This is a genomic window from Endozoicomonas sp. OPT23, from assembly GCF_009653635.1.
In the GTDB taxonomy this organism is placed as follows: domain Bacteria; phylum Pseudomonadota; class Gammaproteobacteria; order Pseudomonadales; family Endozoicomonadaceae; genus Endozoicomonas_A.
This window is the reverse complement of record NZ_PPFD01000005.1, coordinates 173014-230684: the sequence shown is the minus strand read 5'-3', so window position 1 is coordinate 230684 and position 57671 is coordinate 173014. Positions and strand designations below refer to the sequence as shown.

Sequence of the window (57671 nt, the reverse complement as noted above, 5' to 3'; positions counted from 1 at the left end):
TGCCGGTGGTGTTCGCCTGCTGGGTCGTGATCTGGCAGAAGTGCCTCTCAGTAAAGTGGCCATGAATCTCTGGCAAAACCTGGATGATGAACTGGATGCTGATACCGGCTTCAGACGACGTTCACTGATTAATATCGCTGCCGACGAGCAGGATATGAACACACTCTATGCCCGTCGTGAAAAAATGCACGCCGCAGGCTATCAGCATGAAATTATTATTGATCAGCAGGAACTACGTGAGCGTCTGCCTCATGTCTCTGATCAATGTGTGGGTGGTGTGGTATCTGAGTCGGACGGTTATGCTATTCCATATCAAAGCACCAAAGCTTTCAGGCGAGCCGCTGAACGAAACGGTGCAGTTTTCGTTGAAGGCGAAGCGGTTGATTCCATTCGCAAAGTGGGCGCTCACTGGCAGGTTAAAGCCAGTAAAAACAGCTATCAGTCAGAACATCTGCTGAACTGTGCTGGAGCTTGGGCTGACAAGATTTCCGTGATGATCGGTGATAACGTTCCGCTCACTCACAGTGCGCCTATGTTGATGATCACCACGCGAATGCCTCATTTCGCAACACCAGTCGTCGGCGCTGTAAGTCGACCTCTGTCGTTCAAACAGTTTGAAAACGGCACTGTATTGATTGGTGGTGGTTCGAAAGGCTTTGCGGATCGAGCTAATAATCGCACGCGACTGGATTACAAGAAGCTGGCCATAGGCGCAAAAAATGCTGCCGAGTTTTTCCCGATTATGAAGAAAGCATCGGTTAACCGTATGTGGTCTGGCCTTGAAGCTTATATGCCGGATAACCTTCCCGTGATCGGTGAAAGTGTCAATGCAGACAATGCCTGGCACGCCTTTGGTTTCTCTGCGCACGGTTTTCAGCTTGCTCCGGTTGTTGGCAGAGTGATGGCTGATTTGATTACTACCGGTAAGTCTGACTTTGATCTGCAGGCTTTCCGTATTGACCGCTTTGAACGTAAAGTTCTTTAATTCCCTACAAATTGAATAGACCTGCGTCTTTTGAATGTTTTTAAAGGATGTGGGGAGAAGGAGAAGTAAGTAATGACTATTGAACGTATTGGCTCAACTCACCGTATGAGCAAAATCGTTAAGCACAACAACACTATTTACCTGTGTGGCCAGACCGCCGGTGAAGCTCAGTGGGATATCGCTGAACAGACTCGTCAGTGCCTGAAAAAGGTCGAAGATCTGCTGGAAGAAGCAGGTAGCAACAAGGACAAGATTCTGTCTACCACTATCTATGTGCGTGATATGAAAGACTTCGCAGGCATGAACGAAGTATGGGATGCCTGGGTAGCAGACTCTCCAAAGCCTGCCCGTGCTTGTGTTGAAGCTCGTATGGCTCGTCCTGAGATTCTGGTTGAACTGACTGTGGTTGCTGCTCAGTAACCACTCTCTTCAGAGTTACTTTAGAAAAACGTCTTTGTTTTTAGCCGGTAGCGGGTACTCCAGGAAGTTCGCTACCGGTTTTTTTATCGAGTCTTCAATTCTACTGATCAATCAAACTCTTCCGTCAGATTATCCCTGGTCTGTCCATGCGGAATAGGCTGCCCTTCATCATTAATCGCTACAAACACAATCTTGTCGATCTTGATAATCACCTGTTTGGTGATTTTGTTACGCACTTCACAACGCACCGTTAGTGAGCTGGTGCCAACGTTGGCGACTTCCATGCCAAACTCGATAATATCGCCTTTGAAGGCAGCCCCGACAAAGTTAATCTCGGACATGAATTTGGTCACCAGCTGACTGCTGAAGCCCATTTTACAGGCCGCATAGATAGCCGTTTCTTCATCGATCCAGGCGAGCAGGCAACCGCCAAACAGACGGTCAGCTGAATTAAGGTCGCCGGGCTTTACCACTCTTCTTGAAAAGAAACGCATTTTGCAGCTCCCTGATCTTATTTGTTTTTTGTATTCGGGAAGGGTTACCAGCAATGAAAGGCTGGAACCGTACCTTGATTCGGATAAATGCAGGTTTTATACCATATATTTATTTCAGAATGAGGTAATAATTCTCAAGAAAATGATTGTGTTATGTAAATGCTCGGGAGGCTCTAACCATCAAAGTCTGAGTCGATAAAGCCAGAAGGCCTTCAGGGTGTTCGGTATGGATACTGGTTCTACAAAACCTTCAGGTGCGACGGGAGGCATTACACCTCCACAGACACCCGGAATACAATCAGAAAAAAAACAGGGTACAACAAGCAAGGTTGAATCTGGAGCCCCTATTGGTCATAGAAAGACCGATAAGCTTTCATCTGAAACCACTAGGTTTCGTGAAAGCTTTGAAGCTCGTTTAACTGTGGCTACAGAGCGCTTTACCAGAGCAGAAAAACCGAGCCTGTCTGAATTCAGAGTTTTACTTCAGAGGCGCGATGGCCCAACGGCTGCCCTGATGCCTGATGAGTATCTTAAGGAACTTCTGGCGCTGACTCCGAAGGAGAGTTTTTCTCGTTACAGTCCCGAACATCTGAATTCAATGGCTACAGATGTGCGGAAATACCCTGGTCGCTCTATTGAAGAGAGAATGAATAATCGTTTTTCTCTCTATATTCTCTCTGTGTGGCGGGGTGATGAAAAAGAAGCTAAATCAGTATTGAAAGAGTTGCTGAACTTTCCTTCAGAAATGTTGGAGATAAACCTACAGGCTATCGAGATTTATCAAAAACTGGCAAAGAGCAAGAAGACGCTGAAGAGTCACGGTCAACTCGACAACGCTGTGCGGCTGGCAATAGACAGCCAGTTCACCCCTCTGGTTGTTCTGCTGACCAGAATGGCGTGTCGAACGGCTACAGGATCCGGAGTCAGCCAGGGTTATCTGGTTGAGTTGCTGGCCTGTTGTACGGATCGAAATCATATGCTGAATATTGCCCAGCCTTTGGCATTGGAAATGATCGACCTGGCTTTTATCAGGGGAGTTAGAGAAGCAGTCGAACCTGCTTCAGAAAGCGCTCATCTGCTGTGGCTGCTGATATCGTCAGCTATGGAGGAAAGAAGAGAACCACTGAACAATACACCATTTACCGGCACTTTAAATAAACACTTATGGACCATGCTTGGAATAGCGTTGACTGGGTATAAGGCAGGAAGTCTCGAAAAACTCCGTGACACTTATTTTAGGTCAGCTAAAGATGCACCCACTGATCGAGATAGGAAAAAATCAAGGTTCGGCTTGAAAGAGAGTTCATTATTAAAGGCTGCTGACTTTATTGAGGAGCGGTCCAAGGGACAAACCGAGTTTGTCAAAGCCGTGATAGAGCTAACGCTCGGACATTACTTCAAGTACCAATATTTTTTAAATACGGAAGAAGACCCCAAGGCTGCTGAACATTTTCTAAAAGCAGCAGATTCAGGACCGTTTCCGTTGTTGTATATTGAAGCGGCCAATATTTACAGCGGAAGAGCTGACTATGATCAGGCAATAGTTTGCCTGAATAATGCTCTTAAAGTACGTGGCATGCCCCAAGTACTCACAGGTACTATTCAAAACCAACTGGACCTATACAGGCAGAAGCGTGATGAGATAAGAGCTGTTCGTGAACAAATTTTTCATGAATTTACAGATCAGGCTTCTTCAAAACCCAGATCAGAGAAGAAAGAACGTCGTAAGAAAAAGAATAAGTCGCACCATTCTGGAGCTGAAGTAACACCTGAGTCAAAGCCTTTAGAGGCGGTAACCCGGACTTTTATAGAAGAAACAACGCCTGAACCTTCTCATTCATTAACCCGTTCTGCTCACACCTTTTCGCAAGATGATGGCACTGAGTGTGAAAGTAATCAGGGTGATGACGCAACTGTTGAAGTACCGAGGCCACCAGCAGAATCAGCTAAAAGCATTCTCACTATCTCTGAAACAGAGTTCGTATTTGAGGGCTGGCTTCCCGACCAGAATCGTAGAGTGATGATAATGATTGATAAGGTCAATGAATATAGAGAAAAAGAAAACAGTCGGTCAGAGTTTCAGTATTTGAATAGACTGTTGAAAAAAGGCGATAACGATTTTTTTGGTCGATTGCAGGAGGAAAAAGGCTGGAGCTTCCTTCGAATGGCAGACTGTCCCAGATTTCAACTGGGTACACCAAGAGTCGAAAAAAGACGGTTAATAAGTGAGTGGTTGGGGCAGGCAGAGCATTGCTTTACGGAAGCTGCAGCAAGTTATCTAGGGGACTATATTCCAGACCCGATAAAACCAGATCCGTTTCTGGATACTGTTGAGAAAAGGTACACTCGGACTCCTGAATTGAGAGGAAATGCTGAATATCGAAAACGCATGCGTTCACTCTGTTCATCTTTTGGACACCTCTATAGTCATAAGGCACGTATGGCAGGAGAAGGTCAACGAGAAAAGCTGGGCGATATAGCTACTGACTTTTATAATCTCAAAGTTAAAGTTGACCCGGATTATGTACCAGACTCTGTTGCAGAACCTGTGACTAAATTGAGGTCAGTAAGTAGTAAGAAGAATGCCTGAAACTGGAGCAGCCAGTCAGAAAAACTGACTGCGTATTATTTAAGCGGATCACATATACATAAACATCATTTCATAAACCAGCGCCGGACGCTCTTCCCCCACCACATGAATCTGCTGCTTCATGGTCATGGTGGTGCCTTTCGCTGAACCAACGACGCTTTTAATACGACTACGGGTATGTATTTTGCTACCGGCAGGCACAATGCCGGTGAAGCGCAACTTGTCAGAACCCACATTCAGCATGTTCTTGAAACCGGTTACTTCATAGTTCTGCTCGGTGCGCATCTTTGGAATCAGAACCAGTGTCAGAAAACCATGAGCAATGGTGGTTTTAAACGGGCTGTAATCTGCACACTTCTTTGGGTCAGTATGCAGCCAGTAATCATCACCGGTCAGCTCGGCAAACAGGTTGATCATATCCTGACTGATCGTTACTTCTTCACTCCAGGTTCCGAATTCTTCGGAAACCAGTTCCTGCATGCCTTCAACATCATCAAAATTATACTGTTTCATATCAGCCTTCTTATTTACCTATCAGAGCTTGAACGATTGGTGGGTAGAGTCAGGGTTGGTCTTTCAAGGGGCATGGATGCCCGACTAGCGACTGCGGGCAGGAAAGCCCGAGGAGCGGAAAGAACAACCCTGACTCTACCTGGACTCTCAATTAATACGTGCAAAATTAGCCATCTGAAGGGGGTTGCAAAAGGTCTGATTGGACTATTCACCCCCCACTTGCCTTCGGTGATAATGCCTGCCATCTGCGTAATAAACTCTGAAAGTTAACGACGTTTAAAATAACAAGAAAGGACAGGAATCATGGCAGAAGCGGTTATTGTTGAAGCATTGCGTACGCCAATCTCCCGTGGCAAGCCTGTAGTTGGCGAGCTGAGCGGATTCCACGCTACCGAGCTGCTGGCTCAGTCAATGATGGGCCTGCTGGAAAAATCCGGTGTCAGCCACGACGATATTGATCAGCTGATTGGCGGTTGTGTGACACAGGCTGGAGAACAGGCCGGTAACATTACCCGTAATGCCTGGCTGACCCTTGGTAAGAACTACCTGGCGGGCGCCACCACTATTGATACCCAGTGTGGTTCTGCACAGCAGGCCAACCACCTTATCTCTTCCCTGATCACCAGTGGTTCCATCAACTCCGGTATCGCCTGTGGTGTTGAAGCCATGAGTCGTGTTGGTCTGGGCATGAACGTTTATAACGGCCCGGGTTACTTTATTCCTAAGCAGTGGCCTTGGGATACTACGCCAGACCAGTTCGGCAGTGCCGAGCGTATCGCTAAAAACCGTGGCATTACCCGTCAACATGTTGATGAATTCGCCCTGATGTCTCAGCAGAATGCGGCTCGCGCCTGGGCTGAAGGCCGTTTTGATCGTGAAGTTATCAAGGTAACTGCGCCTGTACTGGGCGAAGACGGCAAGCCGACAGGTGATACACGTCAGGTTACTCACGACCAGGGTTTGCGTGAAACGACCATGGAAGGCCTGTCCAACCTGAAAACAGTTGTTGAAGGCGGTGTTCATACTCCGGGTAACTCTTCCCAGATCTCTGACGGTTCTGCCGCTGTGCTCTGGATGAGCAAGGAAGAAGCTCTGGCTCGTGGCCTCAAGCCTCGTGCTCGCATCATTACTGATGTCTGCGTGGGTACCGACCCTTACTACCTGCTCGACGGCCCTGTTGATGCGACCAATGCCCTGCTGAAGAAAAGCGGCATGAGCATGAACGACATTGACCTGTTTGAAGTCAACGAAGCCTTTGCTGCTGTCGTATTGTCCTGGGCTCAGGTTCATAAGCCAGATATGGCTAAGGTGAACGTCAACGGTGGTGCAATTGCGCTGGGTCACCCAGTCGGCAGCACGGGTGCCCGTCTGATCACGACCGCTCTGCACGAACTGGAACGTACCGACAAGTCTACCGCACTGATCACCATGTGCTGTGGCGCAGCGATTGGTACCGGTACCATCATCGAACGTATCTAATCTAAATGAATGAAGCTATAGCAGGGCTGTTTTGCCACTCTAGCTCTACAACATGAGCTTCATTGCGTTTTAACGTATTAAAAAGAATAAAAAGGCGGGAGTTGTCTGATGAGTAATCTGGACGGAAAAGTCGCTATTGTTACCGGTGCCGGTCGTGGCCTTGGTCGCGAAGAGGCACTGCAACTGGCTCAGCAAGGTGCCAGAGTCGTAGTTAACGACCTCGGCGGCAACGCTGACGCAGAAGCAGCAGCACAAAGTGTTGTTGAAGAGATTAAAGGTTTTGGTGGTGAAGCGATTGCCGTATTCGGTGATTGCGCTGACTGGAACGATTCTGAAAACGTATTCAAAACCGCCATCGATACTTTCGGTGATCTGAATATTTTGGTGAATAACGCCGGTTTCTGTCGTGACAAAGCCATCTTCAATATGACCGAAGATGAGTTTGACTCTGTCGTGCGTGTTCACCTGAAAGGTCACTTCGTTAATATGCGTCACGCGACCAGCTACTGGCGCAACAAGTGCAAGACCGACGGTAAGCCGGTTCATGGTCGTTTGATCAGCACCTCTTCCGAAGCTTTCCTGTTCGGTTCTGCCGGTCAGCCTAACTATGCCGCTGCAAAAGCGGGTATTACCGCCATGACCATGGGTGCTGCCCAGATCATGTTTAACTACGGTGTAACGGCGAACGTTATCTGCCCTCGTGCCCGTACTGACATGACCAACCAGGGCATTACCGCCCAGATGTTTGCCAAGCCGGAAGAAGGCTTTGATATGTTCTCGCCAGCCAACGTTGCTCCACTGGTGGGTTACCTGGCATCCGAGCAGGCTGCCAATGTTTCCGGTGAAGTCTTTGTGGTATTTGGTGATGAGGTGAACATCGTTCACAGCCCTGTGATTGACACCAAATTCAAGCACGGTGACCGCTGGACACCGGAAGCTCTGGCTGAAGCCATGGGCGGACACTTTGCTGGTCAAACACCTATTCGTGATGGCTTTGCCATTATGCCGCAGTAAAAACGATTCAGTGACTCCCATGCATCAGTGTGGGAGTCACTGCTTCTATCAGGGAAATCATGATGTCGCAGAACCCTCAGACGGAAAGTCCTGAAGACCAGAAGCAGCGCATGATTGAACTGCTCAAGTCAATCAATCGCAGCCTCTATTCCACCACGCCTTCATCAGAGGTGCTGGATAAGGTTGAGAATGAACTGCTTCAGTCTGCTATTCAGCTGACCAACCATCCCCGGCGTAAGAAAAAGAAAGACGCTGAAAGCGCCGCCGAGTTTATGACCAACCCCGAGCATCAGAACCATCGCAGTCTTTATACGCCGGTCAGTGGTCGCTGCAATGTCCAATCGCCCGATGTAACCTTTCACAGTGATCGAGACGCTTTAAAAGCCCACGCCGACGTTTATTACGATGAAACTTTTGAAGGTGGTCTCGGCATGGTCCATGGTGGCCTGATTGCGGCGCTGTTTGATGAGCTGTTCGGGTTGATTGAGCACCACACCGGTAATGCCAGTGTTACCGGTGGTCTGCGACTGAAATACCTGAAGCCGACTCCGATCAAAACCCAGCTTCGCTATGAAGCCTGGATCGATCGACAGGAAGGCAGAAAGTCTCTGGTCAAAGGTCAGCTGAAGTTAGATGACGATTCATTGAAGAACAATGTGCTGGTAGAAGCAGAAGCTGACTTTATACGACTGGATGTAAACAAAGACAGCTTTAAGGCCATTGATCAGTACGCTGAAGCAGAGCTTTAACTCGAACGATAAAGGGGCAGCATGCTGTTGTCATGCTTGACCGTAAGAATAACAAGAAAGAGGCATTTCAATGTCTGACTTGAAAGCATTTCGTCAGGAGATACGTGCCTGGCTTGAAGAGAACTGCCCTCAGTCCATGCGCACAGCTGCCAAGCTGGAAGAGCAGGTCTGGGGTGGTCGTAATATCAGCTTTTATTCTGAAGACTCCAGAGTCTGGTTTGAGCGCTGTGTAGAGAAAGGTTACACCGTGCCGGACTGGCCGAAAGAATACGGTGGTGCAGGTTTTGATAAAAAGCAGCATCGTATCTTTGAGCAGGAAATGGAACGTCTTAACTGCCGTCCACCGCAGATGAATCTGGGTATCTGGATGGTTGGTCCGGCTATTCTCGAGTTCGGCACTGAAGAGCAGAAGAAAGAGCATCTGCCAAAGATCGCCCGTGGTGAAATCCGTTGGTGTCAGGGTTATTCCGAGCCAGGTGCAGGTTCCGACCTCGCCAGTCTGCAGTGTAAGGCGGTTCTGGAAGGCGATGATTTTGTGATCAACGGTTCCAAAATCTGGACGTCTTACGCTGACGAGTCCGACTGGATCTATTGTCTGGTAAGAACCGATCCTACGGGTCGTAAACACGACGGCATCACCTTCCTGTTGTTTGATATGCAGACTGAAGGTGTTGACGTTAAGCCGATCGAACTGATCAATGGTGAAACCCACTTCTGTCAGACTTTCTTTGACAATGTACGTGTACCTAAAGCTAATGTGCTGGGTGAAGTCGATAAAGGTTGGACCGTTGCCAAGCGAGTGCTGGAATTTGAACGGGATATGATGTCCAACATGGAATCAACCGTTGCTGTTTCAGGGCAGTCTCCAAGAACCATTGGCCAGAAATATCTGGGTGATGACAATGGTCGTGTGACTGACGACGTGTTCCGTCACGCTATTGCCAAGCATGAGGTTAATCGTCTGGCGATGGAGCTGACACCTCAGCGCATGGTCGATGAATACACTCAGGGTGTGGGGGATCCAACCGTGGGCATGATTCTGAAGTACGTAGGTACGGAAGAAGAAAAGCGTAAGTATGAGTTGATGATCAAGATGGCGGGCGAGCACTGCCTTGGTTGGGGAGACGATATCTCCGAGCTGGAAGAACAGCTTACCAGTGAATGGCTGGGTACCAAGACCTACAGTATTGCCGGTGGTACGTCAGAAATTCAGCTGAATATCATCGCCAAACGTGCCCTTGGTCTGCCGGAGAAATAAGCATGTCATTTGCATACAATGAAGAACAGCGTTCGCTGAAAGATACTGCCAGAGACTTTGCCAACGACAACACACCGGTAGAAGCTCTGCGCAAACTCCGTGACAGTAAAGACCCGGTTGGCTACTCCAGAGAAAACTGGGGTCAGATGATCGAGCTGGGCTTTGGCGGCATCATCTTCCCGGAAGCTTATGGTGGTTTTGAGTTTGGTGTTAAAGGTCTGGCTGGCTGCTTTGAAGAGTTTGGTCGTACATTAACAGCTTCACCTCTGCTGTCGTCTGTTGCTCTGTCCGGCTCCCTTATACTGGAAGCCGGCAGTGAAGAGCAGAAGCAAGAATTGTTGCCTGCTATCGCTATGGGTGAAAAGCAGGTGGCTGTAGCATTGGAAGAGTCTTCCCGCCACAACCCAGCTGGTGTTGCTCTGTCTGGTGATGTGTTGGGTAATGGCTTCAAGCTGAACGGTAAGAAGACGCTGGTTGTTGATGGCCATGTCGCAGACTTGCTGATTGTTGCTGCCCGCACTTCCGGTCAATCAGGTGAAGAGCAGGGCATAAGCCTGTTTCTGGTTGATCCGAAAGCTGAAGGCGTTGAGATTCAGAAGAACGGCCTGACCGATAGTCGTAACTATGCCCGTATCAGCTTTACTGATGTTGAGCTGGACAGTACTGCGCTGCTGGGAGAAGAAGGTAACGGCTTCGCAGCGTTGGATAAAGCACTGGATGTGGCAAGAATCTGTCTGTCGGCCGAGGTGTTTGGCTCCACTCAGGAAGTCTTTGAGCGTACGGTTCAGTATTTCAAAGAGCGTAAGCAGTTTGGTGTGCTGATTGGTACTTTCCAGGCGCTTCAGCACCGAGCGGCCTTTATGTTTACCGAAATTCAGGTTTGCAAAACCTTGCTGATGAATGCCTTGAATGCGCTGGAGTCGGGTGCAGACAATGCACCGGCCATGATCAGTGCCGCCAGAGCTAAAATCTGTGAAATTGCCGAGCTGGTAACCAATGAAGCTGTACAGCTGCATGGTGGTATTGGTGTGACGGATGAGCTGGAAATTGGCCTGTTCCTGAAGCGTGCCAGAACGTCGCAGATACTGTTTGGTGATGAGCGATTCCACTATGATCGCTATGCGACCCTGAGTGGTTTCTAAACACTCTTAAAGCCGAGTCTTGGTAAGTCTCGGCTTCACTTCAAAAATAATAAAATGAAGGTTATGCGATGAGCTTTTCTCTGCAGGCGCTGTCAGATCGCTATGAGCTTGAACAGCTGATCTACGAATACTCCGATATTATTGACCGTCGCCGTTTTGATGACCTGAATTCCATTTTTACTAAAGATGCTTTTATCGATTACACGGATACCGGTGGTATCAAAGGTGATCTAGAAACCATTAAACAATTTCTTGAAGAGTCCTTTATCTACTTTCCAACCAGCCACCATTTAAACGCTAATATCCGCTTAAAGGTTGATGGCGATTCTGCAACAGGCACTGTGATGTGTCTCAACCCCATGGAGATGCAGCTATCGGATGAAAGTCGTCAGCTATTATTTATTGGGCTCTGGTATCACGATACTTTTGTACGAACCCAGCAGGGTTGGAAGTTCAGTAAGCGTGTGCAGGAGAAGGCTTATGATTTTAATAAGCCGGATCTACGGACCCTTTGATTATAGAGTGGTCAAAATGAAGTAAAGGTGGGGGAATGAATTCGTAGTCTTCTGCATCATAGAAAAAGTAAAACTGGTAGTAAAAAGGTCCGTTGTCGCTGCTGCTATCATCACTGCTATCCGAGTTTGACTCGAATTCGATCATCAGGCTTGTATTGGTGAAACCGTTAAAGCCATCCAGTATTTCTGCCTGCTCAAAGTTGTCGTCATCAGTCTTGAATACCCCTTCAATGCTTTCACCTACTTCAAATACGTAGAAGGTTGAATAGGTTCTGATCGGTTCCTCTCCAATCAGGCTGTTCGCTATTCCCAGCAATTTATCCTCAGAAGACTGGGTGAGCAAAATAGCCTCTACTTCGGACATTCCGCTGCTTGATGCAGGCAATAAAAACATCAGGGCTGCAATTACAGGCCCTAGAATCAGAGGCTTCATGTAACGGTCACCTATATCCGAAACCTGTATAGGGAAAGGGCTGGCTCTCTGCTGTAATTATAGGCGTCAGCCGACGATGTGAATGGGTTTAAGATTTTTTAGCTTCAGGGTAATACCAGATAGGTGGCGTCCAGGTGAACTCCTAAATAGTCTTTGGGTACGCAGGGTTATCACAGGCGCCTTATTCGGCTTACCGCTATGGGGCGTTGCCAAAATTTCGCAGTCATTGCCAGCGCAGTTACTGCTGTTGTCCAGATATTCCCACCATTGCTCCGATCGTTTGGCAAAGCTGGAAGAAACAGGCAGGAATTATTACTTAATCAGTATGTTTGTGGTGGGCCAATGATTGCCTCTCGCAGAATTGTTTTTAAATTAAAAAACAGATTATTCATCTACTAAATAGCATTTGCTGCAGAAATTTTCCGAGCACATAGGTAGTGAGTGGTTAAATTTCATATTTACAGTTTTTTCAATGGGTTATGGTGTTGCAGGAATTAAGACAAGTCGCTTGACTTACATTGCGCTTTTTACGTACTCTGTCGCCCAGTTCTGGGCTGCCTGAGCAGGGACTGGCTGAATATGTAAGACTCTGTTGGCCGAATTTGCACTTGCTGCAAATAAGGCGGGGGGATTAGTGTTTACCGGCAGTCTTATAACAACAAGAACGACTCACACAAGCGGGCTGTAGACGACAACAGAGATGAGAAGTGCTCTGGTCGATACGGCCGAAAAAACCGGGGCCTCTTATGAAAAATACAATAACAAAGACAGTTAAGCAGGACGGGTTCTCTCCGAAGAAGAGCTTGCTCACTGTTGCTGTTGCAACAGCTGTTTCCACCATGGCACTGCCTGCCTACTCTCTGACTTTTGAACCTACCAGTGAAATCACTGTCGATCTTGATACTACGCTGAGCTATACGGCTGGCTGGCGTGTGAGTGATCAGAATGAAGATTTACTGGCGAATACTCGTGCGGATGATGGTAACCGTAACTTCGAAAAAGGTTCCATGATTAATAACAAGGTTTCGATCTTGTCAGAAATGGATATTCGTTACCAAAACTACGGAGCATTCCTTCGTGGGGCCGCTTTCTATGATGGTGCATATTTCGGTAAAAATGATCATGATAACCAAGCTTCTATAAACCACGATACTACTGAGTTTGCTTACAACTCTTTTACAGATAAAACTCAGGAAGTGCATGGTAAAGATGTACGTTTGCTTGATGCGTTTGTATATGGAAACTTTGAGATTGGTGAACGTAACCTGAACCTTCGTGTTGGTCGTCAGGTGGTTCAGTGGGGTGAAAGCCTTCTATACCCGGGTGTTAGTGGTGGAATGAGCCCGGCAGACGGCACCAAAGCTGTTGTGCCTGGAACTGAGGTCAAAGAAATATTCTTGCCAGTTGGTCAGGTATTTACTCAGTTGGATTTGACAGAGAATCTCAACGTTGCTGGTTACTATCAGTGGGAATGGAAGAAAACTGAAGCATCAGAGTACGGTAGTTTCTTCAGTCTGTCTGACTTGGTAGATGAAGCAGGGACATTAGTTCTTCCATATGGTAGTGCTGGTCCATCCTATAATATTAAACGTGGTCAAGATAAGGATGCTAAAGACTCTGGTCAGTGGGGTCTTGCGCTAAATTATTATGCTGAAAATGTTGGCTATGGAACAGAGTTTGGCCTGTATTACATTAACTATCACGAAAAAGCACCTTCAAAAATCCTTCTTGACTTCGCACCTGATGCTACAGGAGCAGGTAACTACCATATAGAGTATCTAGAAAATATTAAGCTGCTTGGTGCAAGCTTTGGTACTTTGCTTGGTGATACCAACGTAGGTGGCGAAATTTCTTACAGAAAGGGCGCTACAGTTGGAGCTAACTCAACTACTGATACAGGTATGCGCGCCAACGTAGTTCAGGCTCAGCTTTCTGCTATTCACTCATTTGGTGTATCGTCACTCGCTGATGATGTATTGATGGTTGCTGAAATTGGTTATGACAAAATAACTAATAAGAAGAAAGAAGAGCTTGCAGAAGGTAAAAGGTTGAGTGGAGCTGGTGTTAAGGCGAACTTCACCCTTAAGTACAATAATGTAATGCCTGCTACGAATGTTGAAGTGCCGATTACTTTGGCGCATTCAATTAGAAATCATGGTGCTGGTGGAGCGTTTTCTGGTGGTGATAGTGCGAGTATCGGCATGAAAGCGATCTACCAGGATCAATGGCAAGCAGAAGTTAAGTATAGTGCTTACTTTGGTAAAGCAGAAGATAATGCATTTACCGATCGTGATAACGTATCTATCAACGTGAAGTACACCTTCTAATTACCACTCTTCTGGTATTTAAAAGCAAAAGAACCGCTACTCCTTATGAGTAGCGGTTCAATCCTTATTTAAGCGCAGAAGACGGAAGCTCTCTGCTCATTCAAATCACCCAGGGAAGAACGATTAGCAAAACTCAATAGCCAGAACTTGATTTGAGCTCAGTAAGTGGCTGGACATACGAATTAAAGGTTATTTTCCCGCTGACGCGGAAAAAATAACTGATTTTACATTCGACGTGTGTCTACAGACTTGGTGTTGTCGGGACTGAAATAAAGTTGAAAAGAATTGAAATGAAGCTGAAACGGTTTTCCTCCTTTGCTGCATCTGCGGCACTCTTTACAGCATCTGCTGTTCTGACACTGAATGCTCAAGCGAAAGTTTCTGCAGAAGAAGCGGCTCGTTTAGGTAAAGATCTCACGCCGTCCGGAGCTGAGTGGGCCGGTAATAAAAGTGGCGCTATTCCTGCCTGGAATCCCGATTTTAAAGTTCCTGCTGAATACAAGGGCAGTGGTTCTCAATACGTTGATCCATACGCTGATGAAACCCCCTTGTTTACTATTACAGCGAAAAATCTTCATCTCTATAAAAACAAATTATCAGAAGGTCAGATAGCGCTGTTTGAAACCTATCCTGACACCTTCAAAATGCCGGTCTACACAACTCACCGTGATGGCCGTTATACTGATTTTGTCGAAAAAAACATTTACCGTAATGCACTGAATTCAACGCTGACGTCAGATGGCAATGGTGTTGTGAACTCTTTTGGTGGTGTGCCTTTCCCGATACCAAAGAGTGGGGAAGAGGTGATGAAAAACATTAACCTGGGTGGCGGTGCTCTGTTCAGTAAGCAAACCAATGATAATGTCATGGTGTATAAAGATGGCGCTCATCTTATTGGCAGAACCACGACCACGACCCGGGCGCCTTATTTTGACCCTGAGCTGACACCGGAACAATACAGTGCCGAGAAGATGCCGGCTATTGTTCAGTTCACTGAAAACCTGCTGCCTGTGCGTGAAAAGGGTAAAAACTTTCTGATTCATGAACCGGTTGATTTAACCAATCAGGTTCGTGGAGCCTGGTCTTATACACCGGGAACACGACGTGTACGTCGTGCGCCGAATATTGCTTATGACTCACCAGTCGGGCTGGCCAGCTTTCTTCCGGTTGACAGTACTTCCGGTTTTAACGGCTCTATGGATCGTTATAACTGGAAACTGATCGGCAAACGTGAACTGTATATTCCGTACAATAATTACAAGTACGAAAATCCGAGTCAGGATTACAAAGAACTGTTTATTGCCGGTCACCCAAACCCTGAGTACGCCCGCTATGAACTGCATCGTGTCTGGGTAGTTGAGGCCAACCTGAAAGAAGGCAAGCGTAACGTCTTTAAAAAACGGGTGTTATTTATTGACGAAGACAGCTGGGTGCCATCCGTTGTTGATCTGTATAACAAGGATAATCAGCTCTGGCGTGTAACGCTTCATCATTCAATTAACCGTTATGACTTCCCTGGTGTACTGGGTCGTTCAGGTGTTTATCTGGATTTGATCTCAGGTGAGTATCAGGTTGATAAATTTCAGGGTAAGAATCGTGGTTATCCTCTGAACACAGGTGTTAAAGAGATGGCGTACTTTAAGCCATCAACATTAAGAAAAATGGGTATTCGCTGACCCGAAGTAATACTGGAATCTTGTCTGTCGTTTATTAGCAGACATTCAACAGGGATGTATAGCACGTAAGTGTGTAGACACACGTAATCGAATATTAAATGGCTGCTTTCCCGCCTGCGGCGGGCAAGCAGCTTATGAATTCGTATGTCTGGGTACTTAATAGAAAACCTCGGGTTTACCTGAATCAGGTTTCAATGTGCAAAAAGTGAAGCGAGCAGGGGTTCTTGCTTTCAGCCAGAAATAGATAGAAGTAGAGAAGTAATTATCTATATGAAATACACAATAAAAAAGACACTCATTGCCGCATCCTGTGCGGGTGTCATGTTCGCAGCCATGGGCACTGCCCATGCTAAAGTGTCTGCTGAAGAAGCGGCCAAACTGGGTATTGAAGGTACTGAACTGACGCCATTTGGTGCTATTCGTGCTGGAAATGCCGAGGGTACTATTCCGGCCTGGACACCGGAAATGAAAGTGCCTGACGGTTTTAAATCAGGTGATCGCTATCCGGACCCATACGCTGATGACAAACCTCTGTTTACCATTACTGCCGAGAATGTTGATAAATATAAGGACAAGCTGACTGCTGGTCAGATTGAGATGTTCAAGACATTCCCTGAAACCTTCAAGATGCATATTTATCCGACCCATCGTGGAACCGGGTTCAGTGATTTTGCCTATCAGAGTGCCATGAAGAATGCTAGCCGTGCCGAACTGGCGCCAGGAGGTAACGGTATTCGTAATGCTTTTGGTGGTGTGCCTTTCCCGATTCCTAAATCCGGTGATGAAGCTGCATGGAATATGGGAACAGCAACGGCCGCCAAGTTCTTTCGAGAGTATAACGAGCAGGTACTGGTTTATCGCAACGGTAAGCAAAGTATCGGTGGTTCCACCAACACGTTATACAACCCGTACTTTGACCCTGAGTTAACTCTGGAAGAGTATGAGGCTGGAAATTATCAGCGTCAGATTCTGATGATCGAAACCACTGCTCCAGCCCGTGAAAAGGGTGGCTCAGCACTGGTTTACACTCAAACCGATACCGGCAAGACACCGCAGTCTGCCTGGAGCTATTCACCAGGAGTGCGTCGTGTACGTCGTGCGCCAACAGTTGCTTACGATAACTTTGAAGGTCTGGGTAAGTTTAATACCGTTGATGCTGGTAAGGGCTTTAATGGTGCTACCGACCGCTATGACTGGAAACTGCTGGGTCGTAAGGAACTGTATGTTCCTTATAATGCCTACAAGTTTGATGACCCGAATGTCAGCTTTGAAGAGCTGCTCACGGCCGGACATGCCAACCCTGAATATATGCGCTATGAGCTGCACCGTGTCTGGGAAGTGGAAGCAACGGTTAAAGAAGGTCAGCGTAATGTCTTTGGCAAGCGAACCATTCATTTTGATGAAGACAGCTGGGTTCCTGTAGTTACTGATCTATACGACAATCGTGGTGTACTATGGCGCGTTGTGCTGGGTAACAGCATTAACCGTTTCGACTGGCCTGGTGTCACTATGCGAGCCTACATGTATCACGATCTGTTCTCCAAGGAGTATCTGGCAGATACGCTGTGGAACCGCACGGAGATTGAACCGAAAAACTTCAATTACAAAGAGTACAGCTACTTCAAGCCGTCTACTCTTCGTAAGCTGGGTGTTCGTTAATACGCTCATTTGAAAAATATGAGTAATTAATTACTCGTTAGTGACGCAGGTTGGGTTGAAGCATGAAAGCCAGCAATGGAACTGCTTTCAACTCCAAGCTGCGGCAGTGGCAAATGTTGATGTTTATAGAGAATTCAACATCTGCCATTTTTGTTTTTGATGACTGATTAAATGTTCGGACATTTGAATTCGTATTCGATTACGTATGTCTGCACACTTACTACCAGTCTGCCGGAAGAGTGTCGCTTTTTCTGATAAATAAAACAGAAGAATAAAAACCTGCCCGAGTTGTACAGGAAGTCGACACTAACAGTGTTTTGAAAATGGAGCTTTTAAAAGCAGTAGGTCCTATGAAACGAGTAGTAAAGCACACACTCGCTGCCACAATTGCAGCTACAATGATATCTGCAACTGTCCAGGCAAAAGTCTCACCGGAAGAAGCTTCGCGCCTTGGTCGTGATCTGTCACCTCAGGGCGCAACCATTGCCGGCAATAAAGAAGGCACTATTCCAGCCTGGAATCCTGATTTTAAGTACCCTGAACGTGGCGCCAATGGCCAGTTTGTAGATCCCTATGCTGATGAGAAACCGTTGTTCTCAATTACAGCCGCAAATGTTGATCAGCATAAAAACAGGCTCTCTGCCGGTCAGATCAAGATGTTCAAAACCTATCCGGATACCTATCGGATGGATATTTACCCTTCCCATCGCAATGGTGGCTATTCCGACTTTATTAATAAAAACACCATTGCCAATGCAACCCGTGCCACTTTGGCAAAGGACGGAGCCGGTGTAGTTAATGCATTTGGTGGTGCGCCTTTTCCGATTCCAAAGCAGGGTGAGGAAGTGGTCTGGAATATGAATCAGGCGGCTTTCCCTCATTTCTGGCAGGAAGCCAAAGACGCAATTCTTATTTATAAAAACGGCAGCCAGCTGGTTGGCCAGCAACTGATGACCTTCAGAGCACCCTACTTTAATCCCAACAGTTCCATTGAGGAGTTTCAAAAAGAGAAACATCCAAAAATTATGGTGCTGAACCAGACGATGGAACCTGCACGCAGTAAGGGTGAAAGTGTGCTGGTTCATGAACCGCTGGATTTCTCGGAAGTGGAGCGGGCTGCCTGGACCTATACACCGGGTGTTCGAAAGGTTCGTCGTGCGCCGAATGTTAAATACGACATTCCGACTAATCTGGGTAACTTTACACCATCTGATACGGCGGGTGCTTTTACTGGTTCAACCATTAAGTTCAACTGGAAGCTGCTGGGCAAGAGGGAACTTTATATTCCTTACAACACCAATAGGTTTGAAGATCCGGCTTTAGAGTACGATGAGTTGTTTCCAAAACATCATGCCAATCCGGATTATCTGCGTTATGAGTTGCATCGTGTCTGGGTAGTGGAAGCGAACCTTAAGGAAGGTGAGCGAAACACTTACAAGAAGCGAGTGCTGCATGTTGATGAGGATGGCTGGATTCCTGCAGTGACTGACCTGTACGACAATAATGATGAGCTGAAACGCCTTGTTCTGGTTAACTCTCTCTACCGGACAGACCTGCCAGGTGTCATGCTGAGATCACAACTGCATATGGATATGAAGAGTAATGAATACATTGCGCTTGAGCTGATGAACAAAACCCAGTTAACAAATCCGGCACTGAATGACGGTGTAAAAAGCCTGAGCTGGTTTAAACCCAGAACCCTCCGTCGTCTGGGTGTTCGTTAATTATTCGTATTTAATGGTCCTCCTTCAGGGGCTGTATGTGCTCAGACATACGAATGCATAAGCTGTTGCCAGTCTGTGGCGGACAACAGCAATGTAATATTTGTATGCAGTCTCTGATATTCGGATTTCGCTACGTAGATATACGACTTTATTATTAGAAAAATAGTGTGAGTCAAAGCGCTTATCTGATAGAGTTAAGGCGTGCGCTTCAGTTGTGTGACGAGCTCTTCGATATAGCTTATCTTAACGCTGTATGACTTAGTCAGGCTCTAGGTTATTCAGTGTTTGGGTAAGGGAAGGGTTGGTACGCGAAACTGTTGCTACAAAAAAAGCAGTAATAATAAGTAGAATAATATGAAGTACATAATAAAAAATTCTCTCTTGAAAACCTCCATCACTTCCCTTGCTTTTGCAACCAGCATGCTGGCTGTGGGTTCTGCTCAGGCCAAAGTGTCTGCTGAAGAAGCAGCTAAGCTGGGTGTTTCCGGTACAGAACTGACTCCAATGGGAGCAATTCGTGCGGGAAATGCTGAAGGCACTATTCCGGCTTGGAATCCGGATATGTCTATTCCTGAGGGTATTGATCCAGCTGATAAGATTTCAGACCCTTATGCTGCCGAGAAGCCACTGTTCACCATTACTGCAGAAAATGTTGAGCAGTATAAGGACAAGTTGACAGCTGGACAGGTCAAGATGTTTGAGACGTACCCGGACACTTTTAAAATGCCGGTTTACCCGACTCATCGTAAAAGTGGTTACTCCAGTTTTGTTTATAAAAGTGCCATAGAAAATGCGACCCGGGCAGAGCTGGTGCCTTCTGGTAATGGTGTAGTAAATGCCTATGGTACTGTTCCTTTTCCGATGCCCAACAATGGCGAAGAAGCTATCTGGAACCTGGGCGCAGCTTCTGCACCAGTCTATTTCAAGGAAGTGAACGAGAGTGCTCTGGTTTATCGAAACGGTAAGCGATTGGAAGCTGGCTCTATTTCGGAACTTTATAACCCGTACTTTAACCCGGCTTCATCCCTTGATGAGTTTGAAAAAGAAAACTACCCAAGGCAGATGATTATGATTCAGCAGACTGCCCCAGCCCGGAACAAGGGTGGTGCTACCCTGATTTATACCCGTATGAATGCCGATAAAACACCTCAGTCGGTATGGAGCTACTCTCCTGGTGTGCGCCGGGTTCGTCGTGCTCCGACCGTCGCCTATGATAATTTCGAAGGACTTGGCAAATTTAATACCGTCGACAGTGGTAAAGGTTTCAACGGTGCGACTGATCGTTATGACTGGAAATTACTGGGCCGAAAAGAGTTCTATGTACCTTACAATGCCCATAGCTTCGACAGGCCTCTGGACAGCTTTGATGAAATGCTGACAAAAGGCCATGTAAACCCGGAATTTATGCGTTATGAATTGCATCGTGCATGGGTAGTAGAAGCAACGGTTAAAGAAGGTGAGCGTAATGTCTTTGCCAAGCGAACCATTCTGCTTGATGAGGACACCTGGATTCCGATGGTTGCTGACTTATACGACAACCGTGGTGAGCTCTGGAGAGTAGTGCTTGGTAACAGTAAACGACAGTTTGATAGAAACTCTGTAATGCTTCGCTCTTATATGTACCACGACATGGTTTCCAATGAGTACCTGGTTGATGTTCTGTGGAACAGAACCAAGAAGAAGTTAGGCCAGGGTTCTGGAACTAAAGAGTACAGCTACTTCAAACCGGCCACCCTGCGTAAACTGGGTGTTCGCTAAGCGACAGGTTTGATGAAACGCCTTCCTTCACTGAGATGGAAAGCGAGCTAAACCCCAAAAGGCTGTTTTTGCAGCCTTTTGGCTATTGAAAAAGAGGTTAGCGCAAGATATCAGGGATAAAGGAGTAATGAAGTACCCTGTGCAGTTATTGAGTGCTGTTTGAAAACGGAGTTTTCAGAGGCAATAGATGAAAACAATAAAAATAATAAAAAACAGTTCACTGGTATTGCTGACAGCAGGATCTATAACCGCTGGTACGGTAATGGCCAAGGTTTCTCCTGAAGAGGCTGCTCAGCTGGGCAAAACCCTGACACCCACTGGTGCCATCAAGGCGGGCAACAAGGAAGGGACTATTCCAGCCTGGAATCCAGCGTTTAAGGTTCCATCCAGTTACAAGAAAAACAGCAATGTTTTTCCTGATCCCTATCCCGAAGACAAGCCTCTTTTTACCATCACACCAGATAATCTGAATCAGTACAGGGATAAGCTTTCACCTGGGCAGATCAAGATGTTTGAGGCTTATCCAGATACTTTTCGAATGCCGGTTTACACTAGTCGACGAAATGGCAGTTATTCGGATTTTATTGAAAAAAATACCCGTCTTAACGCAACCAGATCCGTGCTCGATAAGTCCGGTGATGGCGTAATCAATGCTTATGGTGGTGCACCTTTTCCTATTCCCAAGCGTGGTGAAGAGGTTATCTGGAACCTGAATCAGGCAGGCGTACCTTATTATCTCAGTGAAGAACGTGACTCCATGCTGGTTTATAATGATGGTAGCCAGTTATTTGGTAAGCAGGTGGTGACAACTTTATCTCCTTATTTTGATGAAGACAGTTCCATCGATGAGTTCTACAACAAGCGTTACTCCAAGGTTCTCTACCTTTCTGAGCGTCGAGCTCCTGCCAGAGAGAAAGGAGAGGGGGTGCTGGTTCATGAGCCGATTAACTATGTTTCAGGGAAGCGAGCTGCCTGGACTTATACGCCGGGTGTTCGAAAAGTACGACGAGCGCCGAACATAAAGTTTGATGTGCTGACTGAGCTCGGCGATTTCATGCCTTCTGACTCAACAGGTGTGTTTACTGGTTCAACTGAAAAGTACAACTGGAAGCTGGCTGGACGAAAGGAGTTGTATATTCCCTATAATGCCTATCGTTTTGAAGACCCTGATGTAGAGTTTGAGGACCTCCTGCATACCGGACATGTTAACCCTGATTATATGCGTTACGAGCTGCACAGGGTCTGGGTGGTCGAAGCTACTTTGAAAGATGATCAGAGACATGTCTATGGTAAACGTGTGCTCTATGTTGATGAGGACAGCTGGACTCCTTCTGTTTCAGATTTCTACAACAGCAGCGGTGAGCTGTTGAGGATGTCGCTGCTGAACTCTATATATCGCTATGACCTTCCAGGTATTATGACCCGATCAACCCTGTTTCACGATTTTGAGCGTGGAGCTTATCTGGCTCATGAGATGACTAACAGGACATCGGCAAATAATCCGCCGATTAACACCAATGTCAAAAAAATGAGTTATTTCAAACCCCGTACGCTACGTAAGCTGGGTATTCGATAGACTGTCTCGCATCTCTTTCTGTCATCTCAACAAGGTTAAGTACTCGGACATTTGAATTCGTATGTCATTTCCCCGCCGCAGGCGGGGAAATGACAATCTAATATTCGATTACGTGTGTCTGCACACTGAAAGCAGACCTTGTTGAGATACTTTCCTTCCAGTTAATTATTCAATATCGCAAGAATCGGGTGGATTCAAAAAACAGTAGCGGCATACTGAGAGCTATCTAAGTCATGATATCTGCGAATTACTGGAATGAATCCATCAAGTCTATTACAACTGTTTGCTCTCGCTGCGATCTGGGGCGGCTCATTCCTGTTTATGCGCATAGCGGCAACAGTGCTCAGTCCGGCGGTTATGATCGAAGTAAGAGTAGGGCTGGCGGCACTTTTTTTGTCGGTAGTGGCATTTGCTCTAAAGAAAAAACTACCTCTGCTTCAGCATTGGAAACACTTTCTGATTATTGGCCTGTTTAATTCAGCGTTGCCTTTTCTGTTATTTGCATGGTCAGCTCAAACATTAACGGCGTCCATGCTGTCTATATTGAATGCAACTTCTCCGATCTGGGGAACCTTGATTGGTGTAGTGGCTCGGCAAAACAGCCTGACTGTTAAAACTGTTATTGGTCTGCTGTCGGGTATTCTGGGTGTTGCTTTGCTGGTAGGGCTTGATGGTGTGGTTTTTCAGGACAAGGCTGAGTGGGCGATTATCGCTGCACTGGGAGCGGCCTTCAGTTATGGAATAGCGAGCACTTACGCACGCACAGCAGCTTCTGTTCCAGCTTTTGATAATGCCCATGGCAGTATGTGGGCTGCGACCTTGTTGATCATGCCATTACTTATCTTTTCACCAGTGAATGACATACCTGGCACAGACGTGATTACCTCGGTTCTATTGCTGGGTGTTGTCTGTACCGGCATGGCCTATTTGATTTACTTCAAGTTGATTGCCGATATAGGTGCACCTTCAGCATTGACTGTGACCTTTCTTGTACCAGTTTTTGGTGTGGCATGGGGAGCCTTGATACTGGATGAAGCCATTGGCTGGCATATGGTTGCAGGCACACTGATGGTTATTGTGGGTACTGCATTGGTGACAGGATTTTCTATAAGTAGTCTTTTCAAAAGGAAGGGGAAGGTGAATGCCTGACTTTCCTGATAAGCAACACTATCAGTATGTGGCAAAGGCCATTGCTTATATTCGATCCCATGCAAATCAGCAGCCTTCTCTGCAGGAAGTAGCTGAAGTAGTGGGAGTTAGTGAGTACCACCTTCAGCGTATATTCAAACAGTGGGCGGGCGTGTCTCCAAAACGGTTTCTTCAGTTTCTCACTAAAGAGCGGGCTTTGCAGGCATTAAGAGAATCGGGTGACATTCTTCAGGCTTCATTAGAGGCAGGTCTTTCTGGCCCGGGGCGTTTGCATGATTTGATGATCAGTTGTGAAGCCATGACTCCAGGAGAAGTTAAGTCACTCGGAGAGAACCTTGTCATTAGCTATGGTTTTGCAGAATCACCCTTTGGCAGAGTATTTTTAGGCTGGACTGATAGAGGTATCTGCCATTTGTCTTTTATTGACGGCCAACTGTATGACGACGAACCGCGACACGAAGTAAGAATAGTTGATGAACTTCAGAAACGATGGTCAAAGGCTTGTTTGCAGAAAAATACGGAGGGAGTCAGGCAACTGGCAGCAAGAATATTTCAGTCAGGTAAAGCAGGCGAAAAAGTTCATCTATTAATACAAGGTACTAACTTTCAATTAAAAGTCTGGGAAGCGCTTCTTGCCACTGAACCCGGGCAGTTGCTTTCCTATTCTCAGCTGGCAGATATGGCGGGGTCTCCAAAGGCGCAAAGAGCTGTTGGCAGTGCCTTGGCCAAAAATAATATAGGTTGGTTGATTCCCTGTCATCGAGTCATCAGGGAAACGGGTGAGTTTGGTAACTATCGTTGGGGGGTGAGCAGAAAGGCTGCAATACAGGGCTGGGAAGTGGTTACTGGCAGGGGGGGGGAGCGACCAAAGTATATAATCCACTGAGACTATGCTGGTTTATTTCTCTCGCAGTAGAATCCGCCGTAAGAAAGTAAGACAGCTGTTTTACATGGGTTGAGAATCGAGTTGTATCTCCGCCTGCTTTCGAAAATGGATCTTTTTCGAGCGGTAGCGAGTAATGAAAATAAAAATAAGAATGTCTAAGCCAAAAAAACTGTCCACTTTTAAACAATCAGTGCTGGTTGTCGCAACAGCATCACTGATTTCAAGTGCAGCCATCGCCAAAGTTTCGCCCGAACAGGCGGCTCGTCTTGGCAAAGATCTTACCCCGGTGGGTGCTGAAAGAGCAGGTAATGCTGACGGCTCTATTCCAGCATGGACAGCAGAATTTAAAATTCCTGCTGAATACCAGGGCAGTGGCAGTCGCTACATCGATCCTTATGCCGATGAAAAGCCTCTGTTTACTATTACTGCCGAGAATGTCGAACAATATAAAGACAGACTGTCTCCGGGTCAGGTGAAAATGTTCAAGACATTCCCTGACACCTTCAGAATGCCGGTTTATCAGAGTCATCGTGCCGGTGGTTACTCTGACTTTATCAATAAAAATGCCTTTGAAAATGCGACCCGTGCAGAACTTTCCGATGGCGGTAATGGTGTAAAAAACGCCTTCGGTGGCACAGCCTTTCCTATTCCTAATAACGGTGAAGAAGTTATCTGGAATATGCACTACGCGGGTCTTCCCTACTTTTCTGAATTCACTGCCAGTTCTGGTGTCGTTTATCGGGATGGTTCACGACAGATGGGACGTAAGACTACCACCAGTCGTGCGGCCTATTTTGATCCAAGTCTGACCATAGAAGAGTTTCAAGAGAAGAATTACCCGAAGATCTATCAAGTGTACCAGTCACTGAAGCCTGTTCGTAACAAGGGTGAAAGTGTGCTGGTTTATGAGCCGCTGGATGCAGCTGCCATGCCGCGTTCAGCCTGGTCCTACTCTCCGGGTGTCCGTCGTGTAAGAAGAGCGCCAACCATCTCCTATGATGCTCCAACCGGTGTGGGTAACTTCTCGCCAACGGACAGTGGCATTGGTTTTAACGGTGCTACTGACAAGTACAACTGGAAGCTGCTGGGCAAGCAGGAACTCTATATTCCATACCACAACTATAAGTTCGAAGATCCTTCTATCAGCTACGATGAATTGCTGACCGCAGGACATCCAAATCCTGAGCATATGCGTTATGAGTTGCACCGTGTCTGGGTGGTGGAAGCCAATCTGAAAGAGAGCGAGCGAAACGTCTTTAAAAAGCGTGTTGTCTATGTTGATGAGGACAGCTGGGTGCCAGGTGTCGTCGATATGTACGACGGTCGTGCTACTCTCTGGCGTGTCACCATGCTGAACTCTATTAACCGTTATGATATGCCGGGCATTACCCGTCGTACCAGTGTTTACTATGATCTGGTATCCCGTGAATACGCACTGGATGACTTGTTCAATGAAGAAAAGCTGGACGTATTGAATGTGAATGCCAAAGAGTACGCATGGTTTAAGCCATCGACTCTGCGGAAACTGGGTATTCGCTGATAGAGCTATACCCAAAGCTTTCCATTTGAAAAGCCGGACAATAAGTGTGCAGACATACGAATTCAAATGTCCGAGTATTCCTGTTGTACGGCTTTTTTCTTTCTAACCTTATCTACTTTCTGCTTTAGCTCTCATGCTGCCATAAACGTTGACCAATGCTCCGGCCATAATCAGACTGCCGCCGACCCAGGTCCAAAGCGTTGGCACTTCTGAAAAAATAATCCATCCCAGCAAGACTGAAAAAAGCACCTGAACATAGGAGAATGCTGTCGCTTTTCCTGCAGATTCTGTCGACATGGCGCGAGTCAGGCCAATCTGCCCCATCTGGGTGAAGATTCCAACCAGAACCATGATAAACAGGGTTTCCATATTGGGTACGACAAAGTCATCACCCAGAAGCAGCAGCGATAGTGGCAGGGCGATCAACGGAAAATAAAAAATAATAACTGAACTGTCTTCTTTCTGACTGCTGAGCTTGCGAACAATTACATATGCTACGGCGCTGCCAAAGGCTCCAGCCAGCGCAATACCAACACTGAAAATCGGAAGCAGACTTTCGCCGCCAAAAAGAGCATCAGGCTGAACCATTAACACCAGCCCGCAAAGACTGAAAATGATGCAGGCCAAGGTCGATTTCTGGATATGTTCTTTCAAAAACAACAGAGCCAGAAAAGCGGTAAAGACTGGATGCAGATATTGCAGTAGCGTAGCTTCGGCAAGAGGCAGAGTGCTGACTGCGTAATAAACACACATCAGCGCTAATGCGCCAGCGACACCCCGACCAACCAATAATGGTTTGTTATTGCCCCAGATAGAAATACCCTTCCGTTTCACATCGATATAGCTCAATAACAACGAAACCAGTGCACGGGCGGCAACGATCTCCATCACCGGAATATTCTGGTTACTCAGTAACTTGACGCAGGCGGTCATCAGTGAAAAACCCAGTGCTGAAAGCAGCATAAAACGAACACCTGCAGGCAGGCTGTTTTCAAATCTTGAAATCATTAATGAGTGAATTCTTTATTAGAGTGAAACGAATGCTCTGGATTCTACTGGAGAATGAAGGAAAACACAGTCGGAGAAATAATGATCAGAAGAATGAGATGTTGTTGGTAGGTATGTGATGGATTGTTAATGCTCTGAGAGTCAACTGCCCCCTGGAGCGGGGTAGTTGACTATTTTCTTTCTCGAACCATATTTCTTTCACGGGCCTCACTTTTTTGCGCGAATCAACGGCCAGAATAACTCTTCAGCCCAGTAGAGCTTATTACTGTTTGGCAGGCCAATATTCTTTGGTTTCTCATCTGGAAAATAAGCGGTTTTAAACAGGATATCCCAGAAAATAAGCACCGTTGCAAAGTTGCGCATCGGTTTACCGTTCTCGCCAAAGCCGTGGTGAGCATGATGAGTTCTGGGAGTTGTGAATACTCGTTCAAAGCACCAGATGAACCTTCTGGTCAGTTTCTTTTCCCGTAACCAGTCATCCCAGCGAAACACAGTATGAGTGAATGTATTAACCGTGAGTTTGATACCAAGCAGGGCCAGAAAGACTTCCGGTTGTCCAAGATAAATAGCCAGCAACGCAAACCATTGAGTGGGAACAAGAAAAGCCCAGAACAGGTTAGTTCGAAAAATTAACGCGACATTCATCGACGTTCCTGAATGATGGGTACGATGCAAACGCCACATCCAGCGTTTGTCATGAGCCAGTCGATGTACCCAGTAATGACTCAAGTCTTCGAGTAGAAAAAAGATAAGAAAGCAGGGAAGAAAAGCAACTGCTTCCAGTCCGCCAGCGTATTGCGGAATAGCAGCGGCCAACAGCATTCCGGCCAGAAGAGTTATCAGAGGCGTAAGAATAATATTGGCGTGGGCAAAGCCGGCAGCAACAAACAGTTTGTCACGAACGGAGTGTTTATCTGATTTATAAAAACCTTTAATGGTCTCAATCAGAATGAACACGAACAAAAGGATGAGGGCATAGATCCCCAGCGTTTCCTGCATGCGTATTTTCCTTTTTTGTTTTTATTATTGATGGAAACTTCAGCAGCTTTTTAATCTACGTTTAAATATTGAAACTGTGAAGTGTATTAATGTCATTCCCGAGCAAAAGAGTTCAGGTGGTTAAAAATGTAAATAACGGATGGCCGAAAATGATATTGCCTGCGCTTTCCCGACTGGATACTGTTTTTATCACAAAGAAAACAAACTATTTATCCAAGTTGTACAGGGCTGCATACATCGCAGCTCAATAATAAGAATAAAAAAATCGTACAATCGCGGAAGCCTTCTTCTCTCCAGAGCTCTTCACCAGAGTGATCAGGAATCAGTAAGAATCAGTGCTGGCTGATTTGTCCCGTGATACAAGCTTTAGTGTGCTTCAGGCAGTGTGGCGTTTTGCTACTGAAATACTGTCGGACTGCCTGTAGCTGTTTAGTAAGCCGGGGAACATAATGATAATAAGAAAATCTCTTTTGGCCATGGGTTTTGTGGGCGCAGTGTTTGCTGCCACAGGTGTATCCGCCAAAGTATCACCAGAAGAAGCCGCAAGACTGGGTAAGGATCTGACGCCTGTGGGTGCTGAACGTGCAGGGAATGCGGAAGGTACTATTCCTGCCTGGAATCCTGACTTCAAGGTTCCGGAAAGCTACAAAGGGACTGGTCATCACTACCCTGATCCTTATGCTGATGAAAAGCCTCTTCTCACGATAACCAAAGACAATCTTGATCAGTACAGGGATAAGCTGTCACCGGGGCAGCAGAAGATGTTTGAAACCTATCCAGACACCTTCAAGATGAATATATACCCAAGTCATCGTAATGGTAGTTATTCCGAATTTACAGTGAAAAACACCCGGTTGAACGCCCTGGAAGCAACGCTTGCTGAAGGTGGGAATGGCGTTGTTGGAGCATGGGGTGGTGTGCCATTTCCAATTCCTGAAAAGGGTGAAGAGGCTATCTGGAATCTGACTCAGGCTGGTGGTGCTCGCTACTCAATCACTGTTAATGATCAGGTGCATGTACTTCGTGATGGCACTCACTCCGAGGCAAGAGTGGTTTCTGAGCGTTTCTCTCCTTATTTTGATCATCAAAGCAGTCGAGAAGAGTTCAAGTCTGAAAACGGCATGAAATTGCTGATGCTTATCCAGAACCAGAAGCCAGCCAGAGATAAAGGCAAAGCTACTCTGATTCATCTGCCATTGAATACAGCCGAACGACCACGATCAGCCTGGGTTTACTCGCCGGGTGTTCGCCGCGTAAGGCGTGCGCCTACGGTCGGTTACGATAACTTTGAGGCTCACGGTAAAATAACCACCGTTGATAGCGGTTCCGGCTTTAATGGTGCTACCGACCGTTATGACTGGACGCTGGTTGGCAAGAAAGAAATGTATATTCCATACAACGGCTATCGCATGCAGAATCCTGAGGTCAGCTTTAAGGAGCTGTTACCAGCAGGGCATGTAAATCCGGAGCATATGCGTTATGAGCTGCACCGTGTCTGGGTTGTGGAAGCGAACCTGAAAGAAGGTCAGCGTAATGTCTTTAAGAAGAGAGTTTTATTCATTGATGAAGACAGCTGGATTTCATCGGTAGTTGATATGTATGACAACCGGGACAACCTCTGGCAGGTGTCTATGTTCAATAGTCTGTATGCCTACGACCTGCCAGGAATTTCCGGAAGTGGTTTGATTTATCATGACCTGCTCTCTCAACAGTACTTTGCAGAAGGTCTCACAGGAAGAGCCGGTCCAGGTACATTGAATGTTGATTCGAAAGAAATCGCTCACTTTAAGCCTGCCAGCCTGCGTAAGCTGGGTGTCCGCTAATCAGTAGGTAATTCAGAAAACTGTTCTCGTACCATCAGGTGAGACTTGGTTTGGTCTCGCCTGATGCCTGTCTAAAGCCGGAGAAAATAATGATAATAAAAAAACATTTTTTGGCTCTATCCATGGTTGGAACCTTGTTAGCGACTACGGGTGTACAGGCAAAAGTATCGCCTGAAGAAGCGGCCAGGTTGGGAAATGAATTGACACCGGTTGGTGCCGAAAGGGCGGGCAATAAAGAGGGTACGATTCCCGCCTGGAATCCGGAATTTAAAATACCTGAAGGCTATAAGGGGACAGGTAATCATTATATTGATCCATACGCTGATGATAATCCTCTGTTTACCATCACGGCTGAGAACCTCGATAAATATAAGGATAAGTTATCGCCAGGGCAGCAGAAGCTGTTTGCAACCTATCCTGATACTTTCAAGATGCATATTTATCCTTCCCGAAGAAATGGCGGTTTTTCAGATTTCATTGCCAAAAACACCAAGATTAATGCCACAGAAGTAACCCTTGCGGAAGGCGGCAACGGTGTCGTTGGAGCCTTTGGTGGTGTACCTTTCCCTATTCCTCAAAGTGGTGAAGAGGCGATCTGGAACCTGGCTGCAGCCATGGGTGTTCGTTACGAAGTCAGCACTGATCATCAGGTTCATGTGCTCAGGGATGGTACCCGTTCTGAAGCCATGAATCTGTCAGAACGATTTTCTCCTTACTTTAATTACAAAGGTACAAGGGAAGAGTTTCAGCAGGAAAATCATATGAAGTTGCTGCTGATGTATCAGAACCTGAAGCCAGCTCGTAATAAAGGTAAGGCAACACTGGTTCACTTGCCATTGGATACGTCTGCCAGACCAAGGTCTGCCTGGGCTTACACTCCTGGCGTTCGTCGTGTGAGAAGAGCGCCAACCATCGGTTATGACAACTTCGAAGCCCATGGCAAGATGACTACAGTTGACAGTGGTTCAGGTTTTAATGGTGCGACTGACCGTTATAACTGGAAGCTGGTGGGCAAGAAAGAACTCTATATTCCTTACAACAGTTATAAAATGGGTTCTCCAGAGATTGAATTTGAAGAGCTGCTACCAGCGGGTCATATCAACCCTGAATATGCCCGTTACGAACTACACAGGGTCTGGGTGGTTGAGGCAACATTAAAAGACGGTAAGCGTAATGTCTTCAAGAAACGTGTTATTCACCTTGATGAAGACAGTTGGCTGGCCTCTGTTGTTGATATGTACGATAACCGGGATAACCTCTGGCAGGTGACCATGTATAACTCACTCTATGCCTATGATGTGCCGGGTATCAAAGGTTCTGTTATTGCTTTCCATGATGTTCTTGGCGAACAGTATTTTGTGCAACAGCTGACCAATAAAACAGGGCCTGCGACGATTAATACTGAAAAAAGAGAGATGTCGTATTTTAGTGCTTCAACTCTGCGTAAGTTAGGCGTTCGATAAAATAAAAACAAGCCCTGCCATTCGGTCAGGGCTTATTTTTATTTCTTACCTTTCCATCTATTTAAGCTTATTTCGATTCGCTTACTTAAACTCAAATGTGCCCTGCATCATTGCCCAGTGTCCTGGAAACGAACAGAGAAAAACGTAGTCGCCACCGGCTTTCATTTTCCCGGTATTGAACGTCATTGTTGTACTTTCACCACCACCAATCACTTTTGAGGCCCCGTAAACCCTTTCGTCGCCGGGTTTAATATAGTGATTGTCGAACCCTGCTTTTAAACCGTCGTTGGCAACAGCCTGAAGGTTTTCCCTGTCGGTAATCACGATATTGTGTCCCATCACTTTCGCGGGCAATGTTCCGGGGTGAGTCAGGGTTATAGTCACTTGATGACAGCTTGCGGGGACGCTGATCAAGTTGGTCGAGAAGCGCATGGCATCGGAGCCTTCCAGTGCGACACTGCAATCGGAAGATGCCTGAGATGCCAGTGGCAGGCCAGCCAGAGTGGCCAGCAGAAGCAGACGGTTAGTCAGCATAATGTACCTCCATGTCATCAATGATGAGCTCATTATGGATTGAGTATAGATATAAAACAGTTGTTTGAATAATAAGTTGTCTTATGAAAATGGCCGAAATTGTCATTGTTGAGCATTAACCTTATAGATAGTGTGTGAACCAGCTTTATTAGAAAGTCTTAATGTTCAAAGTTGTACAGATTCAGCCATTTGGCTGAACAGAATAAAAATAATAATTGTGCAATCGCGGAAGCCTTATTCTTGCCTGACCTATCAAGTCCATTCTGTCAGGCAGTCAGTAGAAATCAGTATTGGCTGGTTTGTCCCGTGATCCATGCTCTAAGAGGCTGTGAGACAGCTTCTCCAGTGCCATAGACGTATAAATGGCTGTAGTACTAAGGAACAGTCCTAAAATAAGTTCCTGCTTTAACATTGTTTTTCCCCTCTGCTATGCAAAGGGGGAAAAATAAATCGGGAAGCTATCTCGGGACTATTACTAAGCGACTACGGGCTTGTTTGTGGTGTTATAAGCCGGGGAATGGAAACCATGAAAACAACAAAAAAATCCCTTCTGGCCGCAGGAATTTCAACAGTACTGCTGGCTTCGTTCAATGTATCAGCCAAAGTCTTACCAGAGCAGGCGGAAAAACTGGGTAAGGAACTTACTCCTGTTGGTGCTATTGCGGCAGGTAATGCGGAAGGCACTATCCCTGCCTGGAATCCTGACTTTCAGCCACCTGCTGACTACAAGGGAACCGGCAGCCGCTACGTTGATCCTTATAAAGATGAAAAACCTCTTTTCACCATAACAGCAGCGAATGTTCAGCAGTATAAAGGCAAATTGTCGCCGGGGCAGGTGAAGATGTTTGAAGCCTATCCGGACACTTTCCGAATGGATGTTTTTCCTTCGCATCGTGATGGCAGTTACACTGACTTCGTCAATGAAAACACCATCAGGAATGCCACCCGTGCCGAGCTGGCAGCGGATGGTAATGGTGTCGTGAATGCCTTTGGTGGTGCGGCTTTTCCGATGCCTAATAATGGTGTCGAAGCTATCTGGAATTCCGGTCAGGCTGGTGAGCCAATCTACTATAAGCGTACCTACGACGACATTCTGGTTTACAAAGATGGCACCCAGATTAAAGGTACGGCGACCACCGAGAGGCTGGCGGCTTTCTTCGATTCGAGAATGAACATTGCAGAGTTTAAGGAAGGCAAACACCCACGTCTTTACTACATGACCCAGATTCATGCACCTACCCGTGATAAAGGCTCGGCAACACTGGTTTACAGTCCTGTAAACCCATCGATCGCGCCTCAGTCTGCATGGACCTATTCGCCTGGAGTACGTCGTGTACGCCGTGCACCAACTGTCGCCTATGACTCGTTTGAAGGATTGGGTAAATTCAGAACCGTTGACAGTGGCTCAGGTTTTAATGGTGCTACCGATAAGTACGACTGGAAACTGGTTGGTAAGAGAGAACTCTATATTCCTTATAACAACTACAAGTTTGATTCAGCAGATGCAGACTACAAGGAACTGTTCCCTGCCGGCCATGCCAACCCTGATTATGTGCGCTATGAGCTGCATCGGGTCTGGGAGGTTGAAGCCACTCTTAAAGAGGGTGAGCGAAACGTCTTCAGGAAGCGTGTGGTTTATATGGATGAAGACAGCTGGACCATCTCTGTTGCCGATATGTACGACAATCGAGAGAAGTTATGGCGTGTGATTCTGGCAACCAGTATTAACAAATACGATGTTCCGGGCGTGGCAGCCCGCAGTTATATGCAGCATGACCTGTTGTCAAAAGAGTATGCGGCAGACCGTTTGACCAATGGTCATCCGTTGTTCCCGATTAACGATGAAACCATCAAAGAAATTAGTTACTTCAAGCCTGCTTCCCTGCGTAAGCTGGGTGTGCGCTAATCTCTTTGTTGAGGGTATGAGCTACCGAGTATCTTCGGTAGCTCATATTTCCGGGTAGAATTACTTCAGTAATCCTGAATCGTCTTCTAAATACTTTCCAAAATCCGCTACCTGAGACTTACCTGGTTTATTAGCAAACAAGGTTATTCCAGCTTCCTGTTCCACATCATCAATACTTTTTTCATAACTACTTAATTGGTCTCGAGAGAGGTCTTCGTGAGGGAAAAGGTAGGCGCGAGTTTCCCCGGTAGACGGAATGTAAACCGCTTTGAAAAACAAATCAGGTACAGCTACGCTGTCACCTATAGTCTGAGGAGCAGTTTTTGATTTAAAAACAGGGCCGGTAACGACATAAATCTCTCCATACTTTGTAGCCCAGTCTCTTACATCTTCCTCAAGCGCTTCCCAGATTCCGGCATTAAAGGCATGAAGTTGCGGTGTTATATTACTGAGGTAAAATGCTTGACCCATACTTTCCGAGTCAGTATCAATGGTTCCGGCGGGCGCCATATGACCACGGTCATAGCCTGAGTTTTCATAATCTTTCAGAGCGGCCTGGTCTTCCTCTTTGATATTAGGGTCTGGTTTGAAATCATCTTCCCGTTTAACGATTTGGTTGAGCTGCTCTGCAGTAACGTAATAAGACACCCATTTTGGGTCTTTAGTGGCGTAATCAAATCCAACAGCATAATTATCCCGGCAAAGGTATTGATCTGCTTCAGCAGGAATACCTGTTTTAACGTGGTTATGGCAGCTGAAGGTTGCAGCAGAGGTCAGGTTTGTTAATGGCGCTTCAGGTATTTCAAAATTGACTGGAGCTGAGGAAACACTGTTAGAAAAGCCAAAGAAAACCATCATCAGTGATGGTAATGATACAGGGAATTTCATAGTTTGATTGAAACAGCTTGGTGAAGGGGGATTATCAAAATAGCAGCAGAATAAATAAATATCCTGACATAGTAGAAAAGATTCTTGCCAATTACTTCTTGGCAGAGAAATGTTCTTTATAATGTTTACTTACACCAATAAAGCACTTAATCAGACATATGATCACAACTATTGCTGTTGCCAACTATCGTTCCCTGATTCAGCTGGTGATGCCTATGGCGCCACTGAATCTGATTACCGGATTAAATGGCAGTGGTAAGTCTAACCTTTATAAATCTCTGCGCCTTCTGGCAGAAACTGCACAGGGCGGTGTGATTAATGCCCTGGCCAGAGAGGGTGGGTTGGAATCAGCCTTTTGGGCAGGCCCTGAAAGCATCAGTAAGCGTATGCTCAGTGGTGAAGTGGAAGTACAGGGTGGGCCAAGGAAAAATGCCTACCGACTTCGACTTGGTTTTGCCAGTGATGAACTGAGTTACTGTATTGATCTGGGGCTGCCCATACCTTCTGCTTCGGCCTTTGCCCTTGATCCCGAGATTAAAAGAGAGTGTATCTGGGCTGGCCCCGTTTATCGTCCTGCCAGTGTGCTGGTGGATCGCAAAGGGCCGGTTGTAAAGAGCCGGGAAGGCAGAAGCTGGCAGGTAGTTGCATCTCACCTGAATACTTTTGACAGTATGCTCAGCGAAGTGGCTGATTATCAGCTGGCATCGGAGATTATCCGTATTCGCGATGTCATTCGTAGTTGGCGCTTCTATGATCATTTTCGTACTGATGCGGCAGCTCCTGCCCGTCAGCCTCACTTGGGAACAAGAACTCCGGTGCTTAGTCAGGATGGCCATGATCTTGCAGCAGCGTTGCAGACTATTATCGAGATCGGTGATCATCAGGCGCTGACCGAAGCTATTGAAGATGCCTTTCCCGGAGCAACGATCAGCATTGATATTCAGGAAGATGGTCGTTTTGTTTTACGGTTCAAGCAATATGGGTTGTTGCGGCCTTTAACGGCTGCTGAGCTGTCCGATGGTACTCTGAGATATTTGCTATGGGTTGCAGCTCTGCTTACTCCCAGACCTCCAGGCTTGATGGTTTTGAATGAGCCGGAAACCAGCCTTCATCCTGACCTGTTACCCGCTCTCGGTCGTTTGATTAAAAAAGCCTCAGAAAATACTCAGGTCTGGGTGGTTTCCCATGCCCGGCTGATGATTCAGGAACTAATGGATTCAGGGCGGTGCAACGCTTTAAATCTGAATAAAGAGCTTGGACAAACGACTATTGAAGATCAGGATATTTTTGACGCGCCTGCCTGGAACTGGCCTGGAACTTAGCTGTCTTAATTAACCAATGTCGCCTTTATTGCACTCAAAGAGTGGCCGGAAATGATATTGTCCGTAAACTGTAAAGACGATACTTTTGCTTCACGATCTTCGTTGTACGTAATGTCGGTGTTTTGAGATTCTATTGCTAACCGACAGAAAAATAACAATAAAAACAGTGCAATTGCGGAAGCCTTCTTCTTATTCGACCGTATCTCCCTCAAGGTTTGAATATCTGTAGAAATCAGTGCTGGCGACAGATTGATAGCAATCACCGTAATCTGACTTTTTCTAGTGCCATGGACGTATAAATGGCTGTAGTACCTGTCTCTCTATGAGGCTGCTACGGGCTAGTTTTATGGTGTAACAAAGCCGGGGAAAGATAATGATAATAAGAACATCTCTACTGGTCATGGGCATCTCTGCCCTTATGACCGCTGGCAGTGTCAGTGCCAAAGTATCTCCTGAAGAAGCAGCAAAGCTTGGTAAAGAGCTGACACCAGTAGGTGCAGAGCGCGCCGGAAATGCAGAAGGGACGATTCCTGAATGGAACCCTGAGATCAAGATTCCAGCAAGCTACAAGGGAACAGGTCATCACCTCCCAAACCCATATGCCGATGAAAATCCGTTGTTTGTGATTTCCAAAGACAATCTTGACCAATACAAGGACAAGCTGTCAGCTGGTCAGATAGCGTTGTTCAAAACCTATCCGGATACTTTCAAAATGAAAGTTTATCCCAGTCATCGAAACGGCAGCTACTCTGACTTTGTTCATCAGAACACCAAAATTAATGCGACCACCGCTGAGCTGGCTCCTGGAGGTAATGGTGTAAGAAATGCCTGGGGTGGGGCGCCTTTCCCAATTCCTCAAAGTGGTGAAGAAGCCATCTGGAACCTGTCTCAAGGCGGAGGGATGCGTTACAACTTCACAGTGGCAGAGCAGGCAATCGTTTATCGTGATGGTTCGCGCCTGATGGGGCGTGCTACCCACGAGAACTTTGCTCCTTATTTCGATCCGCAAAGCTCAAGGGAAGCGTTTCTGGAAAATCAGCATCCAAAACTGCTTTATCTGACTCAGGCTTTGGCACCTGCACGTGAAAAAGGTGCAGCAACCATGATTCACCTGCCCCTGGATACTTCTGCTCAACCCAGATCGGCCTGGACCTATTCACCGGGTGTTCGTCGTGTAAGACGGGCGCCAACCATTGGCTACGATAACTTCGAAGGTCTGGGCAAGTTCAGAACCGTCGACAGTGGTGCAGGTTTTAATGGCGCTACGGACCGTTATAACTGGAAACTGCTTGGCAAAAAGGAGTTGTACATCCCATACAATACCTATGACTTTGATAGCCCTGAGCTGAATCTTGAAGAGCTGCTGACAAAGAATCATATCAACCCTGAGCATATGCGTTATGAGCTGCACCGTGTATGGGTCGTTGAGGCAACCCTGAAAGAAGGTGAGCGTAATGTCTTTAAAAAGCGAGTGCTCCACTTTGATGAAGACAGCTGGCATCCGTCTGTAGTTGATATGTACGATAATCGAGGCGACCTGTGGCGTGTATCCATGATGAATACGCTCACTGGATTCGACTTCAAGGGAGTCAGAGTTAGAAATCTGGTCTACCATGATCTGCTGTCAAAAGAGTATATGGTTGATAACCTGATTAACCGTACTGCACCTTTCGATCTCAGTAAGAAAGCTAATGAGATCAGCTACTTCAAGCCTTCCACCTTGAGAAAGCTGGGTGTGCGTTGATACCAGATAGTTCTTCATAGAAAGCCGGGCTTGTCCCGGTTTTTTCCGTTATAGCCTTTTTCTATTGCCGATAGAGTGTATTTTCATTGGCTCAAATTGAACTCCTAAGCCATTCTGATAACGGATAATCTGGTTTTGGAGCCACCAATGAAAACTGTGAAGGAAGTATTCAGAAGAAACGTCAGCCCGCTGACTGCAGATGTTCAGCTGCATGAAGCTGTTGATCGAATTCTTGAGTCGGGACTGACTGGCCTTCCGGTCGTAAATGACAAGGGTGAGCTGGCTGGTTTTCTTTCAGAGCATGACTGCATTCCTCACATGATTACCGGAACCTATCATTGTGACAGTCGCACCCATGTCAGCGAGCTGATGCATAAAGATCCGCTGTTTGTGACTCCGGAAACGTCTCTGATCGACATCGCACAGATGATGGCGGTGAATAAACCCAAGGTTTATCCGGTGATTGAAGATCATCGTTTTATCGGGGTGATCAGTCGGCGGGATATTCTCAGTGCCTTAAGCGAAGAGATGAAAACCTGTGTGTCTTACGCCTGAGGTTGAGTGTGATAGCTCAATGACCTGAAAAGAAAGCTGTTCAGGTCATTGAATATCAGAGTGTATTACTCGGTCCGATACCAGATCGGAGAAGACCAGGCTCTTTCCTGCACAGTCTTCTTCATGTCAGGGTTGCAGCACTCAGCCTGTTCATCATTCAAATCATCAGGATTACTGCAATCAACTTTCTGTTGATTACAGATGTGGGTAGACCATCTGCAGCTTGGGTTTTCCAGAACACGAGCGTAGTAATAAGCGGACTGTTCAGCCTTGAACTCAGGGTCTTTCCAGACTGAGCATAAAGAAGCTGCACCGGAACCTGTTGGTTCGCAGCTGTTCAGATTTACGCCTGCACCATTGTTTTTGTTACCTGCGACATCGAAGACTTTACTCTGCATTGTGCCTTCAGCATCAACCCAGCCTTTAATGACTTGTAACCTTTGCAGATCAACGCCTTTCTGGTTGATTGTGCCCGGATCTTTCAGGGCAGAAACCGCAAATCGAGGCGCTGAGTTTGAGTTCTCAGGCTTCTTCAGGTCTGCCCCCATAGGTACGCCAGCAGTGTATCCCTGATCGATAAAATCAGGTTGTGTACACAGGTTTTCATCGTAATCCCAGCCACCAAAGAAACGAACATTAATTCTTGGGCCACTGGTTGCGTAAGCTTCACGTCGTTGCATGGCGGCAAACAGGGATTCACGGGTATTTTCTTCTGCATACAGCACCGCCAGGCCACCCGGGTTGAATTCCCATTCATCTGGCAGGCCCTCTGCATCTGCTGCGGATGCGGCGTTACCGGCACCACCATGTCCGGGAAAGTTCTTTTCAGAAACCCCACCTGCGAGGGATTTATGGGTATCTGTGCTGCCAATAAAGCCAAACTTGAAAGGGTTTACTCCCAGTTTTTGCTCCTGTGATAAACCTTCTATCAACACATCTCGAACAAAACCGGCATCCGGCTTGATAGGCTTAGCCATGGATTCAAAGGTATTGCCGGCAAAGTTATCCCAGGGGAGTTGCTCAAAATCGCAGAGTTCATCGGTCGTGTTCAGGCCGCCATAGCACTCGGAAGCGCCTTTATGCTGAATGATCTCGACCAGGGTTTCGTATTTCTGTCTGCGCCGGGCATCTTCAGCTGTTATGTTCGAACCGTCCTTGCTGGTCGTCTGAAACATCATGCCAAGGCTGATATTGGAGTTATGAGGAATAACCACGGCATCACAGCCTTCGCCACCATTGCTGCAGTCATCTTCAAGGTGATGCCAGAGTTTGTCTGCAGAGGGAGCATCAATAAATGATTTTGGCAGAGTGGGTACCTTGCTGTTTTTAAAAACAACATTACGGTGAAGGTTGCCAACCCCTTCGTCAATATTGGCCATACCGCTCCATTCATAGGCGACAAAGCTGGTGAAATTACACTCATTGCTTTTGTCGTATGACTGTTCTGCCGCGGCAATATTCTTCTGCCAGGGTGACAGTGCTGCCTTCAGGCAATTTTTGCCATCATCGCCACAGGCTCCGGTGCGCTTTTTTTCAGAAGCTCTTGATGTAATCCACAGGCCTCCCCAGCGAGGAATATAACGATAGGCCATACAGGCCGTGGACCAGTAACCATCCACTCCTGGCGTACTGCAAATCTGTAACTCGCCCAACGTTTCAGCATGATCCGTAACGGCTGCGAAATCCAGAGGACGGTCAATAGTTGCCCAGTTCAATGGTTTGTTATTTTCACCATAAGGAGGGATGGAAATAGCTTTGCCTTTGGCGTAATTATAAGCGTCCTCTGGTCCGGTCAGAGTTCCCTGCATGGCGGCATCTAGTGACAGTGCCGTATGGATATGCAGGTCACCAAAAAAGGCCTGACGGTGTTTTTGGTAATTATTGCAATGAGGTGTTTTTTCTGAGGTTGGAGTTTGAGCCTGAGTCAATAATGGCAAGAGCAAAACAGTTATAATGATAAAAATACGGGAGAGTCTGAAAGCCATATCCTTACTCGGGATGTTTGTGATCAGGGTAGAGAGTCGGCAGTGTATCTTTCAAAGGCCAAGGATGGCCTGCTAGCGAATTCAGACCATGGAATGGTCTGTTGAGCGGAAAGATACACTACCGGCGGACATGAAATCAGAGCGATATTAGACTGCAGCTGTTTCAGGCTTTTTCTTCTTCTCTGGTCTCCAGTCCGGATGCAGCTGCTTCTTCAGAGCGGTGCGCTGGGCAGAGCAGAGAGTACCGTGGAACTCTTCAGCGGCTTCATCGCTGGTGGCCAGCCAGGCAATTACCTTGGCGGGAACAGTTACCGGAGCACCGCCGTATTGACGGGCGTAAGACTCATCCATACCTTTCTCTTTCATAAACTCGGTAAAGATAAAGCCCGGCTCGCAGTTGAATACCTTGATGTTGTCTTCTTTCAGCTCAACCTTCAGCATGGGTACCAGACGTTCAATCGCAGCCTTGGAAGCGGCATAAGCAAAACTCCAGCCGCCATTGTTTACGGGCAGAACCGGAGTCTTGGTGGCGGATTCAGACACCATATTGATGATACGGCCACCACGGCCATTCTCTCTCATATGAGCAACTGCGTTCTGGGTTAGAATCAATGGTGAGATAACATTGCCACGGAACAGTGTTTCGGCGTTGTCCTGAGTCAGGTCTTCAACCAGATCGGTTGTGCCACCCCCCTGATAAACCGCGTTATTGACCAGCACATCGACACGACCCCACTGTTCAATCACCTGATTCCAGGCATTATTGATGGAATCAAAGCTGGTCAGGTCCATAGGCACCAGCAGCACTTCGCGGCCGAGAGCCTTGATTTCAGCAGCGGTTTCTTCCAGAGAGCCTGGTACAGGAATGGAGTGGTGACTGTCGCCAGCCTTTACAGTACGGGCGCTGATAATGATATCAAAGCCGGCTTCAGCCAGAGCCATGGCTGCGGCTTTACCGATACCACGGCTGGAGCCGGTAACAAATGCGGTTTTATTGCTATGCATGGTTCAACCTCGTTGCACATCTTTTGTTTTTATTCGGTCGATGTTCGTCTCGGTTCCTGAACCATGCTGGGCAGTGGTCAGGAACGGGAGATCATATCGAACCAGAGTTGTTCAACCTGTTTCGGGGTGGTTTTGCTGGTGCTGTCCAGCCCCGCCAGACCAATCAACATGGGTTTGAAAATATGCCAGCCAAGCCCGAGGGCGTAGCTGGAGGCAAGCAGAACTTCAGGATCAATCCTGTTATACAGTTTTCCTTCCTGCTGGCTCTGCCTGATCTTTTCAATGATCTGCTGGATATAAGGGCTTTGAATGCCTTCAAAGAAATCCCCTTCGTTTTCCAGCGAGAGATGAGCAAAAATTCTAAAGACTTCCGGCTGGGTGCGAATAGTCAAAACGGACTTATATAGCATCTGCTCGCCGGAATCTTCGCCATCCAGCTGAATCGATTCCATCCGGTCAAAGAGGCTGGAAACAACAGCAGAAACCAGGCCGTCCTTATTTTCAAAATGTCGGTAAATAAAGACTGAGTTGACGTTGGCTTGTTTGGCAATGTCACGAATAGTAACGGCCTTGATGCCTCGCTCGGAAAACAGTTTTATACCGGCTTCGACCAGAGCCCTTTTTACTTCTTCTTTTCCCAGCGGTTTAATTGCAGTATTCAAGGTGAGCCCTGTTGGTGGTGTAGTCCAAGTAAACCGATTGTAAGTTTACTTGGACTGATTTACGAGGAATCAGGCAGGCTGGGCTTCAGCTTGTTCAGTGGCCTCTTTAGCCTGAGCATCGTCGGAAGTAATTTCCGGTTTAACCCAGTCGTATTTCTGATAAAACTCATCCAAAGCTGTATAGATACGCTCCGGATCCATACCAAACTCTTCCATGCTATAAGAATGCTTGGTCGCATGTTTCTTGTTCTTCTTCTGGCGTTCTTCCAGAGTGGCAGAATATTCGGCACTTATAGGGAAGCCAAAGCGGTCATAGATAGCTTCAACGGTTGTTTTAGGTGAACTGACCAGGTCACGATAATCCACCACCATTGAAGGCACCTGCGGGTTCTCTTTCAATACCTGATTGGGGCGCAGGTAACAGTCGTAAGAGATATCCTCGATGATCTTCAAGGAGGTCTGATAATCATCTGGCTGCCATTTGTTGCCCTTATAGTTGTACTTCATCAACTTCAGGTTGCTGGGCACACATTCAACCGGATCACGCATCATCACAACCACCTGAGCATCAGGAAAGGTTTCGATAATGCTGGCAACACGACCTGAGTAAACCGGGTTTTTGGACAGATGGGTTTTATCCGCACCGTTCAGATAAAGCTGACGACGCACACACTCTTTATAGTGGCGCATAACCCGCTTGCGGCGTTTTGGGTTCTGACGATCCAGGTCGAACATATTAAGAATGTCCATCATCGGCGCCTGTAGCTGCCAGTAAGCAGCGTAGAAGCAGGAAGACATCACGAAGTCATCTTCTTCCGGCACCCAGAGACCCATATTATGGATATGGCGAATCTTGCCGAACATCTTCTCGTCCCAGGCTTCCAGCTTCTTGAAGAAATAACTGCCCAGCAGCTTACGATCCAGTACACCAAACCAGCGAATCAGTTTCTTCTGCAGCAGGGAAGGAAAGAACATTTCCCAGTACAGGAAATAACTGAAACGGTCTTCATCATAAGCCATCAGACGTTGAATCAGCGTGGTACCACTGCGGGCATGCCCGACAATAAATACCGGCTTTTCAATTTTGGTAAACCAGAGTTTTGGAAATAGAATTTTATCCAAAAAGAAAAATACCGAATGGAAAAGATACGTCAGTGGCACAATCACCATTAGACGGAGTAACAGTTTTCTACGACCAGGCCATTGTTTCTGACCCCAGATCCGTCGAATCATCATGAAGTAATATTCGACGTTAAAATACATAAACATAATCAGTTACCTTGAGCAAAATTGTTTCTGCTCTTCAATCCCTGCCTGTTTAGACAGACTTCAGGGAAGAGGCTTGATCGTTTTACCAGAGGCCATGGATGGCCGGTTAGCGAATCGGTGCAGGAAAGCACCGTTGAGCGGGTAAAATGATCAAGCCTCTGGACACACTAGCCAGAAAACAATCAGCGACGAACCTGCAGAGAGTTATTCCCTCCCAGCCATTCATACAGAGCAAACGCCTCACCGGTCTCCAGCCATTCACCTTCATAGCTTGGCAGCAAGGCTTCAGAAACAGGAGCAACAGACGTACTGACATGAACAATCCCGTGCTCACCGCGTCTTCTGTGCAGTGAATAAGGGTCGGTTCCTTCCGGAGTCGCTTCGATCAGCTCAATTTCCATGGCCCCGGCAAAAGCAATACAGCGCTTCAGCTTTACTTCCCTGTCACCACTCTTGAGCGTCTGAGCTTCAGCTTTCACATCAACCCAGTCAAAACACTGGCTGTAAAATGCCAGAGTCTCTTCCATATTGCCTGTGACAACCGTTGCTCGATCCACCTTCAACACATGCTTTTCAGAGCCGGCTCCGCCTGCTTTAACGGCGTTAGCCTGATCGACAATACTGTTGGCAGACTGCTCAGGTTGAAGCAGCTCAAACATGCCCTGTCCGGTAGGGATATTCATAAAAGCAAAGCGAACACCGGGAAACTCATCCCTAGCGTCCTCTTCACCGCCTAGAGAAGTGATGTAATCAATCGCTGCATCACGGTCAGGAGTTTGAACGCCAAAGTGTTGAATACCGGTGCCGTATTTCTCTTCATAGAGGGCAATGGTGTCCTTTCCTTCACGAACATGGACGTATTCAATCTGAACATTGCCGCCTGAGCCCAGAGCAACATCCACATGTTTGAAGCCAGTCCAGTCCTTGTATTTCGCATTCTCTACCGGAGCAGAAAAAGTATGGAAAGGGCCCCAGCCAAAATGCTCTTCCGAGAAGCGGACAGCCTCCTCCACATTGTTGACGATAAAACAGACCTGCACTGGCGCCAGAGGCACCTTTTGTACTGATTCAGCCATTGTTATTCCCCCTGACTAGGCCTTAGCTGGTGTGAACGCCACCGTTAACGGTGATGGTCTGACCTGTTACCCATTTGGCTGCATCAGAAGACAGATAATCAACCGCGCCAGCAACATCTTCAGGCTCACCCAGTGCACGGGCAGGAATAATCTTGATCAGCGGCTCGGCAAATTCAGCAGGAACATTGTTCATCAGGCCAAGAGAAATAACGTTGGCGGTTACGCCGTACTTGCCTACTTCCTTGGCAACGTGACGCATCAGGTGAGCACCACCGGCTTTAGCTGCACCATAAACGGATACATTGATATCCAGACCTACACGGCCTGCTTCGGAAGAGATAGTGATAACACGACCCCAGCCACGATCGCACATACCAGGCAGAACCGCCTTGGTGCAGTTCAGAACACCGAAGAAGTTGACGCTGATGTAACGATCCCAGTTTTCAACCGGCATGTCCTTGAATTCCAGCTGCACGGTTTCCTGAGTACCGCCATTACCAGCATTGTTAACCAGAATATCGATGCCGCCAGTCAGAGGTTCCAGTTCTTTAACGGCTGCTTCCACCTGGTCAAGCTTGCTTACGTCAAAAGCAAAGGCCAGAGCGTCACCTCCTTCAGCACGAATACTTTCAGCAGCTGCTTCAGCCTTGGCAGGATCGATATCGTTGATAACAACCTGAATGCCCTGTTTGGCCAGTGAGCGGGCTACGCCCAGACCCATACCCTGACCGGAACCGGAAACCAGTGCTGTACGTTTTTCATTGCTCATAATTTTCCCCTTTTTATTGTTATTGTCAGACTGTCGTCTTATCTGCTTCTAGGAGCCTGTCGGACTTAGCCGACCGTAGCGAGAAAAAGTCCGGTTTGAGACAGTTTTTATGATTATTTGAGGCGAATAGCGAGCTATTCAACGAAAAGGATCATAAAAAATGGCCAAATCCGGCTTTTTCGCAGTAGGTCAGTGGTAAGTCCGACAGGCTCCTGGTGTCTAGACATACATAACTGAAGATTAAGTTGTCATTTCCCCGCCGCTGGCGGAGAGATGACTTATGAATTCATGCGTCTTAGTGCTTATACAGTTTCAAGCTGCTGAGTAAACATCTTCTTCATGTAGGTGCCATTCTGAACAATGGCTTCGCCCAGAGGCATGGCGCGAGTTTTGTTGATATGGTCACGGGTCATGGGCTGAGTCATGCAGGCAGGCTCTTTACCCAGCGATTTCAGGGATTCTTCAACGCACTCTTCAACGGTTTGCAAGCCAAACTCTTCCAGAACGTCCGGATTCATGGCCATAAAACCTTCGGTGGCTGTCTGATCCGGTTTGATAACCAATACATCAACGCCATGATCTTTCATCTCAAACCAGATGGATTGAGTAAGAGTGGAGACACAAGCCTTGGTGGCCGAGTAAAGGGCAAAGTAAGGCATGGCGACTTCACCGGTCAGCGAAGAAACATTGATCAGGGCACCTTTGCCCTTTTGCTTCATCAGCTGACCGAAGTGACGACTCATTTTGGTGGTCAGCACAACATTGACGTTTATGCACTTCTCAATGCTGCTCATCTTGAATTCGACAAACTCACCAGGGAAGCTGAAGGCGACATTGTTCACCAGAACGTCAATATGAACATCGCTGACAAACTCAGCGATTTGATCAAAAGCTTCCGGTTTGGTGCAGTCCAGAGCCAGAGTTCTTACCTCTACTCCATACTGGTCACGCAGTTGCTGAGCTGATTCGTTTAGAATTTCTTCACGACGGGCCACTAAAGCAACGTTGAGGCCATCAGCAGCACAGCGCTCGGCAAAACCGTAACCAATTCCCTGTGAACCACCGGTTACCAGAGCCCACTGTCCGTATTCTGAAAGTTTCTTTGTCATTTTTATTATCCGTTTTCAAAACAGCCCAAGGCACTCGCATACATCAACTGCCTTAACTTGCGACTTATGTAATCACATGTTTACAACGGTTGTAAACATGTGATTACATAAATAACACTTCAAAACTAACAACAAGCAAATCCATTGTTATGGAGTTGTTCGGGTGATGAGTCGGTCAGTTGACCATAGTTGTATGTTGAACGAAGGGAGGAGCAGATATTGATTTGTCAGAGGCCAGGAAGGCCGGCTAGCGAATCGGTGCAGGAAAGCACCGTTGAGCGGACAAACCAATATCTGCTCCGGACTGGATGAGTATCGCTAAAACAACTGGACCGATCTAATAAGGAGAATAATAATGATCGATCACCGTACACCGGCAGAGCTTGCTCAATCCGAGCAGGACAAAAAAGATCTCAGGGAAGCCTGGGACTATATGATTGACCAGGTGCAACTGGCTCGCAATGCCATTGATGACCCTAAATATTTTGGTCCAACCTCCACTTCCCGTAACCTGGCAGAAGGCTATCGCTACCTGTCCGGTTATCTGCATCACGGTGTAGAGCGCGCTTTCCACTGTGACCCAAGCTTTCCGGCTTTCCGCAACGGCCTTTCCACCTTTAACAAAGCCACTATCGAAAACGCCGACGCTATTTATTTCTATGCCCAGATCGATGGCCGTCAGCGCTATTTGATCAAAGGCAAAGCCAAAGATTTCCGTCACTGGAAAGGTGAAGAGCGTGCTACGGATGTTAAAAAAGCGCCGCAATACCTGATCTTTGAAACCTGTGACGGCCCGATGTCAGGCGACACTGGTAAAATGTCGGAACTGGTGCCAGGTTTCCGTACTGGTTTCGGTCGCATGGATGGAACCGATCTGGAAATCAGTGAAGACGGTGATATCGAACTGCTGCTGGCTCCGGAAAAACCGGAAGGTTACACCGGCAACTTTATCTGCACCAAAAAAGGCCCACGCAGAGATAATCCAGGCGGTGACGACCGTTATGCCACCTTCGTTAGCGGACGACAGTTGTTCTATGATTGGGAAAACGAAGAAACCATTCCACTGACCATTACCCCGCTGGATAACCTGGGTGGTCACCCTGACCCTTACAACCCGGAGCGAGCCATTAAAGAGCTGCGCAAAATGGGTGATGTGGTGAAAGGTCAGATGCACTTCTGGCTGGAGTTCTACGACAAAGTACTGAACGTATTTGATAACTACGATCATGAAAGCCAGTACTTTATGCCAGTGAATGCTTACAACCAGCCAAACGCTGCTTCCACCGATACCGGTGGTGGCATGAGCACTAACATCTATGCTGGTGGTTTGTTTGATCTGGAAGAAGATCAGGCGCTTTACATCGAAGCGGAGTTCCAGGGTGAACCTCAATACACCAGCTTCCATCTGGGAACACCCTGGGGTGAATCTCCGGATTATGCCAACAGCCAGTCCAGCCTGAACCTTGTGCAGATGTATATGACTCCAGGCTCTAACGTTCAGCGCTGGGTGGTCAGTCATAAAGATCCGGGTGTGAAGAACTGGCTGGATACGACTGGTTTGCGTCAGGGTTATCTGTCCCACCGCTGGGCCTATTCCGAGCTGCCACCAAAGGATTCATGGCCGACAATTTCTGCCAAGCTGATCAAGCTGGATGAGGTGCAAGGTCATTTCCCTGAAGATATGCCGATTCTGACACCGGAAGAGCGCGCGAAGGATATTGCTGCTCGTCAGGAGCATGTTCAGAAGCGTTATCGTGTATTCTGATTGATTGCTCTTTTTTAGCTCAACAGGAGCGCTGGTTTTTACCGGCGCTTTTTTGTTTACGGCACTGAGCAACTGTCATAAATTGTCATTAGTAAAATAACTTCGCAGGAACAGCGAACCTAATGATCATGCCAGACTATGAAACGATTGATGCCATTGCTGATGCTTATAACCCGTTATTAGCGTTACTGGTTTTGATTTTGTTGGCCATGGCCGTGAAACAAGGTCAGAGAGAGCTTACAAAGAAGCAGGCTGTCAGTTTGTGTCTGGCTATGGCGACTGTGTATGGCCTCTATTTTCTTGATGCCGGTTTCAGCTTATGGCCTTCGGCGGGTCTTGATTACAGTTCTCATACTGCTTTTGCTCTGGTGCTAGTCCTTCATCTTATGGTCTATTTTCGAAAGTTTACCGGACTACTGGTCGGCACCTTTCTAATCGACCTTCTACTGATGAAATATCAGGAATATCACACTTGGGAAGATATGCTGACCACAGCGGCCGTCGTTACTGCGCTCTACCTGCCAATGTTGTTTTACTGCAGACTTGGAAAGTCAATAAAGTAAAAATTGTTATTCTTCTGAAGCAACTTTAGGCGTACGAGTCAGAAAGTACAGGCAGATAAAAATTAACAGGATGCCAGTCAGCCCTGAGCTCGTCAGTTCTTCGCCTACCAGAAAAACAGCAAGGACCGTTGCGACTACCGGTTCCGTTAACGTCAGAGTTGTAGCCAGACTGGCTTTGACGTAGGCAAGCCCGAAGCCAAAGCAAATATACCCCAGTCCCATTGGAACCATAGCCATGTAGATGCCTACCAATAGGTTTCCAGAGGATGCCAGCAGTGGCGCACCTGTGTAATAAAGAACAGGCATCAGCAAAAGACCTCCGAGACCAAACATGGAGCCCATAGCCGCACCGGATGAAGCGCCAGATGTGATCAGCCTATGTGCCGCCCATGAGTAGAATGCGTAGGTCAATGCTGCAATAAGCCCGCAAAGAATGCCCAGTAAATTGGCGGTATTGCTGCCATCCACCATAACGGAGGAAGACTCTGAGCTTGCTAACAGTGCGATGCCTGCGAGCCCGGTTGTCATGCCAATCATCCACGTTTTTGTGAAATGAAAATGCCCTGTCATTTTCTCCAGTAACGCTGAGAAAAGAGGGGCAGCGCCAATAGATACAACGGTGCCTATTGCTACGCCTGATAAATGTATGGATGAATAAAATGCCAGCGGGTAAACAGCGATACCTAAAGCACCGAGACATAAAAGCGTAAGATGATTCTGCAGAGTGATTCTCGCTTGCTGAATTTTCCTCATCGCCAGCAGCGCCTGAAGCAAGCCGCCAAATCCCATGGCAGCAGCACCAATGGCAACAGGGCTGACTTCAGGAGCGAAGGTTGCTGCTGTTCCCGTTGTTCCCCAGAGCAGTGATGCAGTCAGGATTGCTGTGATGCCTGACAACTGTTGCTTGTTTCGAGTATCCATACTCATTTTATGGCACCCTCAAGCAGAGAGTCTGCAAGTTGCCTGGCTTGGACAACTTTGTCACTGCTGGCCTCCAGACCGGCGAGCATAATGGAACCTTCTAAAAGAAAAGACAGGTGTGTGACCAGAGAGTTCAGGTCAAAGTTACTGTTGTGTTCAGTCAGGTATTCCTGACAATGCTTCTCCAGCAATGTTTGCACTTCCTGTTTATGAAGGCGAACGGATTTCCGTTCAGGTGCATCTACAGGCATCTCGGCTGCTGCGTTCAGTAATCCACAGCCTCGAAATCCTCTCTCGTAATGACTCTCGGCATGGTCCTGGTAGGCATCAAAAATAGCGAGCACTTTAGCTTTGCTGGACTCGGCTTTTTTCAGACGCAGTTCAAACAGCTGTAACCACTCCTGATGTCGCTCTTCGATATAAGCTGCAACCAGCTCAGACTTTGAAGAAAAATTGTTATAGAGCGACATTTTTGCCACGCTGGCTTTTGTAATAATCGTATCTATGCCAGTGGCCGTAATACCCTGCTCATAGAACAGCTGCCCTGCGGCGTTCAGAAGTTTGTCTCTTGCTTTCATGATTTATAATTCTTGTAGAAACTATACAGGTCAGTCTATCTAAAAATATCAGTTCGTCAAGGTGACGAGATTGAGTGATAGGGAATTGCTGATTTTGTGTATCTGCCTTGGCACTGTTTTGCCATTGAGAGGCTAGCCCTCAGCCTGTAATTTTTTCACTGTCGAAAAGAATCATAAATCCAGCGATTTGTCGGCATTTAACGGCATATAGGCTGAGGAACACGACTCATGTTTATTGAAAACACAAAAGAACAACTACAGCTTCGTCAGGAATTGCGGGACTATTTTGCCAGCATCCTGACTGATGAGATTCGCGAAGCCTGTCATGGTCATGAAGCCAGTGAGACGTTCCGTGAAGTCGTCAAACAGATGGGCAGAGATGGCTGGTTGGCTGTCGGCTGGCCTAAAGAATATGGTGGTCAGGGCCGTTCCAGCAGCGAACAGCTGATCTTCTTTGAAGAAGCTGAGCTGGCTAATGCACCACTGCCGTTTGTGACCCTGAATACTGTGGGTCCAGCCATTATGGCTTACGGTTCTGAGCAGCATAAAAAAGAAATTCTGCCAAAGATTGCTGCTGGTGAAATGCACTTTGCCATTGGTTATACCGAGCCAGGTGCGGGTACTGACCTCGCTTCACTGACAACCTCTGCTATCCGTGACGGTGATGATTTCATTATCAACGGTACCAAGATCTTTACCTCCAGTGCAGAAGGTGCTGACTATATCTGGCTGGCAGCTCGAACAGATAAAGACGCCAAGCATGGCGGTATTACCATGTTTATGGTGGATACAAAGCTGGAAGGTTTCTCTCTGGCGCCTATCTATACAGTGGGTAGTGTTCGTACGAACATGACTTACTACGAGAATGTGCGTGTACCGGCTTCCATGGTTGTCGGTGAAGTGAACGGTGGCTGGAAACTGATTACGTCCCAGCTGAACCATGAGCGCATCGGTCTGGCTGCTTTTGGTATCAATGCTTCTGGTCACCTGCAGAAGGTTCTTAATTGGGCCAGGGAAGAGCAGGAAGGCGGAAGTCGTGTAATTGATGAGCCTTGGGTTCAAAGTGCACTGGCTGAAGCTTACTGCCTGTTGGAAGCTATGAAAGTTGAAAATGCCCGTATGGCATCGGCTCTGGAGAAAGATGAGCTGAACCCGGGTTTTGCATCTGCCATCAAGGTGTACAGCACTGAAACCATGATTCAGGTCTATCGTCTGTTGCTTGATGTTATGGGACCCGCTGGTCTGGTTCGTCGTGGCAGTAAAGCGGCGTTGATTCAGGGAGAAGTCGAAGAGTTCTACCGTAAGGTAACGATCAATACCTTTGGTGGTGGTGTGAATGAAGTACAACGTGAGCTGGTGGGTATGTTTGGTCTAGGGATGAAGCGGGGCGCTCGCTAAACCAGTCAGAAGCCACTATCGATCCCATTCGGTAGTGGCTGATTTTACTGTTTGTCGTCGGTCTATTCAGGCCAGTTCAACCTGCTCTTCATACTCATCGCTGACCGCATTACGTTTTCTGAATTCGCCTGGTGTAATTCCTGTCCATTTTTTGAAAGAACGGTGGAAAGCACTGGGCTCATCGAATCCCATCTGATGTGCAACGGCGTTGATACTCATTTCTGATCTTGTCAGGTAATCAATAGCTGCATCACGACGGCAGTCGTCTTTAACCCGTTGGTAGGAAGTGCCTTCTTTTTCCAGTCGACGTCTCAGTGTTCGGGAAGAAATGTTCAGCTTTTCTGCCACTTCATCAAAGCCTGGAATTTTACGGGTAAAGTTATTACCGATCAGGCTGCGGATTTTCTTAATAATACTTTCATCTTCATTAACAATAGAAAACAGCCCGTAGGGCGCTGTTTTCAGAAAATCATGAAGCGACTCTTCAGTATGCACCAGCGGTGTATCCAGAAAATGAGCCTTGATGGTGAAGGAATATTCCGCCTGATTGAAATTGATAGGGCAGTCAAAGTAAGAGCGGTAACCACTGTTACTGAGAATCTCTGAACCCATCACATTGACTTCATGCACGGGAATATAAGTACCAATCAGCCAGCTGCAGAAACGGTGTTGCAGTGACAGGTAATTGATAATACTGAGCTGATTCTGCAGGTTCATGGAGTCATCAGATTCTACCTCGAGACCTGAGTACATTAAGGTTGCGTACTCGCCATCTTCAGAAACCTTGTAGCGTCTGTCCTTATTGAATTCCAGACCCTTTGCTTCATAGAGAATGGCGTAGAAATCAATACTGCGATCCAGCGCAATTCTCAGGCTCGGGCTGTGAATAATGGCGTAACAGAACATGCGGAACGTGCCCATGGGCAGTCTGATTCGTCCTGTACCAAAACTTTCATCCTGAAGTAGCTTGGCAACATGATTATAGAGTTTGCTGAAATCCTGAACTGTCAGTTCCTGTTCGGGCAGCTCACTGTCCGATAATTCCATCGGGTTAAAAGGCAAACAGAGTGTTTGCACTACGGGCTCTATGTCATGCCCATGCTCACGGGAAATTTTTAGCAGCAGACGTGCGTATTTAGCGGGTACTGAAGGCTCTTTTTTCATTGTTATTCGTCCTGATCAACAGACTCTACCGCATGGCTGAGGTCATACCTGATGGGGTGCTAGACGGTTTTAGTTATGGGCATGATATTGGAATTAAGCCGCGTGTTACAACTACGTTTTGACTAGATGATATTTTCTTAAGGATGAAACATGGGAAGCCAAAGAAAAGCCTGAAGGATGACTGCATTTAACGTATCGGTGAAAACAGAGCCCAGTAACGGGACAATCAGAAAGGCTTTAGGTGAGGGCCCGTACTTGTGAGTTAGAGTACTGATATTTGCCAGACCGACAGGGGTAGCGCCAAGCCCGAGGCCAATAAAGCCGGAAGATATCAAGCTGGCATCGTAATCACTGCCTGCAGCCCTGAACACGACTGTGTAGGCAAAGATACATATGAAGATGGATTGCACCATAACAATAATGAAGGCAGGTAAGGCGGCATCAGCCAGTTGAATGATGTTAAGCGACATCAGGCTCATGGTGATAAACATCTCCAGGCAGGTGTCGCCGAAGAGGTTGATAAACTGCTCATTGAACTTGTTATGGAAAAGGTCTGAAAGGTTGACGATAACAATTGCCAGCAGGAGTACCAGAAGATAGTCCGGCATGACAATATCATGCTGCCTTAAATGTTGATTAATCCATTTTCCGACAGTGATACAAAAGCAGATAACCAGAATAACCTTCAGGAACTGTTGCATACAGAGTGAGACCTGACGGGTTTCAAAAGTTTCTGGTGTTGAGCCAATATTAAGGTCAGCCTGAGTATGGTCAAGTTGATTATCATCAATGAGCTTGCGGGCAACCGGGCCACCCAGCAGGCCACCCATTATCAAGCCCATGGTTGCAGCGACCAGTCCGAACTGGGTAGCATCCGAATAGCCCTGAGACTCCAGAAAACTGCCCCAGCTTATAGCGGTGCCATGACCACCTGCCATAGAAATACTGCCAGCCAGCAAACCATGAACAGGAGTATCGCCAATAGCAAGAGTAGTTAAAATGCCAACGCCGTTTTGCAAAATCAAAAATAGGAAAATAACGACAAAAAATACTGACAGAGTTTTACTGCCAGCAATAAGCAAACGTATTCTGACGTTTAACCCGACAGTGCAGAAAAAAATCAACAACAAATGATCTCTGAGTTCAAAGTCCCAGCTGATATCCAGTACGGTGTAGTGCTGACACAAACTCAGTAATATACTGGCGATAATCCCGCCTGTGACAGGTGCGGGGATATGATACTGGTTAAGAATGGATACTCGGGAAGTGACCCAGCGACCCAGTTGATAGGCAACAATAGCAGCCAGTAACAAGGAAAAACCGGACACTGATACCATGTGATAAACCTGTTATTGTGACACTAAAAGCATAGCAGTGGGATTCATGGGTAACGAGGCTAATAACAGTTTCCATGGTGGATGTTTAGGTTTCAGAGCTGTGTCGAGAATGTTCTTGATCCTGAGTGATGAGAGGTAGTTATGTCGGAAGAAACAGGTATAGATCTGAAAGAGCTTATGGCCATGGATCTGGGTAGTGAGCAGGATATTGAACTGCAAAAAGCCATGATTGAAGAAGTGGAGAGACTGAGAAAGGAAGGTAAGTCTGATGTTGAGGCTATTCGACTGGTGTTTGAAAATAATAAACTGCTGCACTGAGTTTTATAAAAATGCCAGCATTGAGGCTGGCATTTGATGTAGAAAAAAAATAGCGATCTTGATTGGCTGATTATTCTTATTTATTACGGGTTCCAACTACAGGTTCGAATTCGAATCGTAATCGAGAAGTATTTGCCCAGCTACCCAAAAATGATTCATAGCGTTGTACTGCACCTGTCATTAATACCACATCATTGTCTGTTGAGGAGGAATTATAAAAAAGTTTCAGGTGACCTTTTGATGGCGTAGAAAAACTTGTTTCATTTGCATTAATAAAAGCAGTGTCAACAAACCATTCAAATCTTTCTTTTTCTTCATTGCATACTAAATCGTTCGAATATATTTCAATATACTTGGTTATTTTGGCCAATTTCATAGAGTACTTGTAACGGCCACTTCTTTCGAAATAGTCCTGTTCAGATTCTCTGGCTTCTTTATTGCTGTAAATAACAAGACCTGTTTCACCTGACCATTTAGCTTCAGGTTGTGGTCGCATGAGAATTTTTTTGATATCGACGAGCTTTATAGTGGGCACTGTATCGTACTCATCCAACCGTACGTGAACACGTACAATAAACATTACCACTTCTTCCTGCGCGTTAAGGGAATAACGTGAGGCAGTGTAAATGCCAACTCCCATATCTGATGGCGTGCAGGCACTGTATGACTGTGCTGGAGAGAAGCTTTTGACTATTTCTGGTGGAGCGAAGTGTGAGAAGTCGACCTGATATTCTGATTTTTTCTGGTAGACCCCAGGGTAGCCACTGCTTTTCAATCCGTCGGAAATACTTTCAGGAAAGCCGGCATCTGTATCAGCCTGAGCAAGAAAGGTTATTCCTGTGAAGAGCAGAAAAATGATTGTTAAAAGCTGCATGTCTATGGCCTCCCTGCCTTATATGCAATGTTTTTATAATCGTAGCAGCCGTTCAGAGGGCTTTATTCAGGCATGGACTTACGTAAAGGCAGAAAGCCGCTGTAGTGGTATACGGGCCGCTGTATAAGGCTTTATGCCGTATTTCTGAACTTTAGAAGTGTCTGATGAACGGTATCGAATAAACGCTGGAAAAGTCACTGATGGCCGCTGAGGGGTATTTAAGTTACTGGATTGTAGGTGTATTCAGTAAATGGTATCGCAGAGTTCGTGCAGTAAGTAAAATCAGTTTATTTTAAAGAAGGCCTGAAGCCCTGCCCATCATCACAAATAAATGTCACAGCAATCGGTTTATGGAGTAGCCAGTGAAAGATATTTTCGAATTGGAAAAGCACACAGCGATTGATTCCACTGAATCATACATTGTGTCATACCCCCACCTCATTCGTTTTACAAAGAGCGTTGAAGAGTTTTGTCCAACTGAAGTCATCGCACTCAGTCATATGGTGTATGGCTGGATGCCGACCATTCTGAGTCTGCGCATTTCTGAAGGCAGTGAAAATCTTGATGAAATAGCTTGTATTCTGCAGCATGCCAGAGAAATGGGGAGTTTAAATCACGATGACCTAGCCAAGCTTAAAGCACTAATCAATAACTCAATAGTTGGTGCTTCAAAATTACTGCACTTTGTTGCTCCTGAGCACTTCCCGATTTGGGACTCCAGAGTTTACCGCTTCTGTCATGAAAACGAACCTTACCCGTACCGGGTGAATTCTGTAGATCAATATCAGTCTTACATGAATCAGCTGGATGTGTTGATGAAAGATTCCCGTCTTCCGGCATTTCATGCCAGAGTTAATGAGAAGCTCGGCTACGAGGTTTCACCAGTTCGAGCTATTGAACTGGTGATGTTTCTGAATTCAGAGAGTTAGCCTGTATTAGTTCTGACTTAATCTGACGTATGTTTTCTAAAAATGAACAGGCTCAGGTTCACAGGGGGGCAAATAAATACGCTCCCCTTTCTCATTGTACAGCTCTACTTCATCCTCAAAGCTGTCTGGTATCTCCCCTCTATTCTTGAAAGCGACACTGGCAGATATGAGGGCAGGCTGGTTCAAACATGATCCATGTCATTATTCACAGGTGTTGTTTGTTTCATAGTCTGTCGCGCGTCCTTAACTCTGTACCGCCATCAATTTCAACCGCACGGCCTCCAGAATATCAGCCAACTCATTAATATTCTTGCAGTCAGCGTAATTCCCGTAGTCGCCTTCTGCTACCGGAAAGGTACCGCTGTCTTCGTCATAAACGACACAGACACCAACCCCATCGGCAAAGTCCATCGCCATAAAGAACCCCATCAGTAACCCACGGTCGGATAATCCTCCTGTGAGTTCACCATTATCGTCCCTGCCACAGAGAATTTTACCGTATTCCACTTCCTCAAAGTTGACCTCCAGCTCTCTGGCCCAGATATGACGTTCTATCTCATCCACCAGATCTGCTTCAGGAGTAACCAGTTTAATGGGCAACTGAAAATAATGAGCGATTAAGGCTTGCAGGTGGGCGACGATTTCCGATCTGGACAATACCTGCCTAAAGTCAATAAAAGGTGTCTTGGCCATCAGCCGCCGTTCTTCTTCCGGGCTGAGATCGTCTTTATCATTGAATGGAAGAATAGGAATGGACGGTGTAACTCTGACGTACATCTGTTGATCGTCGTGAGTATTCATCTTGAACTGATCGATATTGACCATAGGGTTGTGTGTATCTGGTGAAGATTCGTTCATTTCATGCCCCACTGTGTTGATTTTACTGATATACGCCAAAGCTGTAATCGCCGGTCTCGCCACAGATATATTCCTGAATCAGCCAGCCAAGAGAAACACCCTCAACGATTGGGACTGACTCAAGTTCGGGGTAAGCCAGAATAAACTGTTCAAGAATAACCTTCTGCAGCTGTTCAGAGGGAGAGCCAGACTTGCTGTTTGTCCAGGATTTCAGGTTTTGGTAGCAGGCTGCTACCAGTTCGAGTTCGTTTAAAATGCGACTGCAAACAAATTCATCATGGAGTTCAGCACTGCCATTATTGAGGGGTGTCATATCATTCAATAGCTTCTGCATTTCGTGGGCTGTGGTTGTTTGCGGCAATTTAAGGTCTCCTTCTGGTAAAGTCAGCACAGGTTTTCTGCTTCAGATCATAATGATCCCGGACCTCATCTTTGGTTGTGATCAGTAAAGGTCAAATTGATGCTACAGAAGCAAAATCGGTGTCGAGCCTGTTCTTTAAAAGCCAGCTGACTGATATATCTCAAGTCGTTTCAGAAGACAATACAGAAACAAAACACTATCAGTTAAAACCGAGGAAGAACTATCAGTATGTAATTGAACCAGCCAGATTGCCTCGAATAAGGAATGCTTTTAAGAGGAATGGAGAGAAAATTATCCGCTCTGTTGCTCGAAGTTTGATGTTTTATAAGTGCCCGAACGATACGGTATTGCTGAATGGTATCAAAAAACGACTTTTGTCAGTTATGCAGAAAGGTACTAATATTTTTTAGAATGAAGTGCTAAGAGAAGAAAAATCAGAGTGTGAGGCAAACCAGGTATAAAAAATGCCGGAGTATAAGTCCGGCATTCTTACGACAATATAATTCTATATCGTCAAATCTTACGCAGCGTAATTAGATTCTGCAAAAGACCAGTTCGCCAGCGCCCAGAAACCTTTCAGGTAGTCAGGACGAACATTGCG

51 protein-coding genes (2 of these 51 only partly in view) are annotated in these 57671 nt (G+C 46.6%); 29 read left to right on the top strand and 22 right to left on the bottom strand.

Annotated features, from left to right (window positions below; genetic code table 11):
• Positions 1 to 985: the 3' portion of an FAD-binding oxidoreductase gene (locus EOPP23_RS12655; RefSeq protein WP_153766355.1), read on the top strand. Its footprint begins 140 nt before the window's first position; the window shows 985 of its 1125 coding nt (coding positions 141-1125); its start codon lies beyond the left edge, outside the window; its stop codon occupies positions 983 to 985.
• A 72-nt stretch (positions 986 to 1057) separates the two neighbouring features.
• The gene (locus tag EOPP23_RS12650; RefSeq protein WP_153766354.1) at positions 1058 to 1405 is read left to right on the top strand and encodes a RidA family protein; all 348 of its coding nucleotides are present in this window, start codon (positions 1058 to 1060) and stop codon (positions 1403 to 1405) included.
• 107 nt (positions 1406 to 1512) lie between these two features.
• On the opposite strand, the gene EOPP23_RS12645 is transcribed toward EOPP23_RS12650, so the two are convergent.
• Positions 1513 to 1899 carry an acyl-CoA thioesterase gene (locus tag EOPP23_RS12645; protein ID WP_153766353.1) on the bottom strand — a complete coding sequence of 129 codons (387 nt, stop codon included), beginning with the start codon at positions 1897 to 1899 and terminating at the stop codon, positions 1513 to 1515.
• A gap of 226 nt (positions 1900 to 2125) precedes the next feature.
• Here EOPP23_RS12645 and EOPP23_RS12640 point away from each other — a divergent pair, with 226 nt between their 5' ends.
• Entirely contained in the window at positions 2126 to 4489 is a 2364-nt protein-coding gene (locus EOPP23_RS12640; protein ID WP_153766352.1) for a lipopolysaccharide assembly protein LapB, read from the top strand.
• Between the two features lie 48 nt (positions 4490 to 4537).
• On the opposite strand, the gene EOPP23_RS12635 is transcribed toward EOPP23_RS12640, so the two are convergent.
• Positions 4538 to 5002, bottom strand: coding sequence for a MaoC family dehydratase (locus EOPP23_RS12635; protein ID WP_153766351.1), 465 nt, complete (start codon positions 5000 to 5002; stop codon positions 4538 to 4540).
• 303 nt (positions 5003 to 5305) lie between these two features.
• On the opposite strand from EOPP23_RS12635, the gene EOPP23_RS12630 reads away from it, so the two are divergent.
• The 6 genes from EOPP23_RS12630 to EOPP23_RS12605 all read left to right on the top strand — a co-directional run bounded on the left by EOPP23_RS12630 (position 5306) and on the right by EOPP23_RS12605 (position 11159).
• A complete protein-coding gene (locus EOPP23_RS12630; protein ID WP_153766350.1) occupies positions 5306 to 6481 on the top strand; it encodes a steroid 3-ketoacyl-CoA thiolase in 1176 nt (391 codons plus the stop codon).
• A 108-nt stretch (positions 6482 to 6589) separates the two neighbouring features.
• A complete protein-coding gene (locus EOPP23_RS12625; protein ID WP_153766349.1) occupies positions 6590 to 7495 on the top strand; it encodes an SDR family NAD(P)-dependent oxidoreductase in 906 nt (301 codons plus the stop codon).
• Between the two features lie 59 nt (positions 7496 to 7554).
• Entirely contained in the window at positions 7555 to 8244 is a 690-nt protein-coding gene (locus tag EOPP23_RS12620; protein ID WP_153766348.1) for a PaaI family thioesterase, read from the top strand.
• A 70-nt stretch (positions 8245 to 8314) separates the two neighbouring features.
• On the top strand, positions 8315 to 9502 hold the full coding sequence (locus EOPP23_RS12615) for an acyl-CoA dehydrogenase family protein (protein ID WP_153766347.1): 1188 nt from the start codon (positions 8315 to 8317) through the stop codon (positions 9500 to 9502).
• 2 nt (positions 9503 to 9504) lie between these two features.
• Positions 9505 to 10644 carry an acyl-CoA dehydrogenase family protein gene (locus tag EOPP23_RS12610; protein WP_153766346.1) on the top strand — a complete coding sequence of 380 codons (1140 nt, stop codon included), beginning with the start codon at positions 9505 to 9507 and terminating at the stop codon, positions 10642 to 10644.
• A gap of 68 nt (positions 10645 to 10712) precedes the next feature.
• A complete protein-coding gene (locus EOPP23_RS12605; protein ID WP_153766345.1) occupies positions 10713 to 11159 on the top strand; it encodes a nuclear transport factor 2 family protein in 447 nt (148 codons plus the stop codon).
• Here EOPP23_RS12605 and EOPP23_RS12600 read toward each other — a convergent pair.
• Positions 11131 to 11592, bottom strand: coding sequence for a hypothetical protein (locus EOPP23_RS12600; protein WP_153766344.1), 462 nt, complete (start codon positions 11590 to 11592; stop codon positions 11131 to 11133). The genes EOPP23_RS12605 and EOPP23_RS12600 overlap by 29 nt on opposite strands.
• Positions 11593 to 12338: 746 nt before the next feature.
• On the opposite strand from EOPP23_RS12600, the gene EOPP23_RS12595 reads away from it, so the two are divergent.
• The 9 genes from EOPP23_RS12595 to EOPP23_RS12555 all read left to right on the top strand — a co-directional run bounded on the left by EOPP23_RS12595 (position 12339) and on the right by EOPP23_RS12555 (position 25887).
• On the top strand, positions 12339 to 13919 hold the full coding sequence (locus EOPP23_RS12595; RefSeq protein WP_153766343.1) for a DUF1302 domain-containing protein: 1581 nt from the start codon (positions 12339 to 12341) through the stop codon (positions 13917 to 13919).
• A 290-nt stretch (positions 13920 to 14209) separates the two neighbouring features.
• Positions 14210 to 15595, top strand: a complete 1386-nt coding sequence (locus EOPP23_RS12590; RefSeq protein WP_153766342.1) for a DUF1329 domain-containing protein — start codon at positions 14210 to 14212, stop codon at positions 15593 to 15595.
• 270 nt (positions 15596 to 15865) lie between these two features.
• Complete coding sequence (locus EOPP23_RS12585; RefSeq protein WP_153766341.1) at positions 15866 to 17254, top strand: DUF1329 domain-containing protein; 1389 nt, start codon at positions 15866 to 15868, stop codon at positions 17252 to 17254.
• Positions 17255 to 17604: 350 nt separating this feature from the next.
• On the top strand, positions 17605 to 18978 hold the full coding sequence (locus EOPP23_RS12580; RefSeq protein WP_153766340.1) for a DUF1329 domain-containing protein: 1374 nt from the start codon (positions 17605 to 17607) through the stop codon (positions 18976 to 18978).
• Between the two features lie 354 nt (positions 18979 to 19332).
• Positions 19333 to 20736 (top strand): DUF1329 domain-containing protein, encoded by a 1404-nt coding sequence (locus tag EOPP23_RS12575; protein ID WP_153766339.1) that lies wholly within the window; start codon positions 19333 to 19335, stop codon positions 20734 to 20736.
• A 187-nt stretch (positions 20737 to 20923) separates the two neighbouring features.
• Complete coding sequence (locus EOPP23_RS12570) at positions 20924 to 22312, top strand: DUF1329 domain-containing protein (RefSeq protein WP_153766338.1); 1389 nt, start codon at positions 20924 to 20926, stop codon at positions 22310 to 22312.
• A gap of 255 nt (positions 22313 to 22567) precedes the next feature.
• Entirely contained in the window at positions 22568 to 23461 is an 894-nt protein-coding gene (locus EOPP23_RS12565) for a DMT family transporter (RefSeq protein ID WP_153766337.1), read from the top strand.
• Positions 23454 to 24347 (top strand): methylated-DNA--[protein]-cysteine S-methyltransferase, encoded by an 894-nt coding sequence (locus EOPP23_RS12560; RefSeq protein ID WP_153766336.1) that lies wholly within the window; start codon positions 23454 to 23456, stop codon positions 24345 to 24347. Before EOPP23_RS12565 ends, EOPP23_RS12560 begins: the two co-directional genes overlap by 8 nt.
• Before the next feature lie 151 nt (positions 24348 to 24498).
• A complete protein-coding gene (locus tag EOPP23_RS12555) occupies positions 24499 to 25887 on the top strand; it encodes a DUF1329 domain-containing protein (protein WP_153766335.1) in 1389 nt (462 codons plus the stop codon).
• A gap of 108 nt (positions 25888 to 25995) precedes the next feature.
• On the opposite strand, the gene EOPP23_RS12550 is transcribed toward EOPP23_RS12555, so the two are convergent.
• Complete coding sequence (locus tag EOPP23_RS12550; protein WP_153766334.1) at positions 25996 to 26895, bottom strand: DMT family transporter; 900 nt, start codon at positions 26893 to 26895, stop codon at positions 25996 to 25998.
• Between the two features lie 207 nt (positions 26896 to 27102).
• Positions 27103 to 27894 (bottom strand): sterol desaturase family protein, encoded by a 792-nt coding sequence (locus EOPP23_RS12545; protein ID WP_153766333.1) that lies wholly within the window; start codon positions 27892 to 27894, stop codon positions 27103 to 27105.
• 449 nt (positions 27895 to 28343) lie between these two features.
• Here EOPP23_RS12545 and EOPP23_RS12540 point away from each other — a divergent pair, with 449 nt between their 5' ends.
• Both EOPP23_RS12540 and EOPP23_RS12535 read left to right on the top strand, forming a co-directional pair.
• A complete protein-coding gene (locus EOPP23_RS12540) occupies positions 28344 to 29717 on the top strand; it encodes a DUF1329 domain-containing protein (RefSeq protein ID WP_153766332.1) in 1374 nt (457 codons plus the stop codon).
• A gap of 89 nt (positions 29718 to 29806) precedes the next feature.
• Positions 29807 to 31180: a DUF1329 domain-containing protein gene (locus tag EOPP23_RS12535; RefSeq protein WP_153766331.1), complete on the top strand. Its 1374-nt coding sequence runs from the start codon at positions 29807 to 29809 to the stop codon at positions 31178 to 31180.
• A gap of 81 nt (positions 31181 to 31261) precedes the next feature.
• On the opposite strand, the gene azu is transcribed toward EOPP23_RS12535, so the two are convergent.
• Positions 31262 to 31714 carry an azurin gene (gene azu / locus EOPP23_RS12530; protein WP_153766330.1) on the bottom strand — a complete coding sequence of 151 codons (453 nt, stop codon included), beginning with the start codon at positions 31712 to 31714 and terminating at the stop codon, positions 31262 to 31264.
• Between the two features lie 526 nt (positions 31715 to 32240).
• Here azu and EOPP23_RS12525 point away from each other — a divergent pair.
• The gene (locus EOPP23_RS12525; protein ID WP_153766329.1) at positions 32241 to 33620 is read left to right on the top strand and encodes a DUF1329 domain-containing protein; all 1380 of its coding nucleotides are present in this window, start codon (positions 32241 to 32243) and stop codon (positions 33618 to 33620) included.
• Between the two features lie 60 nt (positions 33621 to 33680).
• On the opposite strand, the gene EOPP23_RS12520 is transcribed toward EOPP23_RS12525, so the two are convergent.
• Positions 33681 to 34508, bottom strand: a complete 828-nt coding sequence (locus tag EOPP23_RS12520) for a DNA/RNA non-specific endonuclease (RefSeq protein ID WP_153766328.1) — start codon at positions 34506 to 34508, stop codon at positions 33681 to 33683.
• 158 nt (positions 34509 to 34666) lie between these two features.
• On the opposite strand from EOPP23_RS12520, the gene EOPP23_RS12515 reads away from it, so the two are divergent.
• From EOPP23_RS12515 to EOPP23_RS12505, 3 genes are all read left to right on the top strand, one after another.
• Entirely contained in the window at positions 34667 to 35830 is a 1164-nt protein-coding gene (locus tag EOPP23_RS12515) for an AAA family ATPase (RefSeq protein ID WP_153766327.1), read from the top strand.
• A gap of 373 nt (positions 35831 to 36203) precedes the next feature.
• The gene (locus EOPP23_RS12510; protein WP_153766326.1) at positions 36204 to 37574 is read left to right on the top strand and encodes a DUF1329 domain-containing protein; all 1371 of its coding nucleotides are present in this window, start codon (positions 36204 to 36206) and stop codon (positions 37572 to 37574) included.
• 147 nt (positions 37575 to 37721) lie between these two features.
• Positions 37722 to 38129 carry a CBS domain-containing protein gene (locus EOPP23_RS12505; protein ID WP_153766325.1) on the top strand — a complete coding sequence of 136 codons (408 nt, stop codon included), beginning with the start codon at positions 37722 to 37724 and terminating at the stop codon, positions 38127 to 38129.
• 65 nt (positions 38130 to 38194) lie between these two features.
• Here the strand turns inward: EOPP23_RS12505 and EOPP23_RS12500 are convergent, their stop codons facing one another.
• The 7 genes from EOPP23_RS12500 to EOPP23_RS12470 form a co-directional block, all read right to left on the bottom strand.
• The gene (locus EOPP23_RS12500) at positions 38195 to 40114 is read right to left on the bottom strand and encodes a DUF3604 domain-containing protein (protein WP_153766324.1); all 1920 of its coding nucleotides are present in this window, start codon (positions 40112 to 40114) and stop codon (positions 38195 to 38197) included.
• A gap of 147 nt (positions 40115 to 40261) precedes the next feature.
• Entirely contained in the window at positions 40262 to 41119 is an 858-nt protein-coding gene (locus tag EOPP23_RS12495) for an SDR family NAD(P)-dependent oxidoreductase (protein ID WP_153766323.1), read from the bottom strand.
• Positions 41120 to 41196: 77 nt separating this feature from the next.
• Positions 41197 to 41781, bottom strand: coding sequence for a TetR/AcrR family transcriptional regulator (locus EOPP23_RS12490; RefSeq protein ID WP_153766322.1), 585 nt, complete (start codon positions 41779 to 41781; stop codon positions 41197 to 41199).
• Between the two features lie 69 nt (positions 41782 to 41850).
• Positions 41851 to 43050 (bottom strand): sulfotransferase, encoded by a 1200-nt coding sequence (locus EOPP23_RS12485; RefSeq protein ID WP_153766321.1) that lies wholly within the window; start codon positions 43048 to 43050, stop codon positions 41851 to 41853.
• A gap of 182 nt (positions 43051 to 43232) precedes the next feature.
• Positions 43233 to 44126, bottom strand: coding sequence for a VOC family protein (locus tag EOPP23_RS12480; protein ID WP_153766320.1), 894 nt, complete (start codon positions 44124 to 44126; stop codon positions 43233 to 43235).
• A gap of 22 nt (positions 44127 to 44148) precedes the next feature.
• Positions 44149 to 44895, bottom strand: a complete 747-nt coding sequence (locus EOPP23_RS12475) for an SDR family NAD(P)-dependent oxidoreductase (RefSeq protein WP_153766319.1) — start codon at positions 44893 to 44895, stop codon at positions 44149 to 44151.
• Positions 44896 to 45197: 302 nt separating this feature from the next.
• On the bottom strand, positions 45198 to 46004 hold the full coding sequence (locus tag EOPP23_RS12470; RefSeq protein ID WP_153766318.1) for an SDR family oxidoreductase: 807 nt from the start codon (positions 46002 to 46004) through the stop codon (positions 45198 to 45200).
• Positions 46005 to 46359: 355 nt separating this feature from the next.
• On the opposite strand from EOPP23_RS12470, the gene EOPP23_RS12465 reads away from it, so the two are divergent.
• Entirely contained in the window at positions 46360 to 47769 is a 1410-nt protein-coding gene (locus tag EOPP23_RS12465) for a hypothetical protein (protein WP_153766317.1), read from the top strand.
• Between the two features lie 122 nt (positions 47770 to 47891).
• Positions 47892 to 48332, top strand: a complete 441-nt coding sequence (locus EOPP23_RS12460) for a hypothetical protein (protein ID WP_153766316.1) — start codon at positions 47892 to 47894, stop codon at positions 48330 to 48332.
• A gap of 6 nt (positions 48333 to 48338) precedes the next feature.
• Here the strand turns inward: EOPP23_RS12460 and EOPP23_RS12455 are convergent, their stop codons facing one another.
• A complete protein-coding gene (locus EOPP23_RS12455; RefSeq protein WP_228550707.1) occupies positions 48339 to 49259 on the bottom strand; it encodes a DMT family transporter in 921 nt (306 codons plus the stop codon).
• Positions 49256 to 49831 (bottom strand): TetR/AcrR family transcriptional regulator, encoded by a 576-nt coding sequence (locus EOPP23_RS12450; protein WP_153766315.1) that lies wholly within the window; start codon positions 49829 to 49831, stop codon positions 49256 to 49258. The genes EOPP23_RS12455 and EOPP23_RS12450 overlap by 4 nt, the downstream gene beginning before the upstream one ends.
• Before the next feature lie 228 nt (positions 49832 to 50059).
• Between EOPP23_RS12450 and EOPP23_RS12445 the strand changes: the two genes are divergently transcribed.
• Positions 50060 to 51229: an acyl-CoA dehydrogenase family protein gene (locus EOPP23_RS12445; RefSeq protein ID WP_153766314.1), complete on the top strand. Its 1170-nt coding sequence runs from the start codon at positions 50060 to 50062 to the stop codon at positions 51227 to 51229.
• A 66-nt stretch (positions 51230 to 51295) separates the two neighbouring features.
• On the opposite strand, the gene EOPP23_RS12440 is transcribed toward EOPP23_RS12445, so the two are convergent.
• Positions 51296 to 52393 (bottom strand): AraC family transcriptional regulator, encoded by a 1098-nt coding sequence (locus EOPP23_RS12440; protein ID WP_153766313.1) that lies wholly within the window; start codon positions 52391 to 52393, stop codon positions 51296 to 51298.
• A gap of 137 nt (positions 52394 to 52530) precedes the next feature.
• Positions 52531 to 53730: a sodium/glutamate symporter gene (gltS, locus tag EOPP23_RS12435; protein WP_153766312.1), complete on the bottom strand. Its 1200-nt coding sequence runs from the start codon at positions 53728 to 53730 to the stop codon at positions 52531 to 52533.
• A gap of 141 nt (positions 53731 to 53871) precedes the next feature.
• Between gltS and EOPP23_RS12430 the strand changes: the two genes are divergently transcribed.
• A complete protein-coding gene (locus EOPP23_RS12430) occupies positions 53872 to 54048 on the top strand; it encodes a hypothetical protein (protein WP_153766311.1) in 177 nt (58 codons plus the stop codon).
• 76 nt (positions 54049 to 54124) lie between these two features.
• Here EOPP23_RS12430 and EOPP23_RS12425 read toward each other — a convergent pair whose 3' ends face one another.
• Positions 54125 to 54922 carry a hypothetical protein gene (locus tag EOPP23_RS12425; protein WP_153766310.1) on the bottom strand — a complete coding sequence of 266 codons (798 nt, stop codon included), beginning with the start codon at positions 54920 to 54922 and terminating at the stop codon, positions 54125 to 54127.
• A 362-nt stretch (positions 54923 to 55284) separates the two neighbouring features.
• Between EOPP23_RS12425 and EOPP23_RS12420 the strand changes: the two genes are divergently transcribed.
• Positions 55285 to 55851, top strand: a complete 567-nt coding sequence (locus tag EOPP23_RS12420; RefSeq protein ID WP_153766309.1) for a hypothetical protein — start codon at positions 55285 to 55287, stop codon at positions 55849 to 55851.
• Between the two features lie 243 nt (positions 55852 to 56094).
• Here the strand turns inward: EOPP23_RS12420 and EOPP23_RS12415 are convergent, their stop codons facing one another.
• The 3 genes from EOPP23_RS12415 to EOPP23_RS12405 form a co-directional block, all read right to left on the bottom strand.
• Positions 56095 to 56709, bottom strand: a complete 615-nt coding sequence (locus EOPP23_RS12415) for a hypothetical protein (protein WP_153766308.1) — start codon at positions 56707 to 56709, stop codon at positions 56095 to 56097.
• Between the two features lie 22 nt (positions 56710 to 56731).
• Positions 56732 to 57070 carry a hypothetical protein gene (locus EOPP23_RS12410; protein ID WP_153766307.1) on the bottom strand — a complete coding sequence of 113 codons (339 nt, stop codon included), beginning with the start codon at positions 57068 to 57070 and terminating at the stop codon, positions 56732 to 56734.
• A gap of 520 nt (positions 57071 to 57590) precedes the next feature.
• On the bottom strand, positions 57591 to 57671 hold the end of the coding sequence (locus EOPP23_RS12405) for a Fe-Mn family superoxide dismutase (protein ID WP_194842594.1). Its footprint extends 501 nt past the window's final position; the window shows 81 of its 582 coding nt (coding positions 502-582); the start codon falls outside the window, past its right edge; the stop codon is at positions 57591 to 57593.

Coding starts and splice junctions, on each gene's coding strand:
- EOPP23_RS12650 (WP_153766354.1), top strand. CDS start 1,058: ATGACTATTGAACGTATTGGCTCAACTCACCGTATGAGCAAAATCGTT.
- EOPP23_RS12645 (WP_153766353.1), bottom strand. CDS start 1,899: ATGCGTTTCTTTTCAAGAAGAGTGGTAAAGCCCGGCGACCTTAATTCA.
- EOPP23_RS12640 (WP_153766352.1), top strand. CDS start 2,126: ATGGATACTGGTTCTACAAAACCTTCAGGTGCGACGGGAGGCATTACA.
- EOPP23_RS12635 (WP_153766351.1), bottom strand. CDS start 5,002: ATGAAACAGTATAATTTTGATGATGTTGAAGGCATGCAGGAACTGGTT.
- EOPP23_RS12630 (WP_153766350.1), top strand. CDS start 5,306: ATGGCAGAAGCGGTTATTGTTGAAGCATTGCGTACGCCAATCTCCCGT.
- EOPP23_RS12625 (WP_153766349.1), top strand. CDS start 6,590: ATGAGTAATCTGGACGGAAAAGTCGCTATTGTTACCGGTGCCGGTCGT.
- EOPP23_RS12620 (WP_153766348.1), top strand. CDS start 7,555: ATGATGTCGCAGAACCCTCAGACGGAAAGTCCTGAAGACCAGAAGCAG.
- EOPP23_RS12615 (WP_153766347.1), top strand. CDS start 8,315: ATGTCTGACTTGAAAGCATTTCGTCAGGAGATACGTGCCTGGCTTGAA.
- EOPP23_RS12610 (WP_153766346.1), top strand. CDS start 9,505: ATGTCATTTGCATACAATGAAGAACAGCGTTCGCTGAAAGATACTGCC.
- EOPP23_RS12605 (WP_153766345.1), top strand. CDS start 10,713: ATGAGCTTTTCTCTGCAGGCGCTGTCAGATCGCTATGAGCTTGAACAG.
- EOPP23_RS12600 (WP_153766344.1), bottom strand. CDS start 11,592: ATGAAGCCTCTGATTCTAGGGCCTGTAATTGCAGCCCTGATGTTTTTA.
- EOPP23_RS12595 (WP_153766343.1), top strand. CDS start 12,339: ATGAAAAATACAATAACAAAGACAGTTAAGCAGGACGGGTTCTCTCCG.
- EOPP23_RS12590 (WP_153766342.1), top strand. CDS start 14,210: ATGAAGCTGAAACGGTTTTCCTCCTTTGCTGCATCTGCGGCACTCTTT.
- EOPP23_RS12585 (WP_153766341.1), top strand. CDS start 15,866: ATGAAATACACAATAAAAAAGACACTCATTGCCGCATCCTGTGCGGGT.
- EOPP23_RS12580 (WP_153766340.1), top strand. CDS start 17,605: ATGAAACGAGTAGTAAAGCACACACTCGCTGCCACAATTGCAGCTACA.
- EOPP23_RS12575 (WP_153766339.1), top strand. CDS start 19,333: ATGAAGTACATAATAAAAAATTCTCTCTTGAAAACCTCCATCACTTCC.
- EOPP23_RS12570 (WP_153766338.1), top strand. CDS start 20,924: ATGAAAACAATAAAAATAATAAAAAACAGTTCACTGGTATTGCTGACA.
- EOPP23_RS12565 (WP_153766337.1), top strand. CDS start 22,568: ATGAATCCATCAAGTCTATTACAACTGTTTGCTCTCGCTGCGATCTGG.
- EOPP23_RS12560 (WP_153766336.1), top strand. CDS start 23,454: ATGCCTGACTTTCCTGATAAGCAACACTATCAGTATGTGGCAAAGGCC.
- EOPP23_RS12555 (WP_153766335.1), top strand. CDS start 24,499: ATGTCTAAGCCAAAAAAACTGTCCACTTTTAAACAATCAGTGCTGGTT.
- EOPP23_RS12550 (WP_153766334.1), bottom strand. CDS start 26,895: ATGATTTCAAGATTTGAAAACAGCCTGCCTGCAGGTGTTCGTTTTATG.
- EOPP23_RS12545 (WP_153766333.1), bottom strand. CDS start 27,894: ATGCAGGAAACGCTGGGGATCTATGCCCTCATCCTTTTGTTCGTGTTC.
- EOPP23_RS12540 (WP_153766332.1), top strand. CDS start 28,344: ATGATAATAAGAAAATCTCTTTTGGCCATGGGTTTTGTGGGCGCAGTG.
- EOPP23_RS12535 (WP_153766331.1), top strand. CDS start 29,807: ATGATAATAAAAAAACATTTTTTGGCTCTATCCATGGTTGGAACCTTG.
- azu (WP_153766330.1), bottom strand. CDS start 31,714: ATGCTGACTAACCGTCTGCTTCTGCTGGCCACTCTGGCTGGCCTGCCA.
- EOPP23_RS12525 (WP_153766329.1), top strand. CDS start 32,241: ATGAAAACAACAAAAAAATCCCTTCTGGCCGCAGGAATTTCAACAGTA.
- EOPP23_RS12520 (WP_153766328.1), bottom strand. CDS start 34,508: ATGAAATTCCCTGTATCATTACCATCACTGATGATGGTTTTCTTTGGC.
- EOPP23_RS12515 (WP_153766327.1), top strand. CDS start 34,667: ATGATCACAACTATTGCTGTTGCCAACTATCGTTCCCTGATTCAGCTG.
- EOPP23_RS12510 (WP_153766326.1), top strand. CDS start 36,204: ATGATAATAAGAACATCTCTACTGGTCATGGGCATCTCTGCCCTTATG.
- EOPP23_RS12505 (WP_153766325.1), top strand. CDS start 37,722: ATGAAAACTGTGAAGGAAGTATTCAGAAGAAACGTCAGCCCGCTGACT.
- EOPP23_RS12500 (WP_153766324.1), bottom strand. CDS start 40,114: ATGGCTTTCAGACTCTCCCGTATTTTTATCATTATAACTGTTTTGCTC.
- EOPP23_RS12495 (WP_153766323.1), bottom strand. CDS start 41,119: ATGCATAGCAATAAAACCGCATTTGTTACCGGCTCCAGCCGTGGTATC.
- EOPP23_RS12485 (WP_153766321.1), bottom strand. CDS start 43,050: ATGTTTATGTATTTTAACGTCGAATATTACTTCATGATGATTCGACGG.
- EOPP23_RS12480 (WP_153766320.1), bottom strand. CDS start 44,126: ATGGCTGAATCAGTACAAAAGGTGCCTCTGGCGCCAGTGCAGGTCTGT.
- EOPP23_RS12475 (WP_153766319.1), bottom strand. CDS start 44,895: ATGAGCAATGAAAAACGTACAGCACTGGTTTCCGGTTCCGGTCAGGGT.
- EOPP23_RS12470 (WP_153766318.1), bottom strand. CDS start 46,004: ATGACAAAGAAACTTTCAGAATACGGACAGTGGGCTCTGGTAACCGGT.
- EOPP23_RS12465 (WP_153766317.1), top strand. CDS start 46,360: ATGATCGATCACCGTACACCGGCAGAGCTTGCTCAATCCGAGCAGGAC.
- EOPP23_RS12460 (WP_153766316.1), top strand. CDS start 47,892: ATGATCATGCCAGACTATGAAACGATTGATGCCATTGCTGATGCTTAT.
- EOPP23_RS12455 (WP_228550707.1), bottom strand. CDS start 49,259: ATGAGTATGGATACTCGAAACAAGCAACAGTTGTCAGGCATCACAGCA.
- EOPP23_RS12450 (WP_153766315.1), bottom strand. CDS start 49,831: ATGAAAGCAAGAGACAAACTTCTGAACGCCGCAGGGCAGCTGTTCTAT.
- EOPP23_RS12445 (WP_153766314.1), top strand. CDS start 50,060: ATGTTTATTGAAAACACAAAAGAACAACTACAGCTTCGTCAGGAATTG.
- EOPP23_RS12440 (WP_153766313.1), bottom strand. CDS start 52,393: ATGAAAAAAGAGCCTTCAGTACCCGCTAAATACGCACGTCTGCTGCTA.
- gltS (WP_153766312.1), bottom strand. CDS start 53,730: ATGGTATCAGTGTCCGGTTTTTCCTTGTTACTGGCTGCTATTGTTGCC.
- EOPP23_RS12430 (WP_153766311.1), top strand. CDS start 53,872: ATGTCGGAAGAAACAGGTATAGATCTGAAAGAGCTTATGGCCATGGAT.
- EOPP23_RS12425 (WP_153766310.1), bottom strand. CDS start 54,922: ATGCAGCTTTTAACAATCATTTTTCTGCTCTTCACAGGAATAACCTTT.
- EOPP23_RS12415 (WP_153766308.1), bottom strand. CDS start 56,709: ATGAACGAATCTTCACCAGATACACACAACCCTATGGTCAATATCGAT.